Origin of the sequence: Shewanella sp. KCT (genome assembly GCF_007636505.1) — a bacterium.
Lineage (GTDB): Bacteria > Pseudomonadota > Gammaproteobacteria > Enterobacterales > Shewanellaceae > Shewanella > Shewanella halotolerans.
The window spans coordinates 56,810-114,480 of record NZ_LVDJ01000004.1 but is presented as its reverse complement, the minus strand read 5'-3'; the positions used below and the strand labels follow the sequence as shown (position 1 = coordinate 114,480).

The following is a 57,671-nucleotide window of genomic DNA, read 5'->3' as shown; positions in this document are numbered from 1 at the left end:
CGCTGCTGACTCAGTTCCTGATCAACCGTGCAGGCGTTGAACAGGGCGAGTGATCCACTCTTCTAAACACTGCCTCATGGCGTGTTTAACACAAAAAAGGTGAAGCAATTGCTTCACCTTTTTTTTATGGGATTTACTCTTCCTAGATGGATTAATTTAGAAAGCTAGCCCCCTGCTTAGCCCGCCTGCTTAGTCCACCTGCCTGGTCTTAAGCAGCTGCACCATCATCAGCAAGACGCCGCCGAACACGCTAAAGGAGGCGATCGCCAGGAAAGGGTCAACCACTTCCAGCGCCACAAACTCGCCATAGAGCAGGAACAGGCCGATGGCGACCCCTATGGTGCCCAGCTGATGCAACCAGAACTGCGCCGTGACCAGTTTCCCCGAATGCGCCCCCGTAGAAGCCTCTAGCCAGAGGCGATAACAGAGGGCATAACTGAAGGAGATCAGAAAGCCTATCATCATGATGTGGGCGTGGGTCACGAGCTGTCCATGGTCGTGGGAGGCCGCCATGTAGAGGCCCAAGGCTAGCCCGAGCAGGGCGTAGCCAAAGGCCGTTAAAAGATATCGTGCACCCCACTGTTACGACTAGATTGTGACCAATTGTGTGAATTTACATTAATAACAACCTAATAGATTTTATGTCGATCTTTTACTCATTATCATTCTAATTTGAGAAAAGTGAGCAACATCAAGCTTAATTTTCACACATAAATAATAATCACGATTTAAGTGGCACTTCTTTTTTTAATGATATAAATCATTATCTTTCAGTTTTAAAATTCTGCAAGTGGCACTTTTATCTTAACATTAGATTTATTTATGGAATATCTGTTGGTGAAAGAAGTTAACTGCTAATGAGATTTTAGAAAGGGGAGGATGTTGTCAGCCCGAATTCAGATAATAAGTGCACCACTCATGGTTAAACGGTGAGGAGAGATCAACTGCCTGTTGGTGATACTCTGTAGTCGCCAAACAAACATGAGTAGTTGCCATGAATTACAAGCAGTTGATCGAGGGACAACGATACCAGATTGAAGCCTATTTACGCGAGGGTTTCAGTTATCGGGAGATAGGAAAACGTCTGAAAGTAAGTCACAGCACAATCAGCCGGGAAGTCAATCGCAATCGAATTCGGGATAACCATTACTTGCCGGAAGTCGCTCAGGCGAAGGCATTAAAACGCCGTTGTCAATCCGCTAAGTCTAGAGTATCTGAACTGACCATCACCTTTGTTGAGTTCGGTCTCAATGAGAAGTGGAGTCCAGAACAAATAGCCGGTGTCGGTAAAATCATCGGATATAACGTCAGTCACGAGTGGATTTATGGCTATGTTCAGCGTGATAAATTATGCGGCGGCAAGTTGTACAAACAGCTACGCCAGAGTCACCGAAGATACCGTAAAGGTAACCGCGCGAAGCGTGTGATCATCCCGAATCGCGTTGGCATAGAACATCGTCCCGCTATCGTGAACAAGAAAAAGCGGTTCGGAGACTGGGAAGCTGACACGGTTCTGGGCAAGCAAGGAACAGGCGCGATTGTCAGCCTAGTTGAGCGGAAAAGTAAGCTGTACCTGATACGCAAAGTGCCAGCGAAAAGCGCAGCCGATGTGGCCAGGGCAATGGTTGGCATGCTGTGGAAATATCGAGGTAATGTACGAACTATCACTGCGGACAACGGCAGCGAGTTCTGTGACCACGAACTGGTCGCAGAAAAGCTTAAAACGGATGTCTACTTTGCTAACCCTTATTCGTCCTGGGAGCGCGGACTGAATGAAAACTTCAACGGTTTGCTGCGCCAATACATACGGAAAGGCACCGATTTACGGACGGTAACAGATAGGCAAATTAGTGAGATTGAACGGGCATGAAATGCCAGACCGAGAAAGAGCCTCGGCTTCAGGCAACCTGTTGCGGTATTCAATGAATTACGCCAGGCAGCCTAATTTAGCGAGTGGTGCACTTCGGAGTTGAATTCGCGAGCTTGGTCAAAAAAAGATACATGAAGCCGTTCACCTAGCGCCAATTAACATTTCGACTTATAGACAACTTATGAGTATCTGATTAACAAAAAAATGAAGAATTGTCAGTTCAAACCTAATCTAGTACAGTTAAATGCACAATGGAGTATTATGTTTTATATTATAGAATATCTTCAAGTACTATTACGTATGACACTTCCTCTTTACTATAAGCTGTTAATGATACTGTAATACAACAGTTCCCATTTTTTGATATTACTCCATCGAAGACTCCTGTATAAGACTTTACATCTTTACCTATTAACAAGATTCCACTCCTCTTGTAAATGACTAAGTTAATTAGTCCATCTCCGAGGGCTCCCATATTGTGAGACGTTAATACCAAGGTACTATCTTTGTTTGCTTTATAAACAGACTTGTATTTTGAATTGTAGTTTAGGATTATTGAGGTGTGATACAGGAGCAACGTGAATAAAATAATTAAAAATGAATTTTTATGTTGCAACCAAAAATTCTTTAGTATTATGAAAACCAGCAAGAGAAATAAAAAATCAAACATGGCATCAAAAAACTTATAGTTTTCAAAGTCATACCAGACCAATTTAATATTTAGGCAAGTAAAAACCACCTTCAACAATACAGTGAAAACAATCAAAAATATAACAGTTATTGTACTCGATTTCATAAAGCGTGTAAGTATTCCATAGCGATACGACTTATATGCGAAGAAATAGACTATAACACCTAATTATCAAAAAATTAGGTGTTATAGTGATGTACTTATAAGTCTGTTATAGTTACGCTACCCGTAGGGCAAGCTAATATGCATCCAGAATCTGTCACTGTAAATCCGGGAGTTGCACTCGTCCAACCACCTCCGTGGCCTCCACTTGATACAACTTGAAGATCACCTCCTGGGTTACAAGAATCTGAGTTACGGTCTGATTCTGGATCATTTTCATACACATTTTCCGCATAATCATAACCACCAAGAATGAGCTCTTTATCACCTGGGTTATCCTGTATATCGCCATTAACTGCCCCAATAATATTATCAGAAAGGGCACCTAAATCATGATAGTCGGGGTCGTTAGTATTTGTAAAGTTCTGGTATTGCTGTACAATTGCGCCAGCTCTTGTTGCTTGAAGGGAAGTATATCCCATTCGCTGAGCTGCCGCACCGTAAAACCAATTTCCGTATTCTTGTGAAGCCATAAAATCAGGGTTGTTTTTTAGATCATAGTATTGCCCTGGTCCAAACATTGATGCCATATAAGAGGCTTTTAGAGTTTCCCTATAGGCTCCAGCAGGAACTAGCGTTAATGCAGCCGAAACAGCGTCAATATCCCCTAACTCTTTATTAGTATCAAAGTTGTCAGGTTTTCCTTCTGGTGCTTGTTGAGCAACTGTACATTGCTGCGCACTAACAAAATTGCTACACAAAAGCAAAGCCAATAAAATATACTTACTTTTCTTCATCACATATTCCCTGTTTGCAAGTTCCACCTGTATTCCCTGGGGAAGTGTTACCACTAACTACATTATTAACTTTGAGGAAAATTTGATTTGCGTTATTGGCAGTCACATATGAGATTGTGATATTTTTATTGGAGTCTAGGTTATTTAAAGGTTTGTATACAAATGCAATGTCTCTATTGGTGGCATTTAATGATAATAAGTTAGCCCCATTGTTATTTGAAGTGCTTTCTGAAATATATACTTTTGAACCACTTTTTATGTCGTATGTTTTTATTACATTGGTAATGTTGTCAGGTGAAAAGCTCAAGATGTCAATCTTTGAGTTTGCTGTTAGATTTTCAAATGCAAAGCAGTTAACGTATGCATATGCTTTACTCAACTCTAAATAAGCTGTCTTATTGGGTTCAAGTCTGATGCATTCAATTGTACTTGCCATGCTCGGTTTGGGTAGGACTATTGCTACAAACAACAAGCATAGTATGTTCAACATAATGTTTTTCAAAATTAATCTCCTTATTCATTTTCATTGTTCCTTCTTTGAACAATATAAGGTGGTATTTTGGTCAGCACAAGCTTTTTTTACTATTCACTGAAAGGAAGTTAACACGTAGAAATCAACGGGAAAGTGAGAGTCCGTTTTATCAATACATGCACTTAACTTTGGCTCCCAGCCAATGCTAGGGACAGAATCCCAATTGCTTGGCTGTCGCGAAACTGCACTTTGCGATGTGTTCAAACTGGTGTTGTTACCTAAATTTAGTTGAAACTTTTTCAAGTAGATGCATCAGATCTAGTCTGAACTAATACAGCTTAACTGAAGAAATACCATTTCCTATCCAGTGTTAACGCTAGATTAAAATTGCCCCACCCACGTAATTAATTTTTGCAATGCAGGCTTTCATTCTTTCACATCAGTCTTTCCGTGTAAAAGAACGATTTTAGAGCTATCATACTGATTTAGTTCTAATTGCAATTCATGACAACGGAACAACAACGCACTCTCTCGCTTTACCGTGTCGTCAGCCAATGCTTGAAAGTTATCGCGTTGCTCACGGTAACGGTGCTTTAGCTCAGCTTGCTTGTCACGCTCAGCCCTTAGGCGGGCTTCCTTAGCAACCCCTGCTGATTGGCTTTCTAGCCCAACTTGGCTCTTTTGCTTGGCTATATGATGCTTAATCGCGACTCTTGCATCGGCAATCACCTCGGGGTACTTATAAATCAACCCTTGGCTACATCCAGCTTCCTTGTTAATTCGCAATAAGCTGATTTTACCGTCAGCTTTGGTTCTTTCAGGCTGCCCATCTAGAAGGCGCCGAAGCGCATTGCGTAGACGTTGTTCAGTGATTTGAGTCTTACTTACTTTCATAGCGCCTCTCCGACTCTCGCAGTCTTAACCTTGTCAACAAATGGCTCAAATGGGATATTATGTTCGCTCAAGGTTTTTTCGATGGCTTTAATTTCGGTCAGGATGTCCGTTAGGATCGCTGCCATGTAGTAACGTCCAGAGTTCAGGGCGCGGAATTTTCTAATCCAACGCTGGTGCCGAGGAAGTTTGGTTTCAAGTACTTTTTCTGGCGTTAGTACCTCATGCTTGCAAGTCTCCGTGGACTTGTCGCTGGCACAAATTCGGTCACATTCTGGATTAAAACAGTAGCCTGTCGGGTGCTCAACTACCGAAATGCTGTTAGTGCGCAGCATCGCACGGATATCCTCCCGAGACATATAGATCTGCCCAGGATACTGGGCCTGATACTTCTCGCGCTCGGCTATTATCCGTCGACCTTCGAACCCTGTCAGTGTCTCGCTCTCATTGAAAATATGAAATAAGGTGTTCTCGTGGATTGCAAGGTTTGCCTCCTGGATCATCTGTTGCAATTCCGCATCCATCTTGAGATCAAGTACGGCAGCCATAGATGTACCATTCTGATACCAATTGGTCATCATGAGGTTGTCGTGCTTATATTGCGCCCGCAAACTCATCAAATTGCCCAAGCGGTTGCGGATCAAAAAACAAGCGTAGCTACGGCGAAAGTCGTGGTTAGACAGTTTAGGAAGCAAAGCTCCCGCTTTAAGTTGGCCCTTACGGGTTGGATTAAGGGCATCAAACTCAACGACATCGTCTGCCAACGCGCGGACACCGTATTTTTTGGCAAATTTACGCAGTTTGGCCTGTGTATTGCCCATGACGACCTGTTTTTCTTGCAAACAGGTACTCAATACCAAAAATGCAGATGAAAGCTGAGTTAATTGACGATTACGTCTAGGGCTAGGCGGCAACGCCTCCAACTTGGTACGGTAGTGTTTTCGAGCAAATTCACTTGAATCGTATGCGAGCTCTAATGCCAACTTGGCAATGGGATGAGTAACCCAGGATTCAGCCATTGGTTTTCCTGCGCGCTGATTCTTACTGATTAGCCCATGCAGTAATGGGACTGCCCGCCCCTTGTAACAACGGCTTTCATCATAACTAGCTGGGTTCATTGACTTACCTTCCGCCTCGCGCACGCCGCTAAAGCCAATTAGTACAAGCCAACAAGCTGTCTGAATCTCGGAGGCACACAAAGCCTTGGCTTCAAGGTAGAAATCGTCAAATGGAACATCATGCGAGATGTCGTTACCGACATCGCGGGCAAAGGCCTTACCCTTATAGGTACTTTTTGCATGTAGGTAAGCATCATATGCAGCGCTGATAACATGTCTATGAGGGTGATAACGCTCAACTATTTCTATGGCGGCAGCGAACAGTTTGCAGGCCATTCTTTCAGGCAGGGCGATGTGTTGCTCTCGCCTTTTACCTGCCACCCATTTTTTTATCAATTTATCACCAGGTTGAACATAGCGTGTTATCAACCCAACCCGCCATAAGTCTCGTAGCCCAGCCACAATACGATCCACCGTCGTTTGGCTTGGTTTTCTTGCCTTAAATGCCTTTTGAAATTCGGTATAACGAGTCTCCTGATCAATCTGCTTCCAGTCGGTACTACCGAGCAGTTCAGCAATGATTTGCAATGCGTTCCTGGTGTTAGTAATTGAAGATATACCAACCTGCTTACCACGGATGATAAGATGTGTGGCGAACTGAATACCTAGACGGTCAGCCTCGTTAATGTGCTTAAAGCTTACCTCTAAGACTGCACCCACTTTGGCATCCAACATACCGTGGTAATCCCATGATGGGTCTTCAACATAACTACATGGCATGCCATTCAAGTGGGTGGTGGCCACAGTACGTGCTCGTGTAGGATAGGGGCGTAAAGGAAAAGAGTAGAGTGCATTCATCCATAAATTCTCATCAAGTCATCAATTGCTTCATCATCGCTATATAGTGGGTGTGGTGCTTCTCGATTCATCTTTTCGGCCTCATTGTAAGCGCCCGGTGCTTTAGCTCGGAGTTTCTCAAGAATGAGCTCAGTTTTATTTTCAGTTACGCTGAATTTTTCTGACGGATAACTGTTATAAGCTGGCCGTTGCAGTACCTCGCGTAGCGTGTCACGAAAGGATAACATCATCCAAATATCGTCGACTTCCGCCACCAAACCATGTGCTGGACAATCAAAGCAATCGAGGAAGTCAATGCAAAGGTTAAGGTCAGGGTTAATATGACGGTACTTGGTTCGCTGCTTGGCCACTTTATCAACCAGCGGCTGCTCGCAGCCTAGACCCGTTCTGGTCTTGTTGGGCCGTTTATGTCTGTATTTAAGGTATTCCAATTCAGTAAGTGGGTCTTTGCATTGCCAAGCCGCCTCAGCTAGCACTTGCTGCTTGTCCATACCCCGAGCTAATTTTACGAGAGCTTCCATCGCACCGGCATTGACCAAATCATGCTGTTCCTGCACTCCGTAAAGATAATCCCGCGCTGTTATCTGGATGCTATTGTTGTTGGCATCTGCAACCTCGTACACATCGTTTAACACCCGCATCAATTGTGCTGAACGCGTTTTACGAAATACACTAGCCGATATCTTTGGTAGGCCGTAGCGCAACAACACCTTGTTAATCGTCGTTTGAGGAGGTTTTCCGTTTGTGCCCCAAGCCACTAACTTACTTTGCAAGAAAAGAGGAAACACAGGAGCCTTAGGGTCATCTGACCATTTCTCGGTTGCCGACAACCAATTCTCGAAAAAATCTTTACTGAATTTGGTAAAACCCAGTTCATTATCCTGCCGCTGCCCACCTGCGCGGTTCTTAATGGTTTCAATGTAATAACAATCTCCTGCACCTTTCTTGAAACGTACATCACAACGCCGCAAGTGATATAAGGGTGTAGGATTAATACCGGTAAGCATGTGAGTCAGCAAAAGCGCTAGCCGTACCAACTGATTGCGCCAATCACCTTGTAAAGGAGCGACCCTTTTCTTGGCTGCGTTAACCTCATTCCCAAGCTGCCGTTTGTTCAATTTAAGTTCAAGCAGTCGACTATGGTCATGCATTGGGCATATCGTAGGTGAGGTACCAGCTAGCAAATGTGCCATGTAACCTTGGTATCCCCGGTTTAAGAATCTTCCAATTCTGGTAAAACCGTCATCGTCCAAGGTTTGAAAGGGGGTCGATTCACGAGCAAACTTCGGCATTTGCTTTATCAACAAATGCTCTCCTTTAGCTCTGAGGATGGCTCTAATCGCTTGCTTTCGAGAATTTGCCGTGGCAGGCTTAATTCCCCCCTGAGCTTTACTCAGCTTGATAAGTCGCTGTAACTCCCCTCCATACCACATTACGTTGTTAGCAGAGAAATTCAGCGGACGCCCCACAGCATCGAGCGCTGCTGTATATTTGCATAAGCTATCAAAATAGCCTTTAGTCGTTCGATTAGCTGGCCACTCGCGAATCAGCTCATATAATTCACGTATTATCTCATCACGCTGCATATCAACCAATTGCTCTGACGGACAAAACTTCTCTGACTTTAGTGGATCTCGGCCGCCCAATACCAAAGGACAACCTTTATACTTCAGTCGTTTGAAGTAGCACTTTCCCCCACCATCAGTGGCGATAACCATCGCTTCAATAGACATTGGACGTACCGGGTTGGCTATTGGTGTGTTGCTCTTAGGAAGCTTGCGCGCACTTTTCTTTTTAAAGGCCATTATCCGTTACCGCCAAGAGCAAATATTCCCTGTCCAAAGTGGTGGTCAATCACATTTTCCCAAACCTCTTGCGGGCTGCACTTTCCATCAATGCGATCACGAGCCTGACTCATATAGTGGCGCGTGGTATCTTCTTTTTCATGACCAAGGTAGTTCTGCACAAAACGAAAGGCCTTGCCTTCATCGACGCCTTTGTCCAACAGTCCAATAAAGCGTTCCACTGCATAAGTTGAGCGTAGGTTGTGGCTCTTGTGTTCGAATGGCTCCCCCAGGCCCAGTTTAGGGTGCGCTAGCGTTCGGCGTATGTCAGACCAACGCGCATTCAGTGTAGTCAGAGCAAACGGAACACCACTTCCGCTCAGGAACAGGTGATCTCCGCCAGTTTGGCGCTGCTGGTCCGTGAGTGTTAAACGATACTTATCCCGACGTTTGATGTATCGTGTCGATTGCAAGTAACCGTACAGCTCAGCCATCAATTGGCTCGGCATCTCGACAGTGCGATACTTGCCAAACTTGGTCTCAACACCAACAGAGGGGCCAATGTCGATCTCGACGTACCCCTGGTGTAACTGGCGAGCATTAGGCTTGAAAATCAACCCAGCACGTAGCGAAAGTACTTCTTGACGACGCAGACCTGTCCAGCGCATTACGAGAAGGATCCAGCTCACTTCTTCTGGAAACCTGCCCAATATCAGTTGTCCATTTCGTTTGGTCAATACTTTGCGCGAAACACGCAAGATATTGTCCAACGCATTCCACTGATAAGGTGCTAGTGCCGTTAAAGGATTCGGGCGCTTTCGTCTGTCTTTTGGCAACTTCAGACGCAGATCTGTAGTATGCACCTCTATGTGCCTCGATGCCTGCATAGAGGTATGATCATTCTGAATGTTGACCCTAACAAATTCATACTGAAACGGCTCATGACCGAAATGAAAGCCGTGCCTCAGGTAGTGTTTGTAGAAATCAACCACTCGGTTCAGATAGGCATTACAGGTTGTGCGAGCTAGATGCACATCAGGGTCTTGTGACTTGTAACAGTCTTTAAGGCATTGACGATAGCGATAGGTCGGACGCTGATTTTCCCGTACAGGCATTTCGTTCCAGAGCAGCTCAGGCAGGCCATTCTCTCGCCGAGTGACGTTTTCATCAGCTAGGAAAGTGAAGTAATGCTTTAGCGCACGAGATGCCACCGAAACACACTTCGCGTCATGGTGGATTTTTTGGTACATCAGATAGTTGTTTACAGCTTCAAGGGGCTCGGAATGAACCACTTTGTCACTTTCATCAAATCCAACTCGGTATAGCAAGGTAATGGGGCCTATCTGTTTAAGCTCACCAATATAGCGCACCTGTAGCTCGCCGTTTTCGTCAACATAGACTTCTGGCTCGCGGTACTCCCAGTCCTTTAATTCATAGCTGATGATCTGCATATGGCTCCCCTCGATAACTGGCGAGTAAATCAGCAGACGATAAAAACGCCTATGATGCACTCATACGGCTAGAGCCTACCATAGCAATTTCACACATATCAATTACGCAACAGTGTGATAACGACAGGTTTTACGTAAAGGTACTATCCATCTCTGTCACTCCGTTGGAGCCAAATGCCCAGTAAACCTATCTACTCAGTGTAGGTCAGCCTGGCTCAGAGATAGCGACTGGCGGCCGTTTCACCGCTTTGTAGCAAATTGTAACCTTTTAAACTATTTAAGAAACAGTATGTTAGAAGATGCTGTGATAATAACTATTCAAGGACTCTTGAGCCAAACTCGACTCTCCCCCTATGATGATCACATAAGAATAACAATAATGTACGGACCCTCATTTAATGACCAAGCTCAGTTACCAGATAGGCGGATGCGAATTAGACTGCAAGTTAATGTCATTAAAACACGCAGACAGCAGCATAAAACTCTCCTCCAAAGTATTCGAACTCTTGATGCTCTTCATCGACAGTCCAGACAATGTCGTCTCGCGCCAACAGGCGATTGACACCATCTGGCTGGGCAACGAAGGGGTCGGCAAGAAGGGCTTCACCAACGGCATCTGGGTACTGAGAAAAACCTTTAAGGATCTGGGCATCGAAGAGGAGGTGTTTAATACCCTGCCTAAACTCGGCTATCAACTCACCCTGACAGTGCAGCCTATCGACAGCCAAACGACCCCGAGTCCGACTCGCTCCTATACACGCTATTTTCGCCATGCAGCCTTCGTCACGATCTCGCTCGTTGCTGCTCTGCTCCTTTGGCTGGGTTTGAGCGACATTTCCGACCAGCAACCCGTGCAGATCGGCCAGCTACGGCCTGTCACAAACCCAACCAAACTCAAGGTGACCAACTATGGCGGGGTCGAGGAGCATATCGCCGTGTCCCATGACGGCCAGCGACTAGCCATGCAGTGGCGAGACAACTCCCTGAGCGGCAAGATCTATATCAAGGAGCTGAGTCAGGTCGATGCGCCGCTGACACTGATCTCCTTCGAGAATAACGAAGAAGCCTCCCCCGCCTGGTCACGCTCCGATGAGAAGCTGGCCTATGTGCGTCTCGACCCGGCCGGTGGCTGTCAGGTCAGGGTGAGAAACCTTTTGGATAACACAGACCAGCTTATCGCCTCTGACTGCTTCTACATCCCCTATAAGCGCATCGTCTCCTGGTCCGGGGTCGACGACAAGCGCCTGCTCTACGCCAAGAAGATGCAGGACCGCGTGGCCCTGATGGCCTACCACTTCGACACAGCGGAGCATCAGCAGGTGAGTTTTCCCGACAAGAACGAGATAGACTACGCCCCCAAATGGCTGGACCAGGATACCCAGCTGGCCTTTATTCGCGAGCGGGCGGCCTCCAACCTACTCAGCCTGATCTTACAGACGGGGGACGGCAGTGAACGAGAGCTTATCCAAAACAGTCCCAGCATAGTCGATTTCGACTACTCGGCCCGCGAGCAGCTGTTTTACGTCAACAATCTCGACGGCGCGGCGGCCATCATCTCCCGAATTCATAAGGACGGCAGCCAGCTGGCACCGCTGGCCCAATCAGGCTTACCCAGCAGCATTAGCCTGTCTGACACAAACGCCATGCTCTATGTGACCGAACATATCTCCAAGGAGTACATCACCCAGCAGGCCTACGGTGATGGCAAGCAACTCAGGCGCATCTCCTCCTCCTCCCGCGACATGTATGGCAAGTATGCCAAGGCCACTGGCGATATCCTGTTCCTCTCCAACCGCTCCGCCCTCTGGTCGATTTGGCGCAACAACAAGGTGAGCAGTAAAAACATCACCCACTCTCTCGGTAATGTCGGCGTGCCGGCTATCTCTCCCGTAAGCAGCGACTTTGCGGTCAATATCATCACAGACACGGGCCGCACCCTCTACATAGGTAATATAGAATCGGAGAACTTTCGCGCCATCGATATCCAGGGGATCGAGGCCGATAACTTGAGCTGGTCGGCGGATGGCGAAGCCCTCTACTTCAAGGGCTTCGCCAAGGAAAAAAACGGCATCTATAAGCTGAATGTTAAATCTGGCGAGCTTGAAAAGATCACCCAGCAGCAAGGTGTCTACGCCATCGAGGGTCAGGATGCCAATCATCTCTATCTGTCCAAGTTCGACCAGAATGGCATCTGGCACCTGGATCGCACCACGAACCAGATGACGCTGATCACCGACAAGTTAGCCAAGTATGACTATGGCGCCTTCTATTATGAGCAGGGCTATCTCTATTTCTTGAGCCGTGACGCCGAGCACGACGCCATCATGCGTATCTCTCTTGCCGACAAGGACCACAAGCCTGAGTTAGTGCAAAGTTTTGCCCCAGATGCGGTGCGCAAGTTTTTTGGCCTCTCGCCGGCAGATGGCCACTCCTTCCTGGTCACCCTAAAACTGGCCAACGAGGCCGATGTCTTCGGTTATAAGCTGGTGACAGAATAGATTTAACTAATTGATCTAATTTGGATTAGATTTTTTTAAGAGATAAAAAATACCCTCATAGAACAAAAAACGGCGAATAATCGAGACGCCCTTCGTTGTGCCTAGGTAGCCTTCACGTTATTAAATTGTTGCAGTCATGCATCGTTGACTCAACAGCAAAAAATATAACAAGAAGGAAAGGACATGAAATTTAACAAATGCACCCTAGCATTATGCGTCTCGACCGCCATTCTCTCAGGGGCCTTGCAGGCCAAGACAGAATCGGTCGTGGCTTTCGGTGCCGAGCAGGCACAGTCCAAGGGAACCTACACTTTCTCTTTAGCACACGCAGAGAACAGGTCTAGCGAGCTGAAACTGGACACTCAGCAGGTACTCAAGCAACAAACAGAACTTCTAGCCCAAATTAAGGCCATCGACCCACAAGCTCGTCTCGTGGGCAGCACTCATCTGCTGGCGAATACCATCACGCTGGAAGTGCAAAGCAGCGCGCTAGCAGAGATCCGCAAGTTGGATGCCATAGCCCAAACCTTCTACGGTCAACAGCTGCAAACCGCCAAGCAGGCTCCAAATAATCATCAGGTAATGAATACTTCACCTGCCGAAGAGATCAGCCTGATGACGCCCTACATGGGCAAAGAAAACGCTGGCAAAGGTGTCAGCGTCGCCATCATCTCGACCGGTATCGACTATACCCTACCTATCTTTGGCGGCTCTGGCGTTTATGGCGAAGATAACGACCCAGAAACGCCACCACCAGCGGGAAGCTATCTAGAAGCCCTCGAAAACGGCGCCATCGAATACAGCGGATTTCCAACTGCTGTGGTGAAAGGCGGCTGGGATTTCTCTAGCGAGAACTATGGCAACGACGCCAACCCAATCGATCAAAACTTAAGTTATGAATCCTACAACGGCTGGGTCTACCCAACAGGTATGGGTACGGAACTCGCAAGTATCGTGCATCAGCTCGCGCCAGGCGCTGAACTACATGCTTACAAGATCTACAACGTTTCGGAAAATAATGGCTGGGTATCGGCTTCAGCACCGTCGCTGGATAAGCTCGTCTCGGCGATGGAGCACATCATTGACCCTAACCAGGATGGCGACACCAGCGACCATCTGGATATCGCCCTGATCGACGCGGCAGGCGCGGGTGCCTTCTTCGACATCGATGGCAACGCCTCTCCAAGCCTGATTCAGATGCTGATTGAGCAAGCCTCAGCACAAGGGGTAACAATAGTGACTCACGCGGGAGACCTGGCAAAATACTCGCTATTTGGCGATGCTGAAGCCAAGCACCGTAACTGGATCTCTGCAGAGGGAAGTTCAACTTCGGCAATCACCGTGGGTGCGGTCAACTATGCCGACGATGGTGAGACCTTGATCATTCCAGACTGGGCCCCTATGGGACCGGTTCGTGGTTCTCAGACTCTTAAACCTGAAATCGTCACACTAAGCGACAACCAAACCGTTGCTAAGATCTCTAATGCTGATGAAACAGCACCTAGGCTGGGTAGCCGCTCAGGCGCGCTGACAGGTGCAGCACGTATCGCGGCGGCGGCAGCCGTGATCAAGAGCGAGTTCCCAGGTTTCGGCCCTGCAGAGATCAAGGCTATACTCGCTAACACCGCTGATGTAAGCGCCGTTCTGGAAAGCGATGGCATGACCCCGGCTGAACTTTATGCTATGGGTCACGGCATGGAAAACCTAGAAAACGCCGTTGCTTCACCAATTGTGGCCTGGGAAACCAGCAGCAATCAGCCTTATGTGCAGTTTGGCATGCATGAGGTGGAACAAAGCAAGACGCTACATAAGCGCATCACGTTAAGAAACGTCTCAGATACCACCCAGACGTACCAGATCGCCTACAAGATGAATGGCGAAAAAGCGGCTCACGAGGCGCTCAGCTTCAGCATGGCAGAAAGCGTGAGCATTCCCGCCAACTCTAGCGTGGTCCTACCGATCACTATCACGGTCGATGGCAGTAAATTGCCACAATGGCCGCTGATGAGTACCGGTGACCACACCGATGCCAATCTGAAAGCCACCGAACTCAACGGCTACATTAACCTGACTTCAGAATCCCACCCAGAGATCAATTTAGGCTGGATGCTAAAGGCACGTAGCAGCACCCATATCACTCAGCGTCCAAATGCTATCGAGTACCCCAACTACCTCGGCTACAACTCGGATCTCGGAAAAATAGAGTGGGCACACCTGAACTGGGGCCGCGAGCTGTACCCAGACACTGAGAATGGTTCACTGAACTATCAGGGTTATGTGGCGTCGTTCGTTAACGAATCTGATACGCCAACCACCTATCAGGCTTACCCGTTACTACTGCAAAACCCAAGCTTGCCAGAGGAGCTACAAGGCCTAAAGGGACACATGATAAAGGCCGTCGGTGGAGCTATCTATGACGATGCTCAGTGTAGCGTAACGGGTAAAAAACTGAACATCGCCGTCAGTCTGCACTCACCTGCCGATGTTGCCTTAGCGAACTTCTTCGACCGCGGTCCACGCCTGTTTACCTATGACCTCTTCTATGAAGCACTGGTGAAGGAAAATGGCTGGGATGAGAGTTTCGAAGGTGCTTATATCTATGACGAAGCCCAACGCGTCAATCAACCTTTCGTGGCGCTCAATGATAAAGGTCAGCCGACCACCTATGTGATCGACTTTAACCTGCCTATGGACTATTCAAACCCGAGTGCACGTTATAAGGAATCATCGCTGCCAACGTTCTTTGCCAATAACGGTAAGAATGTTGTATCACAAGTCTGCTTAGAAGATATGTTTCACCATGAGCTAGATAGCGTCGAAGATTTCGACCAAAACTTCGGTTTCCATATCATAACTGACCGTCATACAGGTAAGGCTCAATACGAGCCGATCACTCAGTTTAACCCCATCAAAGGCGGTAGCTATACCGTAGAGCAGTCTTGCTACATGGATTGGTTCAGTGGCGAAGAGGTATGTTCTGATACCGTATTCGACCGCTCCGTTAAAGTGGGTTTTGCCGCAATGGAAGAGGGCAAATCAGCCGGTGAGCTGGATTATCAGCAGACCTTTACCGCACAGCCTGGCGAGGAAGTTTATATCGCCTCTGTCGGTACCTCGGAAATGGGCGGCTTCGGCCAAATTCCAGAGCCTAAAGGTTTCATGGTCGTCAGTCTCAACGATGACTTCATGCAAGTGGGCTACAACTCTTTCATCGATGACGATGGCTCAATCATCGCTAAGGCGCAGGCTGGACAACACTTCCAAGTCGAAGAAAATGCCGAAATGGGTACGGTTGTGGGCAGAATTGAGCTGGACACCCAAGGCTTCTTCACCTCAGGCTCAGACAAATACACTGCATTTGAACTGCTTATCAGCAATACACTGATCGGTACCCCATTTGCCATCAATCAAGAGACTTTCGAGCTGTATGTGGTCAACCCTGATGCGCTCGACTTCGAAAACAACACTGAGTTCGAAGTGAAGGTTACACCGAAACGCGGCCAAAGCATTGGTGAAACAGAAACCCTTACTGTCTCGGTTATTGATGTCAATGATATGGCACCACAGGTCAATGAAGCTGTGGCCGCATCTCTGTCGGTACCAGAGCTCATCTTCAAGTCTGGTTCATCGGCAAACTTCACCTTAGATATTGCCGGCCTGTTCAACGAGGCTGAAGGCAATAGCCTGAGCTACCAGGTCGAAGGCAGCGGCTTCTCGGCGCTGTCTGTTAACGGCACCGAAATCACAGGTCAAGTGGAGAACGAAGGTAGTCACATGCTGACCATCATCGCCTCTGACGGCGTGCATCAGGTCACTCATATGCTAGAAGTCGAAGCAAGCTTTGAACCTGAAAGTGATGGTGGCTCACTAGGCTGGATGTCGCTCATCCTGGGTACCTTGGCGCTAGTTCGTCGTCGCACTTCACGCTAGTTAGCAACCCCCTTGTGGGATAGTCGGTAAAACGGCTATCCCCCATTTCACAACCCTTTAGGTAATCAAATGAAATCAAGTCGTAGAAATTTGTTACTGAGTGCACTCTCGGTTGCCATCGCCAGCGCTTGCTATGCCAACCCTGGCGCCGCAGGCTTTAGCGATGATACCAAGCCATTGCAAACCATTATTCCCGGCCAAGAAAAACTCAAACTCGAACGCGCCGATAAACAACGCAGCGACGGCATGTACTTCGTCCGCTTCAAGGAGGCCCCGGTCGCCAGCTATGATGGCTCGCTGGCGGGCTTTGCCGCCACCAATATCCAAGTCAACCAATCAAACAAGCGGGCATCTGGCCTGCTGAACAGCCAGTCTAAGGCCAGCCTGCAATACAGAGGCTACCTGAAACAGCAGCAAGCCAAAGCCAAACAGAGGCTAAACGGCAAGCTCAAACGTATACTTACCCCAACCCAAGAATACCAGCTGATCGTCAACGCCATGGCGGTAAAGCTTAAACCGGGTGAGGCCGACATCATAGCCAAAGACCCTGCGGTTCTGAGTGTCGAGCCCATAGGCCTACACTTTATTCAAACCTCCACTGGGCCCGAATTTATCGGCGCCAAGCACGTCTGGCAGGGCGATGAAATCGTCGAGGCTACAAAAGGGGAAGGGGTAATCGTCGGCGTGATGGACACAGGGATCAACGCCAATCACCCCTCCTTTGCCGAGGTGGGCGCCGATGGCTACCAGCACAAGAACCCGCTAGGCGACGGCCAATACCTGGGGGATTGCCAGCAGTATAGCCAGTTTTGTAACGGCAAACTCATAGGCATCATCAGCTATCCCGAGCTTATCCAACATCGTCAGGACACGGCCGACAGCCTGGACGATCCCGCCTTTGATGACCTCGCCAACAAGGTCAAGGTGGGCTATGACTTCAACGGCCATGGCTCCCATGTGGCCTCTACTGCGTCGGGCAACATACTGCACGACGTCAACTTCTACCTGCAGGTGCAGGAGGAAGATGGCACAATCATCGCCGAGAAGAGCGCCTTCGAATTTGACGCCATCAGCGGCGTGGCCCCCCATGCCAATTTGGTGTCCTACCAGGTGTGTGACGACGCCGGCTCCTGTTATCCGGAATTTACCCTCAAGGCGATTGAACATGCCATAGAAAACGGAGTACAGGTGCTCAACTACTCTGTGGGCGGCTCGGCCAAAGACCCTTGGTCCTCCATCGACGCCGAAGCCTTCCTCAACGCCCGCGAGGCGGGAATTCATGTGGCCGTGGCCGCGGGTAATGCGGGCCCAAGCGCCAGCACCATAGGTTCGCCGGGCAACGCCCCCTGGGTGACGACGGTCGCCGCCTATACCCACGACCTCGAGTTTAAACAGAAATCCCTCACCAACATGAGCGGCGGCGAGACGCCACCCGGCGACATGATGGGCTTTGGCGTGACCAAAGGGGTGAACGGCAAGGTGGTTCTGGCGGCCAGCGTCGATTCTGACAACGCCCAGTGCACCGACCCTTTCGAGGCCGGCAGCTTCGATGGTGAGATCGTCGTCTGTGAACGCGGAACCAACGCGCGGGTGCGCAAGGGGATCAATGTTAAAGAAGGCGGCGCCGGCGGCATGATCTTGATAAACATGCCTGATGGCATAGATTCGCTGCACAATGACAACCATGTTCTGCCTGCCATTCAGCTTAATGCCGCCGATGGCGAGCGTCTGACCCAGTGGCTGGCCAGCGGTGAAGGTCACCAGGCGACAATTGAAGCCACAGAAACCACGAGAAACGCCAGCCTGGGGGATATCGCCGGGGTCTTCACCTCTCGCGGGCCTAACCTGCCCTATCCCAACATCTTCTCGCCGGATATCGCCGCGCCCGGGGTCGATATCTACGCCGCCAACGCCGAAGACAGGCTGTTCGAGGGGCAGATTGGCCATATTCCATTCGCCAGCTTGTCCGGCACCTCTATGGCCACGCCCCATGTGACCGGCGCCTATGCCCTGCTCAAGGCCGCGCATCCAGACTGGACACCGGCTCAGGCGCAATCGGCCTTTATGAGCACCGCCCATCAGACCACCTACAAGGACGATGACTATGATGGCACTCTAGAACGCTCCAACTTCTTCGATCAGGGCGCGGGCAGCCTGCGTATCAACCAGGCATTAAAGGCAGGCCTGCTGCTGGATATCGACAAGGCAGGATACCTGGCGGCTAACCCTGAGATGGGCGGCGATCCCAGTGCACTCAACACCAGCTCCATGGTGCAAAACCAGTGTATCTCCAACTGCAGCTGGACCCGCACCGTCACCGCGACCCAGGCCAGCAGCTGGAGCGCCGAGTATGAATATCTCAACCCAGGCTTCACCCTGGAGGTGACCCCATCGAGCTTCTCCCTCAACGCGGGGGAATCTCAGGTGCTCACCATCAAGGCGACCGCCAACATCAACCTGGTGGATGAGTGGGTGCACGGCTACATCAAGCTAAACAATGCCGACACCAGCATGAGCGACACCCACCTGCAGGCCACCATAGGCTTCAAGGCGGGCCAGGTGGCCGAGGAAGTCTCTGCCGAGATGAATAATGTCGACAACCAGCTGGTGATCGAAGATATCTTCACCTCGGGCAGTAATGCTCTCCAGGTCAAGGGCTTCGGCCTGTATAAGGCGCAGTCCTTCACCGGCAGCGCGATTGGTTCCTCTAACGATGCCGAGCGTGGCAGCCCACACTCGAATCCTGAAGTGATCTTCAGCGTGCCCACCGTGGTCAAGCCCTACACCAAACGCCTGGTGGTCGAAATAACCGATACCACCTCACCCGACATGGATCTCTATGTCGGCATAGATGAGAACGGTGACGGCATGCCTGATGCCTATGAGATGTACTATTCACTGCTCTGTCTGAGTGGCGAGGTAGACTCCAAGGAGCGCTGCGTCCTGGAAAATCCGCCAACCGGCAACTATTGGATATTTGCCCACAACTATGAGGGCAGGGTCGAGGATGAGGCCGACGAGGTGACTCTGGAGATCACTCACGTGAACTACAGCAACCAGGCGAGCTTCGACATCACGGCGCCAAGTCAGGTGGCACAGGATGAGCGCTTCGATGTGAGCCTGTCGGTCAACGGCTATCTGGATGACAGCCTAAGTCTGCGGCCGCTTGAAGCCGGCGAAACCTACTATGGCCTGCTCGAGATGGGCACCACAAGCGAGCTTAAGCGCAACATAGGCGCCACCCTAATCAAGGTGAAAGGCCTAGAGCCGGTTGAGGTGCCGCAAAACACCGCGCCCGTGCTGGCCAACCCGATTGCCGACCTTGAGACTCAGCTAAGCGAACAAGGCAGCGCAGTGGTCAGCCTAGATCTCAGCCAGGTCTTTAGCGACGCCGAGGGCGATACCCTCGAGCTGTCGGCGACGGGTGTCGAAGGGCTAACCTTAGATGGTACTCAGCTTGAGATGAACTTTACCGCCAGCGGCGAATACCCAATAGTCATCTCGGCCAGCGACGGGGAACTCAGCACAGAGACGCTATTTACCGTCACTGTGACAGCGGCGCCGATAGTACCTGTAGAGCCACCGAGTGAATCGAGTGGTGGCGGCAGCCTGAGTTACTTCGCCCTGCTACTGCTTGGTCTCTCAGGCCTTAGACGCCGCCAGCGCTAATGGCGAGTGGTGACTAACACAGTCGTTTAACCAACCACCGGCAACAGGGACGTTTGCCGGTTTTTTTAGCTCATCCTATTTCCCCAACACCGAATCTCCTCTCTCCTCTCTCCTCCTCTCGGCGGTAAACATCAACAGTCATCAGCAAATTCGGTGGCTAACTCATCAAATCGCTCAGCGACTAATTCACCAGCAAATTCACCAGCAAATTCACCAGCTAATTCACCAACTAATTCACCAACTAATTCTCCACCAAGTTCGGCAACTAATTCGGCTACAGATTCGCATAGCCATCGATATCTTGTTAGTGTGGTAGCGCGGCATAAGTGCCGGATTAGATATGATTACTGCCAAAGGACTCTGTTATGTTACGTTCGTTGACCGTTTGCCTGCTGTTACTCCTCGCCCCCGTCTTTCATCTCGCCGCCGCTCAAGCGCCTGCGGCTCAACAAGAACCTGCGGCTAAGCAACAAGTGCCCTTAGAGTCCTTGCCCCACTCCCAGACGCCTATCCTCGACCGTCCCCTGGTGGAGCGTTACATACTGGATGAGCTCAAGGCATTGAGGATGGAGCAGCAAGATCTCGAGCGCCGCATGACGGTGGAGATCACCGACCGAGAGCTGGCGGTGGCCGACAAGTCGCTGAACTATGCCAACGTGACGGTTACTTACTTCTTCTACATCATCGCGGGTGTCGCATCCTTGATCGCCTTCATCGGCTGGCAGTCCCTTAGGGAGATCAAGACCAATACCGCCAAGCTGGCGGCCGAGCAGTTGCAATCCATCACAGAGCAATACGAGGAGAAGTTTAAGGTACTGGAGCAAGACCTTAAGCGTAAGAGCCGCATCATCACCAAGAACAACCGCGAGATCGAGATCATCAACGAGATCCACACCCTCTGGCTACACGCCCAAAGTGCCCAGACCCCGGAGCAGAAGATCGCCGTCTATAACGAGATCCTCACCATACGCCCGGGCGACCTGGAGGCCATGACCTACAAGGCCGACGCGGCCATGGAGATGCGCGAGTTTAACTGGGCGCTGAGCCTATGTAACCGGGTGCTCGAGGTCGACGGCAGCAACGCCCACGCCCTCTATCAACGCGCCTGCGCCTTCGCCTGTCTGGGACAGGAGGAGCGCGCCCTGTCGGATCTTGAGCAGGCTATTGAAAACAGCGTCTCCTTCAAGGAGGTGGCCGCCAACGAGGATGACTTCAGCAACCTGAGAAGCAACCCCAGGTTCGACATACTGATCTCCTCCAGCGAGAGCTAACTGACGCTGGACACTTGCAGAACTCACCTCCCTAGCGCTAAGCGGCGCGGGTGTCCCTTTTCGCCGCTAACGCCCATACTTAAATAAGCCATTCATCATATGCCGCCGTGAGCCTATGGGCGCGGCGTGTGAACGGGAGGCCGATATGTCACGTATCATCGCCTACTGTTACGACAGCTTCATGCGCGGGCCCGAGCAGGCCTGTCTCATCGACTGGCGCCGTAACTTACTTAGCCAGGTCAGCGGCCAGGTGCTGGAAATTGGTGCCGGTACCGGTGCCAGCCTGCCACTCTATCCGAAACGCGCAGATCTGGAGCTGGTGCTGACCGAGCCCGATGTGGACATGATGCGCCTCTTGGAGAAGGCCGTCGCCGAACTGACAGATAGCCATATCACCTTGCTGGACTGCCCGGCAGAGTCCATCGACAGTGGGGATTCGAGCTTCGACTGGGTGTTTGTCTCCCTGGTGTGCTGCACAGTCCACGACCTGCCCGGGACACTGGCGGAGATCTGGCGGGTACTCAAACCCGGCGGTCGCCTGCTATTTCTCGAGCATGTCGCGGCCGAACCAGGGACTCGCAGGCGCCGCTGGCAAGACAGACTCAACTTCATCTGGCGCCGTATCGCCGGCAATTGCCACCTCAACCGGGAGACGGAGGCGCAGATCCGCCGCGCGGGCTTCGAGATAGAGTCGATCACCCGAGAGAGCATGCGCAAGGCGATGCCCCTGGCCAGGCCGACGATTCGCGGCGTAGCGCTCAAACCCTTAGCCTCATCTAAGCCCTATCTAAGCCCTAAGCCCCATCTGAGCCACAAGCACCTCTCAACCATTCACCTCAGTCGCGATGGATCCGCACCGCGATACGCCGTGCGCCAAAGTCTTCCCGCACCCTGGCGAAGCGTCCCGGCAGCGGCGCGCCGCAGTATCGGCAGGCGCCGTGTTCGTCCAGCGCATACTGCCCGAGCTGATACCAGTCACGCTCGATCAGGCGTTTGTGACAGCTGGCGCAGTAGGTGGCGTCGGAATCTGGGTCATGCACATTGCCGCAATAGACATAATGCAGGCCGTGGTTGAGGGCGATGCGCCGCGCCCGTTGCAGCGTACTTAGCGGTGTCGGCGGCCTGTTGAGCAGCTTAAAGTCGGGGTGAAAGGCGCTGAAATGCAGCGGCACATCTGGCCCCAGGTTTTCCACCAGCCACTGACACATGGCATTGAGCTCCTCATCGCTATCGTTCTCGCCGGGGATCAACAATGTAGTTATCTCAAACCATACTTGGGTCTCATGCTTGAGGTAGAGCAGGGTCTCGAGCACAGGTTGCAGCTGGCCGTGACAGATCTTGTGATAAAACGACTCGCTAAAGGCCTTAAGGTCGATATTGGCCGCGTCCATATACCGATAAAACTCAATCCTCGGCGCCTCACAGATATAGCCTGCGCTCACCGCCACGCTCTTGAGCCCAAGTTCATGGGCCGCCTGGGCGGCATCGATGGCGTACTCCATAAACACCACAGGATCGTTAAAGGTAAAGGCGATGCTCTTGCAGCCGTGGCGACGTGCGGTGGCCGCCAGCTCGTCTGGCATGGCGCTGTCACACAGGGTATCCATCTGGCGCGATTTACTCATGTCCCAGTTTTGACAGAAGAGACAGCTCAGGTTGCACCCGGCGGTGCCGAAACTGAGCACGCTTGAGCCGGGGTAGAAATGGTTCAGCGGCTTCTTCTCGATAGGGTCGATACAGAAACCCGAGGAGCGACCATAGCTGGTCAGCACTATCTCGCCTTGATGGTGCATGCGCACGAAGCAGGCGCCGCGTTTGCCCTCGCGCAATGTGCACTTGCGCGGGCAGACGTCGCAGCACAACCGCCCGTCATCCAGGGCATGCCAATATTGGGTCTGAAAGTATGCCGGTGGTGCAGTTAACATGGGAGTTTGCCTGTCGTTGACCTACACTGAAAGTATAGTTGACGCCCTGCTAGGGGAGAGAGATGAAGTACCGACAAGCCGCCGTCGCCGGGCGATTCTATCCGGCCGAACCAGGACTACTCACACAGCAACTTACCCACTATTTCGGCCAGGCTCCCAGCGTTCACATTATCCCTAAGGCCCTCATTCTGCCCCACGCCGGTTATCTCTATTCCGGCGAGGTGGCCGCCAAAGCGGTAAACCTGCTGCGCAACCACCCAGACGGCTATCGGCGCGTCGTCCTGTTAGGCCCCAGCCACTATGTGGGCCTCAACGGCTGCGCCCTGCCCCGCAGCGACAGTTTCATCACCCCCTTGGGAGAGATCCCCATCGACAGAGTAGGCATAGAGCTGCTGCTCAACCGCCGACTCGCTATCGCCTCCGACATGGCCCATCAGAGAGAACACGCCCTGGAGGTGGAACTGCCGCTACTGCAATTCTGCCTGGACGACTTCATCCTGCTGCCCGTGGTGGTGGGCGGCGCCGGCCCAGAGGCGGTGTGCCAGCTGATCCAGGCAGTCGCCGATAGCGATACCCTGATCGTGGTCAGCAGCGATCTCAGCCACTACCACCCCTATCTGGATGCCAACCGGATAGACACAGACACCCGCAGCCACATACTGGCACTCGACCCACACCTGGCGCCGGAACAGGCCTGTGGCTGTCATGCCCTCAACGGCCTGCTGGCCTATGCCAAGTTAATGAATTGGCAGATAAAGTGCGTTACCCACACCAACTCGGGTGACGTGACCGCGCGCGCCCAGGCCCGACGCCCGAGGGATGATGAGGAGGTGGTCGGCTATGCCAGCTTCGCCCTCTATTGAACTGACCGCCAGCGACAAGGCCTGCCTGCTGGATCTGGTATGGCAGGTGATAGATGCCGGGTTAACACAGGGGGGATTGATGCTACCGAATGCTCCCGAGAGTGAGGCCCTGCTCACCCCGGCCGCCTGTTTCGTCACCCTGCACCAGGGCGGTGAACTCAGGGGCTGTATCGGCCGGGTAGATGCCTGCGAGCCCCTGTGGCTGTGCGCCTGTGAAAACGCCTATGGCGCGGCCTTTAAGGACCGCCGCTTCGGCCCGCTGCGAAGTGAAGAGCGCGAGTCGCTCACCTTAGATATCTCTATCCTCTCGCCGCTGACTCCTATGGAAAACCAGGGGGAAACCGCCTTGCGCTCCAGCCTGCGTCCCAACATCGACGGCCTACTCATGGATGACGGCCACCGCCGCGCCCTGTTTCTCCCCTCGGTATGGCAGAGCCTGCCAGCCCCCAAGGACTTCGTCGCCGCCCTCAAACAGAAAGGCGGCTGGCCCCAGGATTATTGGCGTGACACCATCACGCTGCATAGGTTTACGACCCAGGTCATTGCATCATGACCTTCGGCGCTGCTTTGGCCAGGTAGCAGTTGGCATAGGCTTGGGATTTGGCATAGGTTGGGGATTTAGCACCTGGCTGATTGGATACTCGGCATGGGTGTTGTAGGTCATACCTTCATTCTTACCTATCGCCTGCCCGGCGGGGATGGAGGTACATTGTATTTAATGTGTGAAAAATTGGTATTAGCGCATAGCGTGGTGGCCGTTTGCTAAGTGGATTTGACGGTCGCACCTTCGCTGTAACCTAACGCCTTCCCGGCGGGGGTTGTGCAGATACACCTGTGACATGCTGTGCGCCATCTGACCTCCAAGGATGGAGGAAATGCCAGAATATGTAGGGAACATATTTGGCCCTGGCCGCTCTGCGGTTTCATCCCTGAAACCGAAGGTCACCGGCGTATCTACACCCCGTATCCAACGTCTCTTCGATTTAGCGTCATGGGGTGTCCATTGGTGAGAAACATTTGGCCAAATTTGTATTTACAGGAGATTTGAAGGTCACACCTTCATTGTTACCTATCGCCTGCCCGGCGGGTGCTGTACATGGAAGTGCGAATGTCGTGATCACAGGGAAGTGAAGGAACGACGTATGTGCAAGCACTCAGTATCTAACGTCTCTTCGATTTAGCGTCGATTGTTATCGATTAGGAGGCAGCATTTGGCCACATTTGTATTTGCGGGGGATTTGAAGGTCGCACCTTCATTTGTGACTTATCGCCTGCCCGGCGGGGATTGTGAAGATAAGCCTGTGACACGGTGAGTGAAGCGCAGCTTCGTGCTCACGAACGAGAGGCATGGATGCCGAACCGGCATTTAAACACGGATGTTATTTGAATAAGTCCCTTTAGGCTCTGCGAAATCATCTGACCTCCACGGATGCAGGGAATGCCAAAATGTCGGGAACATTTTCGGCCCGGCCATCGACGTCCGCAGATGCATCGACACTCGGTATCTAACGTCGGTTCGATGTGACGGCATTAGTGTGAATATGGACATGAGACACTAACCGACTTATACCACGAAAGAGCTAGTTGCCAGTCAGTAAGTTGCAATCGGAGAAGACACAAATGCAGATCCAACCATCTTTTACGCAGAGGGGCTTGTCCTGCTCTGCCGCCTCCTAGCAAGCAGATTTAGCATGAAACAGAGATTGAGTATCCACAGTTAAATGATGATTTCCAACGTAAAAAATAAAAATAACCTATTATATATAGACCGCATCGCGCCTTTATTCTTGATTCCTGGGCGCTTGGCATAACGACAAGATGGAGAATTGCACTATGAATCCTATCCGCTCGCTTATTCTGTTAATGACTTCTGTGCTGGTATACGTCGGCGGCGCAGTCGCCCAGACATCCCCCGCACCTGAAAACGGACAGGCATTCGATTCGGGTATATCGAACCGAAACTACCCACATTCGGACTGGGCGTTGATAAATGGCAAGATCTACACGGTGAACCCAGACCAGCCCTGGGCCTCGGCGATTGTGGTCGAGGACAACAAGATCACCTATGTCGGCGATGCGGCAGGCCTCAAGAATCATATCGGTATCACAACCGAGGTCGTGGACCTTGAGGGTAAGATGGTGGTCCCCGGCTTCGTCGAAGGGCATTTTCACGTAGTTGCCGGTGGGATTGTCGCCCAGGGGGTCGACCTGCAAACCGACAACAAGGATGAGGTGTTTGAAAAACTCCGCCAGTACGTGAAGGACAATCCGGATCTCAAGGTAATCGAGGGATATGGGGTGCGCCTCAGTACGTTCGCGGATGGTTTGCCGACAAAGGCTATGTTCGACAAGATAGAATCCAAACGCCCTATCTATCTTTGGACAGTTGACGGCCACAGTGCCTTTGTGAATTCCAAGGCACTCGAGATTGCTGGCGTAGACAAGAATACACCCGACACGGTTCCCGGTTATTCATCCTTCGATAGGGATTCGAATGGTAATCCAACGGGCTTCATCATCGAAGTACCCGCGCAGTTGCAGGTACTGTCCAAGCTCAGAACATTCGATGCAGATACGGTTCTTGAAGGCGTTAATGATTGGCTGCCAAGGTTCTCGGCCGCTGGCATCACCACTGTTTTTGACTATGGCGTGCAAGGCCTAAGCAACGAGGAAGCCTTCGACTGGTTGCAAAAGCGTGAAAAAGAAGGCGCGCTTCCTATTCGTTTACAAGGCTCCTTTTACTGGAACGATCCCAAGAGCGATCCGATAGCTCCGCTGCTGGAGCTAAAACAGAAGTACAATTCAGAGCTGGTTAAAGTCGACACACTCAAGATCAACCTCGACGGCGGCGACGAAAAGTGGAGTGCGCTCCTAACAGCCCCCTACGCCGACAAGCCGGACATCAAGGTCGAACCTATCATCCCCTACGACATCCTCAACAAGGTCGTACAGGAGGCCGATGCCAAGGGGCTCAATATCACCTGTCATTGCTTTGGCGATCTTGCCGTACGCAAGCTGCTCGACGCTGTCGAAGGGGCAATTAAGGCCAACCCGGCAAGGGAACGCCACCACACAGTCTCCCATGCCGTGTTAGTGCATCCAGACGACATTCCTCGCTTCGGTCCGCTTAGCGTGACCTACGACACCACAGGTTTCTGGATGAGTCTGGATCCGCTGCTTCAGAGCATTACTACTGATCGCTTTGGCGCAGAGCGTGTCCAGGCGATGTTTCCGATGAAGCAAATAAGGGAAGCAGGTGGAAACATCTCCCTAGGTTCAGACTGGCCTGCATCCGGATATCTTTCCGAATATCGCCCTCTTCTGTCCATCCGCACAGCAGTCACCCGTCAGTTGCCGGGACGCGACGATGTTCCGCCGCTTGGTGGTGAAGACGCACGGGTTCCTTTGGAGATGGCAATTTACGCGCAGACTCTGGGGGCGGCTAAGGGCAGAGGTTTGAACGACAAGATAGGCTCTCTGGAAGTTGGCAAGTTGGCCGACATGGTCGTACTGGATCAAAATCTGTTCGATATCGAGCCGCATGAAATCGACAAAACGAAGGTCCTGTTCACCATCATGAACGGCAAGGTGACCTATGACCACCTTGGCGTAACCAAGTAGGGAAGCAAGTAGGGAAGCAAGTAGCAAAAAGAGTCATTAAATAAGGATTTAGCCTGACCGGCTTGCGTTCTAACAGTTTTGTGAACGCAAGACGGTTTTGTTTTAAATCGAATCAACACTGTTGAGCCAAAAACCTAATTGGCTTGCGTCCAAAAACGACTTCGCTTTGACTGGATGATGAATATCAAACGCCTGCCCGGCGGGGATATGTGACAACACCTCAAGGTTTAATATTCCCTATTTAGATTGGTATCACTGAGCGTCGCTATCATTGGTTTAGTGGATTTGAAGGTCGTACCTTTGCTGTAACCTAACGCCTGCCCGGCGGGGGTTGTGCAGATACGCCTGTGACACGCTGTGCGCCATCTGACCTCCAAGGATGGAGGGAATGCCGAGAAATGTCGGGAACATTTTCGGCCCTGGCCGCTCTGCGGTTTCATCCCTGAAACTGAAGGTCACCGGCGTATCTACACTCGATATCTAACGTCTCTTCGATTCTACACCCGGTATCCAACGTCTGTTCGATTCTACACCCGGTATCCAACGTCTCTTCGATTTGGCTTCATTGTTGTCGATTGGGAGGCTGCATTTGGCCACATTTGTATTTGCGGGAAATTTGAAGGTCGCACCTTCATGGCAATCTAACGCCTGCCCGACGGGGAAATATGGAGACACATTGTAATTAGTGTCTGAGAAACTGAATATTAGCGCTAAGCGTCATGGTCATTGGCCAAGTGGATTTGAAGATCGCACCTTCATGGCAATCTAACGCCTGCCCGGCGGGGGCTGTGCAGATACGCCTGTGAGACGCCGTGAATAAGTCCCTTTAGGCTCTGCCGAAACATCCCTGTTTCGGAAGCTCACCGGCGTATCTACACCGAGTATCCAACGTCTCTTCGATTTGGCTTCATTAGTTATCGATAGAATAAACCAAACATACTTCTGGCACGGCGGTACTGACCTACATGGATGGAGGGAATGCCGAAAAATGTCGGGAACATTTTCGGCCCTGACGCCGAGAGCCAAAAGTGTGCTTACACCCGTATCTAACGTCTCTTCGATTTGCCCTCATTAGGTGCCCATTGGTGAGAAACATTCGGCTACATTTGTATTTGCGGGGGATTTGAAGGTCGCACCTTCATTGCAATCTAACACCTGCCCGGCGGGTGCTGTACATGGAAGTACGAATGTCGTGATCACAGGGAAGTGAAGGAACGACGTATATGCAAACACTATTTTGGCTCGCCGCCAGCACATCCATGTTGGCTCTGCGAAATCATCTGACCTCCACGGATGGAGGGAATGCCGAAAAATGTCAGGAACATTTTCGGCCCTGTTTCGGAAGGTCACCGGCGTATCTACACCCGGTATCCAACGTCTCTTCGATTTGGCTTCATTAGTTATCGATAGAATAAACCAAACATACTTCTGGCACGGCGGTACTGACCTACATGGATGGAGGGAATGCCGAAAAATGTCGGGAACATTTTCGGCCCTGCCATCGACGTCCGCAGATGCATCTACACTCGGTATCTAACGTCTCTTCGATTTAGCTCCATTGGGTGGCATTGAGACAAGTTATTATTTTTAAGAAAAAAACGAACAAAAATGTAACCGAAGAGGTTGATTACTACCTGACCAATAGCTTAATGTGTAACCAACCAAGGACAGAGCTAGGCCAACTCGAATCAAACATCGACAACGCCATTCAGGGAATGAAAAAGCCAACCATCATGCGCCAATCACCTCCCTTAAAAGTTTACTCTGACCCTATTGATGTACATGCTTGGTCTCCTACTTTACAAGGTAGCGTACCTTGCAAGGCCTCATTAATAAGTTGTTAGCCAATAATGGATAGAATAAAAATTTATGGAACATCCAGATGCGTTTTTAAATGTAATATTTCATGAGATTCGTGACGCAGGCGATGACATGGCTCTATGTGCCGGTTTTGAACGTGGTCAATGGAGAAATGATCAATTGGCAGATCATGTTATGGAGTGGTTACCAGAATTTGCTCTGGACTATTCTGAATTAAGTGAAATAAGCCACGCTAACGCGTTGAGGATGACAAAGAAAGCAGCAAGAATTGTCTATCAAACTCAAAAATATGGCTTGAGAGGTGAATTCGGTGAAGTCTTATTACATATCGCAATTCGTCAGGTTTATGAAACGCTTCCAGCCATCAGTAAGATATATTACAAAAGCGCAGTGAATGAGACTGTAAAAGGATTTGATGCTGTCCATATTATTAAAAAGGACGATGATATTGAATTGTGGATAGGTGAAACTAAGTTTTACGAGAATCTCACCAAGGCAATTTATGATGTATCTAAAGAAATAATCGATCATTTAGAAACTGATTATTTAAGGTCAGAATTTATTCTAATAAAAAACAAAATCGATCCAAATTGGCCTGAGGCGGAAAAATTAAATAGTTTGTTGCATGAAAATACGTCTTTGGATGAAGTATTTACGCGAGCATGCATACCAATTTTACTAACTTACGACAGCGATGTCGTTGATAACAGTGTCCTATGTAATGAAGAGTATAAAGAAAAAATTAAAGATGAACTTAAAAATGCTTATTCTAACTTGAGGATAAAATTGGACTCTGAATATGAGAGAAAATTTTCTCAAAGATTCCCTCTCACTGCTCATGTTATTCTGATCCCATTAAAAGAGAAAAAGAAGCTTATAGCTGCTCTTGATACTCGTCTAAAGGCTCTTCAAATATGAGAGACATTAATCAAATAAGGAAAAGTATTAAATCCAATGATTGGCTAGAAACCCCGTTTCAATTGTTGGCCGACATATCAAAAGTTTGTTCGTCTAATGTCGACATTGGCCGTGAGCTGGTAATCCGTATATTGGAAGAGAAAGAAAATATTGACCTTGAATATCAGGAGATTATTGATGATTTGGCAATGCAGGTTGGTCTCTATCCATATGTTACTGCGCTTGAAGACCTGTCTTTAAGGAACGCTCTTATGCATGCTGCCCATCGGGCCGACGGAACGATGAATGACTATATTTTACACAGCTCACAAGCCAAGGTTTTACGGCGACTATTGGGCGGAGAATCGATAATCCTTAGTGCTCCGACTTCATTTGGTAAGAGTTTATTGATTGACGTTATTATTTCAGCTAAGAACTTTAATAATGTTGTTTTAATTGTTCCGACACTTGCACTTGTTGAAGAAACGAGGCGTCGAATGTCTCGTTTTATTGACGACTACTCGATAATCACATCCAGCAATCAAAGTATCTCTGAGAAAAATATATTCGTCTTTACGCAAGAACGTTTTTTATCGATGGAAAGTGAGATGCCTAAAATCGACTTCTTTGCTATTGACGAATTCTATAAGCTCTCCATATCGAATGATGGCGGGCGCTCTACTTTATTAAATCAAGCCTTTCTTAGGCTATCTCGGACTGGAGCGCAATTTTATTTACTAGGGCCTTCAATTCAAGCTATCCCTGAAATGGTTAAAGAACGGCTTAATTGTAGGTTTATGGTAGAAGATTTCCAAACTGTAGCCATTGAGTTGCATTTTTTAAAAAAGAAACCCACCAAAGAAGAATCATTAGCAAATTTACTTGATGAAATTGACGGGCAAACAATGGTTTACTGTCAATCACCAGCAAGTACAAGAAAGCTACTTAAATCTTATCTTAGTCTAAGAAACCTTGAAAAAACAAAAGATGAAGAGTTGATTGAGGCAGCCAAGTGGACATCAGAAAATTATCATGACGAATGGTTAGTGTCTGTTGCGCTCCAACACGGCATTGGAATACATCATGGCAGACTTCCCCGCTCCCTAGGAAGGTTCATGATAAGAGCGTTTGAAGAAGGAAAGCTAAAAGTTCTGCTCTGTACTTCGACCTTAATTGAAGGAGTAAATACTTCTGCCAAGAATGTCATAATATATGACAGCAAGCTTAATCGAAAGCCACTTGATTTTTTTACTTTTAATAATATTAGAGGCCGGTCTGGCCGGATGTTTAGACACTTTGTTGGGAATGTATTCGTATTTGATGCACCACCTCAAGAGGAACTACCTTTTGTTGATATGCCTGCTATCAACCCCGGTGAGTCAACGCCTAGTAGCCTGCTGATTAATCTTTCCCCAGAAAACATACCAACGTCCCTTGCGGAAAAAGTCGATACCTTGGTTAATCAGAAATATCTTCCTCGTGATATTTTAATGCGTAATTCTGGTATCGAACCCGAATACCTATTAGACACGGCGAAATATTTGTTTGACCTAAGTATTCGTGATTTAGATAAATTTGTTTGGTCATCTAAGCCTCAGTACGAAGACATATTATTGACTTCTAATGTCATTTGGGAACAACTCGGTGGGGCCACTTCTGCTCGTCAAAGTTCTATGCGTAGTGCAAGCATGATGACGCTTTGGGTATGGAAATTATATGCTTCACGAAATGTGCCTCGTTTTAGAAGAGAAATGATTTCAAACCAAATAGGGCGCAACACATCACCGGATGATGCGGTAGAAAATGTTCTATCGTTTTTACGTGGTTGGGCTTCTTTTAATTACCCAAAGTATTTAATCGCATTGGATGAATTGACTAATCATGTCTTGCTATCTAGGGGGATAAGGCCGTGTAACTACATTCCTTTTGCGGCAACCATTGAACATTTATTTCAACCGAGTTCTTTTTCTGCACTTGAAGAATATGGTTTGCCTACCGAAATTTCCGAAAAGCTTTTAAATGGCAGGTTGTTTAGTAAGGATGACGGTCTTGATGTTGTAGTAAATAATTTACGGAATAAAGAAATAATCGGTTTTGCTAATGGAGTATTTGAACAGCGAGTTATTGAAGACTTTCAAAAAGGCATCGGATCAAAAAATGGCTAACAAGTTGCTGCATTCGGAAAAATTACTCGCTTCGCTCCTAATTTTCCGGTGAGCAAGGCGTTTGTTTTCAAGGAGAAAAGAATGGCAAAACCTATAGCATTCGGAGAATATCAGTTCAAAACGAAGAAAAGTGCGACTGAAGAAGCTAGGAGTAGGATCAATCAATATATGCCCGGCTCGAAGTTGAATGCTAGTGACGAACACTTTTTCCGATCATTGTTCACACTTCACTCTGAGTATGAAGAAAAAGTCGGACCTGGAATTGATTACATTACAGTAGAGTTAGATTTCCACCGAAACCGGTGCTTGTATATTCATCGAGTCGATGGTAGCAAGGTAGATTGTAGCTGGGTTCACTGCATTCAACCTGCGACGAAAAAGACTATTATTTCAATGGCTTTTCGTAGAGCAGTAAAACAAATAGTAATGAATTTCAAGGAAGAGCAGTTGCCGATTGTTAAGTCCTGTCCCGTATTTGACACTCCGCTAGACTACCAAAATAGCCATGTTGCTTATTCCACTCCGTCATTTGAATCACTACTTGACAACTTCCTGACCGAGAATCAGCTTGATATTGAATCGATACCTTTATTAAACCCGAAGCCGAATGATTCGGATCAGAGAGGCATTCTCGCTGACGAGCAGCTTGCGAAATGCTGGTGTGAGTATCATCGAGCAAATGCAAATATAAGCCTTATGAGCCAAGAGGCAAATTTGCGAGGGTTGAAGAACTAACAAGGCACTACAGGAGGATCGCGATCGTTTGGTTAGCTATTGCTCGTGTCTCGCTGATTTTAGGCAACAAAATTAGAGGGGTCAGCGTAAACATTCTGACAAATACCAATCCCCATAATGATTTTACGGCTAGACCTTCTCACAAGGTCAAATCGAAGAAATGGATAACTCGGTGTAAACATGCTTTTGGCCTTCGAAATCATGGATGATTTCGCAGAGCATCCAAGGATGGACTTGCTGCGTGCCAAAAGAATGTTTGCACGAAAGGCCTGCTGCCAAGCAATTCAAAACAATGAAGCATTGGTCTTCAGCAGGCAAAATTCAATTCCAAAAGGCCTTGGCCAGCAAATCCAAAATATTACCCAATTTGTTATTCGACAAATCCCCTCCCCCTCTGGTTTAACAACTCACTTTTAGTGTAAAATCCTCTCTTTCGTCAACGCCTAGCCAGACACGAGCGACATAGAGCCAAATAATGCCTAACGCCTTGTTTTACTTGATGCCACAAGCCAGTTCTGCCGCAACCCATGTTGCCAAGGCGGAGCAAGAGAGTGTCTATCTTTTCGCCTGCCGACTCGCCGAGCAGGCGTATCGTGGTCAACAGCTGGTGTATATCCACTGCAACGACCAGCAGCAGGCCTATGAAGTTGACGAAATTTTATGGCAATTTGAACCCAGCGCATTTGTGCCCCATAACCTCAAGGGCGAAGGGCCGACGGGTGGCGCGCCGGTGGAGATAGGCTTCGATAAATTGGGCCCAAATAAAAATCGTCACCTTCTGATTAATCTTGCAGACCAAGCGCCGCAATTTGCGGTAAACTTTGGCCAGATTATCGACTTCGTTGCCAACGATGCTGCCATGAAAGCGACCGCGCGCGATCGTTATCGCCAGTATCGCGAGTTAGGGATCCCCCTGACGACCCAACAACCAAATTAATTAGTTTGAGAAGCACACGCTCCTATGGAAAAGACATACAACCCACAGTCAATCGAACAGGCTCTGTACCAGAACTGGGAAGAGAAAGGATACTTTAAGCCCCACGGCGATGAGTCGAACGGCAATTACTGCATCATGATCCCGCCGCCAAACGTGACCGGTAGCCTGCACATGGGTCATGCCTTCCAAGACACCATCATGGATACCCTGATCCGTTACCAACGCATGAAGGGCAAGAACACCCTGTGGCAGGTAGGTACCGACCACGCGGGTATCGCCACCCAGATGTTGGTGGAGCGCAAGGTTGAGGCCGAAGAGGGCAAGAGCCGTCACGACCTGGGCCGTGAGACCTTTATCGACCGTATCTGGGACTGGAAAAACCAATCTGGTGGCACCATCACCAAGCAGCTGCGCCGCCTGGGCGCCTCGGTCGATTGGGACCGTGAACGCTTCACCATGGATGAAGGCATGTCGGCCGCGGTACAAGAGGTGTTTGTGCGCCTGTACAACGACGACCTCATCTACCGTGGTAAGCGCCTGGTTAACTGGGATCCTAAGCTACACACAGCGATTTCAGATCTCGAAGTCGAGAACAAAGAGAAGCAGGGCAGCATGTGGCACTTCCGCTACCCGCTGGCCGATGGTGCGCTTACAGCCGACGGTAAAGACTACCTTGAAGTGGCTACCACGCGTCCAGAAACCATGCTGGGCGACAGCGCGGTTGCGGTGCACCCAGACGACGAGCGCTACCAGTCGCTGATCGGCAAGTTCATCCTGCTGCCTATCGTTAACCGTCGTATCCCTATCGTCGCCGACGACTATGTGGACATGGAGTTCGGTACCGGCTGTGTGAAGATCACCCCGGCCCACGACTTCAATGACTATGAGGTAGGTAAGCGCCACAACCTGCCTATGTTTAACATTCTGACCATAGATGCCGCCATCCGTAGCCAGGCAGAAGTCGTCAACTCAGATGGCACCGCCAATGACGAGCTAGATGGCAGCCTGCCAGAGCGCTTCGCCGGCATGGACCGTTTCAAGGCCCGTACCGCTATCGTCGACGAGTTCGAGTCACTCGGCCTGCTGGGCAAGATTGACCCGCACGCCCTCAAGGTGCCTTATGGCGACCGCTCTGGCGTGGTGATCGAGCCGCTACTGACAGACCAGTGGTATGTGGCCGTGGCCCCTATGGCCAAGACCGCCATCGAAGCGGTTGAGAATGGCGACATCAAGTTTGTGCCGCAGCAGTATGAGAACATGTACTTCTCTTGGATGCGCGACATTCAAGACTGGTGTATCTCGCGTCAGCTGTGGTGGGGTCACCGTATCCCGGCATGGTACGACGAAGCCGGTAAGGTATATGTGGGCCGCGACGAGGCCGAAGTTCGCGCCAAGCATAACCTGGATGATTCAGTGGTGCTACGCCAAGACCCAGACGTACTGGATACCTGGTTCAGCTCTGCGCTGTGGACCTTCTCAACCCTAGGCTGGCCAGACGATACCGAGGCGCTCAAGACCTTCCACCCGACCGATGTGTTGGTGACAGGTTTTGACATCATCTTCTTCTGGGTGGCGCGCATGATCATGATGACCATGCACTTCATCAAAGACGAAGATGGCAAGCCACAGGTGCCGTTCAAGACAGTTTATGTGACTGGTCTTATCCGTGACGAGCAGGGCAACAAGATGTCCAAGTCTAAGGGTAACGTACTGGATCCGCTGGATATGATCGACGGTATCGATCTCGAAGCCTTAGTCGAGAAGCGCACCGGCAACATGATGCAGCCTCAGCTGGCCGCTAAGATCGAGAAGAGCACCCGTAAAGAGTTTAGCGATGGCATCGAGGCCCACGGCACCGACGCCCTGCGTTTCACCCTGGCAGCCATGGCCTCTACCGGCCGTGACATCAACTGGGACATGAAGCGTCTGGACGGTTACCGCAGCTTCTGTAACAAGATCTGGAACGCATCGCGCTATGTGTTGATGAACACAGAAGAGCAAGACTGTGGCCCGCAATCTCCAAACGGAAAAGCTGGCGGCGAGATGCAGCTGTCGCTGGCGGATCGCTGGATCGTCGGCCTGTTTAACCAGACGGTTAAGGCCTTTGACGAGCACATGGAAAACTACCGTTTCGACCTGGCGGCCAACACACTGTACGAGTTCACCTGGAACCAGTTCTGTGACTGGTATCTGGAATTGACCAAGCCTGTCCTGCAAAACGGTACAGAAGCCGAGCAGCGCGGTACCCGTCACACCCTAGTGACGGTACTGGAAGCCATGCAACGTCTGCTGCATCCTATGATGCCATACCTGACAGAGACCATCTGGCAGCGCGTTAAGCCGCTGGCGGGCGTCGAGGGTGACACCCTGATGCTGGCCGAGTTCCCTGTATATCAGGCGGACAAGGTAGATGAAGCCGCCATGGCGGATCTCGAGTGGGTCAAACAGGTGATCGTTGCCGTGCGTAACATCCGCGCCGAGCTGAATATCGCCCCAAGCAAGCCGCTCAATGCCCTGCTACGCAGCGTAAGCGCGCAAGATAAGGCACGCGTCGAAGCTAACCAGACCTTCTTCGCCACCCTGGCCAAGCTGGAATCTATGACGATTCTGGCCGACGGTGACACAGCGCCTATGTCGACCACTCAGTTGGTTGGCGAGATGGAGCTGCTGATCCCTATGGCAGGCCTTATCGATGTGGCCGCCGAGATGGCGCGTATCGACAAGCAGCTTGAAAAACTGGTTGGTGAAGCCAAGCGTATCGAAGGCAAGCTCAATAACCAGGGCTTCGTGGCCAAGGCGCCGGAAGCGGTTATCGAGAAGGAGCGCGCCAAACTGGCCGAGTTCCAACGGGATATGGACAAGCTAGGCGAGCAGAAAGCCGAGCTGGCTAAGTTAGAAGGCTAAGCTAGAAGGCTAACCCGAACCCGGTTCGAGATACTAAAAAGGCAGTCAGTTGACTGCCTTTTTTCTTGCCCGCGATTTTCTTCCGGGCCGTTTAACGCATCAAATACCTACCTCTGGCAAATAGTTACCTCAGCTACACCTTATAGTGGGCGATATCCGCCTCCATAGATTCTGCCAGTCTGGCCAGATCTTCGGTGGCATCGCTGCTCTGTCTGGCGCCCTCGGCGGTCTGATCTGAGATCTCGCTGATATTGGTGATATTGATGTTGATCTCCTCGGTGACCGAACTTTGCTCCTCCGAGGCTGTGGCTATCTGGGCGTTGAGGGCATTGATCTCTTCGATGCTGTTTAAGATCTGCTGCAGGGCATCGCGCACCATAAGCGATTTATCCACGCTGAGTTTCACCTGCTCTGTGCCGCTCTGCATCATCTGCATCGAGTCCCGCGCCCCCTGCTGCAGGCGCTGGATCATCTTCTGGATCTCCTCGGTGGAGTCCTGGGTACGTTTGGCCAATGAGCGCACCTCGTCGGCCACCACCGCAAAGCCCCTGCCCTGCTCGCCCGCCCGCGCCGCTTCGATGGCCGCGTTGAGCGCCAGCAGGTTGGTCTGCTCGGAGATCGCTTGAATGACGTCCACCACAGTGCCTATCTCATCCGAATGCTGGGCTAGTAGTGTCATCGCCTCACTGGCCCGACTCAGCTCCTTGGCCAGCGCCTCAATCACGGCGATACTCTCATCCACCACGCCCTGGGCACCGTGGGCGGCGCCGTTGGCATCCTGGGAGGCGGTGGCGGCCGAGGCGGCGCTCTGGGCTACCTCACGCACAGTGGCGGTAAACTCATGGATGGCGGTGGCGATCAGCTGAGTCTGCTGCTGTTGATCCAGCACGTTGCGCTGGGTCTGAGTCGATACCACGGCATTCTCTTCCGCCGCGCTGGCCAGGCGTGAGGTCGAGGCGTGGGTATTGGTCACCGCCTGCTGGAAATCGCTTGCGATGCGATTCACATGCTCGGCGATATGGGCAAATTCATCGTGACCGCCGAGGCGAATACGCTTGGTGAGATCGCCGGCGGCGATATCCACCGCCGTCTCTTCCAGCTGCACCACAGACAGGCTCACCCGGCGAATGATAAATACCGAGCTGACGCTGATGGCAAGCATGGCGACGCCAGAGAAGATGGCCACCAGCCAAATGTAGAGGGAGACGGTCTCCTGTGAGGCCTGATAGCTAGTCTTAGCCTCGGCGATCTGCATATCCAGGAAGGCCTGGGCCTGGTCGGTGATATCCTTAAACAGGGGGTTAATCTTCTCGAGCAGCAACTGATTGGACCGTTTATATTCCCCCTGACTCAAGGCCTGGATGGCGGGATTAAAGCCCTCCTGGGTCACCTTGTCCAAAAGCGACACCAGGCGATTGACCTCGGCGCGCTCATCACCTTCGAGATCCGACGCCAAGATCTGATTATCTATGATGTCGTGCAGCGTCTTAATCGAGGCGCGGCTGGCATCGATATGGAAGCTCAGAGGGTGGTTGTGCATGTCGGCAAAGGCGTTGGCAGGATCATGTTGAAAGCCGAGCAGCAATCCGCTGCGGGCCTTCTCCAGCTCGTTGAGCACCTTACCGGCCCGGATGCTGTGCTGCATCCCCTGACCGTAGAGATCCCCTATGGCATCACCCGCGTCCAACATGCCGGTGATCCCCTTATAGCCGAGGAAGATGAAGGCGAAGATGATTAAAAAGATATTGAGTTTTAATTGAAATCTTACCGACTTGATCCGCTCCATCAAGCCTGCTCCCTGGGTGGACGCTGCCGTCATCTCATGTGCCTCCTGGCGTTTGTGTTCAGACATAATCGCTTCCTTTTATTGCCAATTCATTGCACCTAGGCCAGGCGGCATCACGACTGCTAAAGCCATGGCACCTAAAATCACAGGCCTGATTTAGGCCACCCAAAATTGAACCCCAGACTTACGCCGGATGAATCAGGCAAAGATAGTTAACTTAATAATACTTAAACTAATAACCCTTATTGCCGCAGAGTGCCAGCAGATACCTTTACCTAATTAGTGGTAGATCACATTTGCCCCATCTTTTTGGCCAATCTGCTCGCTAACGCCTGATTTTCGCCCTGCTATAATCCGAGCGAGATAGATGGAAAACGTTGGTGGGAAATGGGTTCGGCCACAAGTGCTCGCTTGATATAACATTCGCCTCGCTTGCGCTTTTATCGCCTTGGCGTCAAAAAAGCGCAGACGTCAAAATATCGACTTAACCATTGTTTTTATTAAATAATTTTTCATTGCCATTTGATTTCGGCGACGTTTGCTATCAGAATGTCGCAAATTGAAAATGAGGTGTAACAATGAAACCATGGATACTCCCCGCCGCGATCGCCCTAGGGCTGACGGCCTGCGGCGGTTCAGAGGATAGCAACACGGATGCGGGTAACGGCGGCGCAGTCACGCCCCCCTTGGCCCAGGCCCCGAGTGTCGAGCTCGGCCCGGATCAACAAACCTGGAATCATGAAACCCTCTCCCTCACGGCAAGCGTTACCCTGTTTAATCCAGGCACGGCCAGCTACCAGTGGCAGCAGACCAGTGGGCCGAGCGTCAAACTCAGCGGCCTAAGCAGCGACACCCTCACCCTGGATGCCAGTGAGCTGCTGCAGGATGAAGATATTGTCCTCTCGCTCAAGGTCACGGACGCTGCCGGCCTAAGCAGTGAGGACAGCCTCACCCTCAAGCTCAAGGACAAGATAAGCGCCGCCAGCCAGAGCGGCGATGCCAGTCTCATTGAGGGGCTGGAGCCTAAGGTGATCGCCCGCGGCCTCAAGCTCATTCAAGACTATCGCGGCGCCCAGAAAAGCTTCTTAAACACCATCTATCAGGCGGACAGAGTCAGCTACGATTCGGGTCAACACTCGCAGATGATCCAGATGCCGCTAGCCAGCAAGGGCTTCCCCCTCAACCAGAGTTTCGAGCTGGTGCGGGGCAATCAGGGACGCCTGTTTGCCGCGGCGAGCGACCTAGGTGGTCAGCGCAACGCCGCCTTCGGCACAGACATCATCTCTAGCATGCAGGGCGGCAACAATCTAGGCTTCGAGCCTAGCATGATGCGTCTGCTTTCCTGGTTGACGGGTGAAGCGCAAGCGAACCTGGCGGCGACCAAGCAGGTGCGTCTGTTCCTCATCAGCGACTGGAGCAAGAGCCGGGTGACAAACTGGCTCACCAGTCACTACCCCAACTGGCAGGTGAGCCGCTGCGATGTCGCCAGCGAGCTGTCAAGCTGCCTGGGTGAGGCCGAGCTGGTGATCACAGGCTCCCTCGAGGCGTTCGATGAAGCCGAGGTGGCGGCAAGACTCGATGCGCTACAGCAGGCCAAGATCCCACTGCTCTATCTGCACATGCACGCCTGGAACAGCGTGCCGCTCACTCAAACCGTGCTGGGGGCCATGGGCTTTGCCATGCAGGGCCCTGGCGGCCCCGGCAACTACTTCAGCCCAGACAAGGCCGACTGGAGCGACTATCTCGCCATGCAGGCGGCTAATCCAGCGCTGAGCCAGGAAGCCCTCTGGCTCGAACTGCTGCAGAGCGAAAACCCTAGCTTTAACCTAGCCAACTGCGCGGACACCTGCGACAGCCAATTTAGCGAAGAGTACCGCAGCGCGCTCAGTCATATTCGCAGCAGCATCAATCGCCTGGACACAGAGAAGACGGCCATCTTCGACAGCCCAGAGTATCAGCTATACAAGTACCTGATCTTGCTTGGCGATCGTTACCGCAGCGAGATTGACTACCCCATGGATGTCAGCACCACGGCGCCGATGAGCTACCTTAAGGCACTCTTTGCCGACAGCAGCGTCTACAACAGCCGCCGCATTAATCCTGTGCCTGCGGATCTGGGTAACTTCAGCCGCACCGATTTTTCCCATGTGACACCGGTGGATAAGACAGTCGCGCTGAGCAGCAAGGCGCCGTTTCGCGCCGCAGGCGTCTACGCCCTGCCGGGACAGACCTTTAGCGTGAAACGCACCGACAACAGCCAGGTAGAGACCAAGCTGTTCATCAATACCCAGCGTTCTGGCTCTACCCAGGAATATGCCAGCAAGGGCTATAACCGCCCCAAGTATCTACAATCGCCAGCCATAGCGATAAAACCGGGGGAAACTATCACCCTTACCTCCCCCTATGGCGGCCCGGTGCAGATAAGATTTAACGCCAACGACCTGCCGGTAGAATTTACCTTTAGCCATGTGGGCCTGCACCCCTTCTGGCGCAGTGACAAGGACGATCAGGCCTTCATCCAGGGACTCGCCAAGGGCGACTACGACTGGGCCGAGCTGGCAACCGAGCACTTCGAAGTCCACTCGCGGCTCAATAAGATGCAAGAGACCATGAGCCATGAGCCCAGATGGGACACGCCGCAGAAGATGAGTGAGGCCATCGGCACCTTTGTACACAACTACCCGCACCTGCTGGCAGGCTTTAAGGGGCCGGGGATCGACAGCGTCGATGAGATAACCAACTTTGCCGCCAGTAAGGGCTGGCAGCTAGATCAACTCGACATGGTCAAACATATGAACGCCGACCAACCCACCTGTGGGTCGGGCTGTTCGGGCAACCCCTACGATGCCTCTTGGTCATTCAGCCCAACCGGCCATGGTGACATCCACGAGCTGGGCCATGGCCTGGAGCGGGGACGCCTGAGATTCGACGGTCACGAGGGCCACGCCTCCACCAACCCTTACTCCTATTACACTAAGTCCCGCGCCTATCTGGAAACCGGCAAGCTGCCCGAGTGCCAGGGCCTGTCGATTCAGGATGAGTTCGATGTACTGCAGGCCAGTCAACGCCAGGCCGATCCCTTCGCCTATGTGCAGGCGGCTAAGCTCACCAGCTGGTCGAGCGGCATGGCCACCATGCTACAGACCATGATTGCCGCCCAGAAACAGGGCGCGCTGCAAAACGGCTGGCATCTGCTGGCCAGGCTGCACATATTACTGCGGGCGTTCGAGCGCGCCCAGGCCGACGAGGCCAGCTGGCTGGCCAAGCGCGACCAACTGGGCTTTGGCAGTTTCGACCTTGCATCGGCCAAAGCGCTAAGCAACAACGACTTTCTGATGATCGCCATGAGCTTCTCTACCGGGCTCGACTATCGCGACTTCTATCAGATGTGGGGACTGGCCACCTCAGATGCCGCCAAGGCCCAGGTCGCCAGCTTCGCCTACCCTGCGGTGCCAAAGAGCATCTATGTCTACACCCCAGGGGATTACTGTTATGGCCTGGATCTGCAAGGGGTTGCCGTCGATGGCGAGCAGGCCTGGCCACTCTAGCCTTGTTAAACGAAACATAACCACAGAAGCAAACTATAAAAACAACACCATAGAAGCCTAACCCTGAACTAAATCCATAGTTGTCACACCCTTTTTGGCGAGCCGGAGCGCTCGCCTTTTTTTTACCTGCTGATCACACCAGTTTGACCCACTGTGAATGATTTTGGTCTTTAAGGTCATTTTTAGGTAAAGTGTGCTGTCAAATGACGAGCTATCACCCCAATAGCGAGTGCTTGTCACAAACCAACACGAGATGTTGCAGCCAAGCAGCACAACAAAAAAGATAAATTAAGGAAGGGTATGAGCGACGCCAATGATGCTTACGCAGATAATGATCTGCGTGAAGTTAAGCAGCTGGGAATGTGGGCCTCCATTGCTAGCCTAAGTTATATTTTCTGGATCGTCGGCGGCATGGAGCTGGTCGAACGTATCGCCTACTATGGCGTGAAAGCCAGTGCCGGCCTCTACGCCAAGGCGCCCGTCTCCCAGGGCGGCCTGGGGATCAGCCTACACGACTATGGTGTCATCATCTCGGTGTGGGCCCTGATGCAGACCTTTATTCCTGTGTTTACCGGCGGCATCTCAGACCGTGTCGGTTACAAAGAAACCATCTTCGCCTCGACACTGATCAAGATCTCCGGCTACCTGGTGATGGCCTTCTTCCCTAACTTCTGGGGCTTCCTCTTCGGCGCCATACTGCTGGCAGGCGGCACAGGTATCTTCAAGCCAGGCATTCAGGGCACCTTGGTGCTCTCTACCGGCCGGCAAAACACCTCTATGGCCTGGGGGATCTTCTATCAGGTGGTCAACATAGGCGGCTTCCTCGGTCCTCTTGTGGCCGTGCATATGCGTCAGCTCTCCTGGGACAACGTCTTCTACGCCTGCGCCGCCATCATCTCGCTCAACTTCCTCTTCCTGCTCGCCTATAAGGAACCGGGAAAGGAGGAGCGCATCGAGCGCAACCGCAAGATCAAGAGCGGTGAGATCACCCAAGAGGCTCTATGGAAAGATGCCCTGCACGAGCTGAAGAAGCCTGTGGTGATCTACTACATGTTGGTGTTTGCCGGTTTCTGGTTCCTGTTTAACTCTCTGTTCGATGTCTTGCCGATTCATATCGCCGAGTGGGTCGATACCAGCGTGATCGTCACCAGCCTGTTTGGCAGTGAGGGCACCTCAAACGGCATCTTGCAGTTCTGGCTCGGCCTGGATAACTCGGGCACTAAGGTGATGCCAGAGGGGATGCTAAACCTCAACGCCGGCATGATCATGACCAGCTGCTTCCTGGTTGCCGCGCTCACCGCCAAATACCGCATCACCACCGCCATGCTGGCGGGCTGTCTGCTGAGTATCATCGCCTTCGTGCTTATCGGCGCCACCAACGCCGCCTGGATGATAGTGCTGGCGATTGCCATGTTCTCCTTCGGCGAGATGATGATCAGCCCCAAGAAGAACGAGTTTATGGGTAACATCGCCCCTAAGGGCAAGAAGGCCATGTACCTGGGCTTCGTGATGCTGCCACAAGGGATAGGCTGGGGACTCGAAGGCTACTTCGGTCCAAAGCTGTATGAGATGTACGCCTCGAAAGAGATCTTCTCTCGCGAACTGCTGCTCGATCGCGGCATGAGCGCCAGCGATATCGCCGCCATTCCTCAGGGTGAAGCCTTTACTACCCTGGTGAGCTACACAGGTGAGTCGGCGCAGTCATTGACGACCCTGCTCTACAACAGCCACAACATAGGCATGGCCTGGTATATCATCGCCGCCATAGGCACCATCTCGGCCGTGGGGATCTTCATCTACGGTAAGTGGTTGCTGACATTGCAGCGCGCCCGCGCCTAATAAAGAGAGGGAGCCTAAGGCTCCCTTTTTATTGGCTGCTCGGCGTCAGGCGCAGCCTTTTATTCAGTCTTTGAGTTAGTCTTTGAATTGGCCTTTAACTCTGTCTTTAATTCTGTCTTTAACTCGGTCTTCGACTCTCTCCTTGATCAGCTGTCTGCTCGCTGAAACTCTCCTGCAACAGGGCGTAGCGCTTGGCCTCGGCGGCCGGCATCGCCTTGGCATACAGCCAGCCCTGTACCGTCGAGACCCCGGCTGAGGCAACAAAGGCCTCCTCCTCCTTGGTCTCTACCCCCTCGGCCACCAGATTAAAACCCAGGCTGCGACACAACATGCAGGTATGGCGATAGAGCACCTGCCCCTTGTGATGCCCGGTATTTTCCAATATCGACCTGTCCAGCTTGACCCCATCTATGGTGATCTTACTTAGCAGGCTGATGCTGGAAAACCCCGTGCCGAAGTCATCGAGCACAAAAGAGAACCCATATTGGCGTAGGTGAGCCATGCTGGCCTCGACGGCATTGAGGTCCGCCACAAACATAGACTCGAGCACCTCGATATCGACTCTGTCCGCCATGTCGCCAAGCAGCTCGATCAGCATAGACTGCACATCCTGACTCAAGACACTGTTGGGATTGAGGTTGATGCTGACTCTGGGGTAGAAGCCCTGCTTGGCCCAGGCCTGCAGATCGTCTCGCAGGCGCCGAATGACGAAGCTGTCGATCAGGTTAGAGTAGCCGGCCTGATCGAAGGCGGGAATAAAATAGGGGCCCTCCACCTGGCCACGCTCATTTCTCAACCTCAGCAGCGCCTCATAGCCGACGACTCGCCTGTCACTCAGGCTGATCTTAGGTTGGTAATAGAGCAGCAACTCACCGTTGAGTACCGCCTTGATGGTCTTCTCCAGGTTAAGATTGGCGGCAAGATCCTCGGACTGCTGACGGGCATAGTTTCGCTCGCTGATCTTCTCGATATCCTGCTGCAGCTGCACCCGCTTGATCAGATCCCGCTCGAATCCCTTATTGCCCACCAGCAGACTATAGCGGCGCACGAAGGGAAGATAGATAAAGACCCCGGCGCACACCAACAAGAGCTGCACCAGGGGCAGTGCCAGGGTGCCGCCCGCCACATAGCTATTGAGGAAGATGGGGGTGATCCAGGCAAAGTCGTTACCGGCGAAGCTCACCCAGCCGCTGGCGATCAACAGGGTGCCTATCAGGGTATTAAACAGGGGCACCAACACGAAGGGCAGCATCAGCCTGGGATTAAAGATGATCGGCAGGCCGTAGATGAGGATCTCGTTGATATTAAACAGGGCGAAGGGCAAGGCCAACTTGGCCACATTGATGGCGTTCTTATCCTTGGAGGCGATAAACAGTGCAATTAGCAGCGAGTGAGTGGCGCCGCTACCGCCGAGCAACACGAAGAGATCGGTAAACTGGGACAGCGTCAGATTCGGCGCGACCTGCTGCAATCCATTGTCGACCCCAAGTACCAACATATAGGCGATATCCCCATGGACGCCGAAGCACCAAAGCACATGGGTGGCTAGCACCCTGACAAACAGCTGAAACAGTGCGCTGCTGGCGGCAAGGGAATCCACCAGCGGACTCAGCACCATGCCCAACAGCTCCCCTACCCAGTAGATGCCGGTGGTCACCAGCACGAAACAGAGGATCAAGGGAATAAACAGGTTGAGGTGCAGCTTAAGGTAGCTGCTCAGGCTGGTACTTTGCAACAAATTCAGCGCCTTAATCGCCATGAGGCGTTGCAGCAGGTAGGCAACCAGAATCGGCGTGATAATCGCCCTGGCATCGCCAAACAGAAAATCGAAGCCGTTACTGAGGTCGATAGCCTCGCTGCCGTGGATATGCAGGGCAATCTGACTGCCGATAGAGAGTGATGCCACCACCACAGCCGAGACGTGGAGATACTTGGCAAAATGAAATGACAAGGAGAGCAATGCCATCAAGGGAAAGAAACTAAACAGTAGGCGACCAAACTGACTCAGCCAGGCATAGGCGGCACTGCCCTGCCAACTGGGCTGCCACACATCCACCAGGGCGACGATCAGTGCCAACAGCGAGTTAACGAAGATAAAGGGCAAGAGGGCAATAAAAGACTCTTTTATCGCAATGAGAAACAGGCTGGAAGAGGTATCTTTGACCGCCAAACTACGGCCCCCGAGATCTGCTGATGGACTCTATTTAAGTTAGTCCAAGATACTGAATAGACCAAGATGCTGCATAGACCAAGATGCTGCATAGACCAAGAGACTGAAAATAGACAGTCCAGCGCGAGCGACTGAGAAAACCAAGGTAAAACGAATACAAAACAGATACAAAACATGACAGCAAAAGCCGGGCATAAAAAGGGGGAACCTAAATCAGGTTCCCCAAGATTACTGCTATCTCATTGGGCATTTAGCAGGGGTATGCCCAATTAGCGAGAATTATTATTGTTGGCGTCTAGTGACCACCACCGGCGTGAACTTTATCAACACCGTATGTCTTACCTTCGGCGTGACAGGTTGCACAAGACTCGACTGGCAGGTCAGCAGATGTATCTGCCTTACCATCTACAGTCGCACCATTGCTCTCGAAGTGAGCGAGTGCAGAGGCACTGATGTGACATGTACGGCAAGTCTCAGCCACTGGAGAAATGTAGCCAGTAGGCACTTGGATAGAACGCTTACCAGAAGTCAAACCACCGTCGGCCGCGAAGAAGGTTGCACCATCTTTGTGACAAGCTTCACAGTCAGTCGCAAGGGCTGGGTAACCAACAGTTTCCAGGTTCTTATCTAGGTAGATACCACCACCGAAAGTACCAGTGTGGAAACGGTGAGCCACAGTCATCAGGTCACGGTTAGCGAAGGTTACACCTTCAACTGGCGCCATGATTGGGTTGCCATCGCCATCAACCTCACCTGTGTCATATTCAACAGCACCATGGTAAGAACCTGGGTATCTGTTATTGTGACAATCCATACACTGAGTAAACTCGGTCACACCATGACGTGGTGACTTGATATGAGTCAGGTTACCGTGACAGCTATTACACTTGGCTTCGCTCACAGTGACGCGATCGGCATCGCTCATACGGGCTTGCAACGGTGCAACGGCAGGGTCATCCAGGTTGTAGTACTTAACAGGTGAACTGGCTGCAACTTGAGTGTAATCGCCGTCTGCACACATTACGGCCTTACCACCGGCGCCACAGATCATCACTTCTGCAGTCACATAGATAGAACCAGTCAGGCGAGCAGAGTCGAAGTTCTTAGTCGTAGTCAGGATACCACCAGTAATAGCCACTCCGTTGACAGGCATACCTAGACCACGAATCGGCGTGCCTTTCGCGTCAAGGTTGCCAATCAGCAGACCGGTAGACAGACGTGGCATGTATGGATCCAGCATAGAGCCATCGGCTGGTGCTGCACCATTGACTGTCACCTTAGTGGTTACTGTCAATGCGCTGGTACCGTCGCCGTTGTCAGTCACTGTCACACCTTGGAAATCAAGGACGACTTGTTCCTGCTCAACCGCTCTGTTACCCACCTTGTGAACCACTTCTGGGCTCAGGTTACCAATGTGACAGTTCATACATTGAGAATCATCAGCCTGTGGTAGCTGGAAGTCAGAGTGGCCTTCACCGGTTTCGAAGTTAACGGTTACGTGACAACCTACACAAGCTTCACGGTAAACGTTTTCTTTCCACTGGTTACCATTGTCGTGACAGGTAGTACATTCGTTTAGCTCAGCTGGGAAGTGAACGCCGGCAAACTCTTCAGCATCACCTTTTAACACGCCCCACTCGGCAAGATGACCACCGGCGTGGATGGTGTGGATCATTGCGTTGAAGTTAGGGTTAAAGCCTTTTTCTGGATCGTTCTGATCGGCGGCATAAGCAGGGTTATGACACGCGATACAGTTTTCAACTTTCTGATAGTTATGGTGAGCACCGATGTTCGCAATACGTTTGTCGCCATCATCATAACCCATCAACTCGCTGTGACATTGAATACAGGCAGCGCTTGATACCGAGTCTTTAGCCGATACGGCCATCTCACCAGTCGCAGGAATAAAATCGAGCGGAGTAGAGAGTAGTTTGTCGGAAATCGATACGCCAGTTGCGTCGGTCACATTGTAGGTACGCACCATGACGCGGAACATGCTAGTAGGATCGCCATCGGCTACCACAACAGGTGCGTTGCCATCATGCTCCCAAGTACCTGTGTAAGTACCAGGATTTTCAGCATCCTCTACTAAGGTACAGGCATCGACTTCGGCGCCGCCACGTGCTGCGGCCTTACCTGTAGGCGTACAGTACATGCTAGAACCAAATTCGTTAGCCAGGGCGTTGTTCGACCAGAGCATAGGTGCGCCACTATCAGTGGTGTTAGCCACCTGATTGGTGACATAGAGAGCTACCTTGTCCAGGCCAGTAAACGGAACATCATCTCCTTTACTATTTTTACCTGTCGCGGTGAACTTAATAGAGAAGTCATCAGCTCCTACTACTACGATGTCGGCAGGTTGTAGAGTTAGTTTGAAGTCTGCGGCAGTGGCTACTGTATCAACGGTAGATCCCGCTGGTGCGCCAGGTGTACCTGGAGTACCAGGAACGCCAGGCTCACCTGGCGCTCCATCTTTACCATCTTTACCATCACTACACGCGCTCACACCAATGGCACACATGAGTGCCATGGCTAATAAGGTAATTTTATTTTTTTTCATCGCCATATCCCTTTATAGGTATTTCTGCTATTGCAGTACCTCAAATATAAGGGAGTGACGATAAATTGTTAGATAATTGAGTCCAAGTTGTGACTGCAATTTAAAGATTCATTAACAGAAATTTCAAAATTTGAAAGCGTAAATTTCAAATTTTGAAATTAACATTTAACGAGTAGCTGTTTGATAAGCTGGATAATTAATTCTCTCTGTTCCAGCGAGTAGCGTCGATACTCGGCTGGATTTTCCAGTAACAGGTATTGAGGCGACATGCTTTCACCGTGGAGACGTCCCACCTCCTCGTCAGACAGGCGCACCACGCGGATCCCCGGCAGGGCGCCGCAGATCTCGGCCTCTGAGCAAGGCAGGAAAGCCACCGAATTCATGGTCAGCAGATGACTGTACCACTCGTCTCGTGAACAGACTCTTTCTATGCTGTCGATGTCGGCACCGTTTTGACGAGCGAACACCTCCAAGGGGTCGATCTTGTCATTAAAGCCCTTACCATCCAGGCAGAGAAAGGGGTGACGACAGACGGTTTCCAGGGTCAAAGGCTCGCTCTGGGACCAGATGGCATGCTCTTCATTGGCGGCCAGACAAACACCGTTCAGACAGCCTAACGCCTCAACCGATAACGGATGCTCATTGCAGGCATCGAACGTCACCCCCATATCCAGTTCACCGTTATGGATCTGATCGGCAGAGTCATCCCCCCAGACCACAAACTGTAACTGGCTAAAGGCGTCTCTGGCATTGCTACGGGAAAAGGCCAGGGAGAGGCTGGCCATGATACTCGGGGTAACAGCAATTCTCAGGCGTTCACTGGCCAGCTCGCTGCTCTTTTCGCTAATAGACTGTTCTATTTTCAGGACGGCTTCACAGAACTGACACACGGGCTCGTAGAGAAATTCCGCCATAGGTGTCGGCTTGAGCCCGAGCTGACGACGATAGAAGAGCTCGTCATCGAAGGTGGCACGTAACATATTCAAACAGCGACTAATTTTAGGGGCTGACACATTAAGTTGCTTAGCCGCTATGTTGGCATGTCCGGTTTGAAAAATGACTTTAAACACCATCAAACAAAACACATCGAGTTCGCTGATTTTCTTAAGTGTTTGATTGCTCATCGATACTATTGTTTATATTAGTAATCTAATATTTATAACACATGATTTGCATCAAACGATATAGCCATTAGTCACACATTTACGCTTGGCTTGTTGAACTCAGAAATTAGTGCTAGGTGAAGCGATAAAGTCAAAATCTTGTGCTAGACATGACTGACTTTCAGCCAAATATGCTAGCCACCTCCAGTGGCGTCAGCGGGCGATACTCCCCTACAGCCAAGGTTTCATCCAGGATTAGGTTACCCACGGAGAGCCTGTGCAGCGCCATCACCTGATTGCGAAAACGGCCAAACATGCGCTTGATTTGATGGTAGCGCCCCTCATGCAGGGTGACTCTGGCCAGATGGGGTTCGAGGATCTCAAGCTGTGCAGGCTGAGTGGTAATATTCTCAAAAGCAAAGTAGAAACCCTCGGCAAAGGCCTTCACATAGGCCTGAGTGAGGGGAGCCTTGAGGGTGACCAGATACTGCTTGGCCACCTTATGCTCCGGCGACATGATACGCTTCGACCAGCGGCTGTCGTTGGTAAGCAGCAGCAAGCCCGAAGTGTTGAGATCCAGCCGTCCGACGATATGCAGCCCCTTGTCCTGATAGTCGGGCAAGAGATCCATCACAGTCTTGTGCTCATCGTCCTTGGTCGCGCTCACCACACCAACCGGCTTATGCAGCATAAGATAGATGGGTTGCTCCTGCCTCAGCGCCTGGCCATCGAGCGTCACTTGAGAGAACTGATCTATCTGACAGTCGGCATCGCGCACCACCTGACCGTCGACACTCACCCGGCCCTTTGCCAGGATGAGACGCACCTGCTTGCGGGGGATCTGACAATGCTGACTGATAAAGCGATCCAGCCTGGCGCGTTTAGCGGACATCTTGATGCGCCGGTGCTTGTTCTTCAGCAGGATTTTCTTCAGCGATTTTTTCTAGCGCTTGCCCGTGAGATGCGAGCGGCACCAGCTTGTAGGCACAGCGTCTGGCCCCCGCTATGATATGCTCCTCGCGGCTGACGCTCGCCAGCTTGCTAAACAGTTCTTGAAACAGCTGCAGCTCTGAGCGGCAGAAGTTGGCGCAGCGACTCGCCGCAGCGCAGATGGGACAGTGATTCTCCAGCAGCCAAAAGACGCCATCTTGCTCCTCGACCGAGGCGACATACCCCTCCTGGGTCCTGAGCTTGGCCAGCACGGCTAACTTATCAGCCAAACCAGTCGCTTGCGACAGCGCCTCCAGATACAGACGCCGACTCGCCTGCTCTCGGTGATCGATCAACTGATCCAGCCCCTGATCGCCAAAGACTACCCGCACCGAGTCGATCAGTTGACTGGTGAGATCGTCGTGTCGATCGGGGAACAGCTTGTAGCTCTTCTCGGTAAGTCCCCAGTAACGGGTGGGACGACCGCGACTCGCCTTTCTGTCTTCGAAACTCAAGATCCCCTCCTCTTCCAAGGCCTGCAGATGTTGCCTGACCCCCATGGTGGTCAACGCAAACAGCTCGGCCAATACCTTGGCGGTACTGGGGCCGTGGATCTTGATATGTTCGATGATCTTGTCGCTGGTCTTCTTACTCACCCGCCGTCTCCTCTGGACTTCTATGGGCCCATTATTACCGATCCAGAGATTAAGTAAACTTTTTTATTTACTTTAGTCTTTACAAAATTAAATAAAGTAATTAGTGTATAAAACATTAAATAAAAAAAAAGGTTTACATAATGAAGCTTCTTATCGTCAGTGCCAGTCAACGTCCAGGTTCTCAAAGTGCCAGAGTCGCCGGCTACCTTAGCGAACATGCTAACCAATTCAGTGAGATACAACATATTGAGCTGTGCCGCTACGACCTGCCCTTCTGGGATGGCGACAGAAACGGCGCAGCGCTTAAGGCGAGCGACTGGCAAAAGATAAGCCCGCTGGTAAAGCAAGCCGACGCTCTGGTTCTGATCACCCCAGAATGGGGCGGCATGGCCTCACCCATGTTGAAAAACTTCCTGCTACTGTGTGACAACCAAGATACGGCCCACAAGCCAGCCCTCTTGGTCGCGGTCACCAGCGGTATCAGCGGCGCCTACCCTATCGCCGAGCTAAAGATGAATGCCCTGAAGAACAACAAGCTGGTGCCCATTCCCGATCATCTGATCATTCGTAATGTCGAGCAGGTACTGGGAGAGGGTGAGATCGATGCCAGAGAGCAAGGGCTAAGAGCGCGCATCGGCTACAGCCTGCATATGCTCGGCCAATATGCAGATGCCCTCGGCGCCATACGCCAGCGCCATAGGGATCAGCCCTACCCCAAACAGCAGGAATATGTATACGGCATGTAGTGCCGACTAAGTACTAACCCAAGTCATGCGGCAGCCCCAAGTCATGCGCTAGCCCTAGGTATGCATTAAATCGAGAGTATTAACGGAATAACACCAAGCCAACAGAGAAGGAATTGCATCATGATCCATTTAGAACACATAAATCTCGTCGTCACCGACATAGAAACGGCCCTTAATTTCTACCGTGCCGCCTTCCCCCATTGGTCGGTACGTGGCGGCGGTCAGGGTACCTGGTATGGCAAGCCACGCAACTGGGTTCACTTCGGCGATGACTACCAATACCAGGCCTTCAACGATGATGGCGAAGGCGAAAACCGCGACCTAAGCGGACATCAGGTTGGTCTGGCTCACTTTGCCTTCGTGACCCAAGATCTCGATGGCGTGATAGCCAGACTCAAGCACGCGGGCTTCGAGGTGGACAAAGCGGGGCAGGATGATCCCTTCCGCCGCAACGTCTACTTTATCGACCCTAACGGCTATGAGGTGGAATTTGTGCAGTATCTCAGTGACCTGCCAGAGCAGCGTAACCGCTACGACACTTGATATCGGCAGCCAAGCATCAACAAAAATGCAAGCGGTTAAGTCTATCTGTCTTTGATATCCAGGCCTATCCCAGATAGACCAGCAGGGTAAACAGCAAGAGATAGAAGAAAAAGCCTGCCATATAGACGGCGTAAAAATCGTTTTTCGCCAGGCGTTTCTCTTGATGAAACAAGGCAGGCCAATACAAGGGCTTCTGCACCCGGCCAAAGGTCACTAGCCCAATCACCACGGCGCCCGTGGTATAAAGAACAAATGAGAGTAAGATCTCCCAGATAAACCAGATAAAGAGTTCGGTGAGACTAGCCGCTAACATGAGTATTACCCCGCCATCTTGCTAAGAAACAACGCAAAACCCGCGCCTGCGAGCAGAAAGATGATCACCATAATGGTGAGCGTCTTGGAGCGTGCCATGGATTGCAGCAGGGCGAAACCTGTGTCCATCTCGGCCAAGTCTTGCAACAAAGAGGAGCTAGCAGGCGTTTTTGCTGCCTTCGATGTCTTGGATGTCTCGGCACTTCTATGCACTAGCTTACCTGGCTTAGTCTTTGCCAAGTTTTCCATAGGCGCCTGAGACTTGCGGGTAGAGTCTGGGGAGGTCTTCATCAGCTTTCCTTAGCTAAAGGCTTTATTGGACTCTAAAGCCTGGCCGAGGGAAAGTCAGGTTAACTTTTATTCACTTCTCTTATTCACTTCTTATATTCACTTCTTATTTGTGTCAGGCCAATGCTTAACCAGCATGCCACTTCAACCAGCGCACCACTTTAGCTAGCATGTCACTTTAGCTAGCACGTCATTAAGCTTATCGAAAGGTGAAATCAAAAAGCACTCAGGCTAGGCCTGCTCAACCGGCCCCTCGGGTTTGATGAAGAAATGAATTTCGAAACGGGTATCTGAGGTAAGAGGCTTGATGCTGTGCCAGTAGCCGGGATGAGAAATCGCCGTCTCATTGGCCCCTAGTCGCACCTCGCGATTGACCTCGCCCAACTTGTCTAGGTAACCGAAAAACATCAGCTCCCCCTGGATAACATGGATCTGCTCATACACGCCGGGCCGGGTAAAATGTCGCTCCCGGTAGATGGGCGGCATATCCTGCTCACTAAACACAGGTGTCTTCTTGCACTTCACATATCCCTTAGGCACAAATGACATCTTGAGGCTCCCATTTTCAAGGCCGATTGCCGACGTTCAGAAAGCTAAACTTAGTCTAAATTTAACCAAAGATCTAAGACAAGTTCACGGCGAGATTGCACTTCATCCACAAGGGATTACACTGTGTCCCAAATTCAGCTATCTCTACTTGTATGACAGCTTCATCTCACTCTCAATCAAACGCTTCGTTTAGCTACAGCACCCACTTTACCCTGGACAGAGCCTACTATGCTGAATGCTTCGATGCCTCTGTGACTCAGCCCGCTCCCCGCGCCGCATACACTAAGGCGCTCGGCTTTTTGCTGATCGGCCTGGCGCTACTGTTGACCGGCGCCAACGCCTACGCCTCCTGGTTTATCATCGCCCTCGGCGTATTGGAGGGTTTGAGTATCAAGTTTAAGCGCCCCTGGTACCTGACCCGCCAGATGATGAGCAAGGCCGCCGGCAACGAGGCCAGCCTCACCCTGAACGAACAAGGGATCAGCATCGAATCCCTCTATGTTAAACAGCAGCTTGGCTGGGACAGTGTCGACGACATCCAAGAAACCAGCCCAGGATTTCTGCTGCTAGCAGGCGGCCAGAAACACTACCTCTCGAAACGTTTTCTCGATGAAGCTTGCTGCCAGTTTGTGCGCAAAAAACACGCCAAGTAGGCGTTTAGTAGCACAAGTTTTTCATTAAGTTTTGTATAGATTCAGGCAAAAGCCCCTCATTTTGATATTATGCAAACAAAATGCAACAATAATGCACATAACAATAAGCCCTAAGGACGATCTCCGCCCTGAGGCAAACCTGATAATGGAGTAACGATGATCAGTAACCAGAAACTCGTCGCGGCAATCTTGGCCGGTTCGACACTATTTATTTCGGCTTGTCAGACAACTAATCCTTATACCAACGAGAGCCAGAACGCCAAGGCGACTAACGGCGCTATCATAGGTGCCATCGCCGGTGCCGCTATCGGTGTGGCCTCGTCAAGCAAGAGCGACCGGGGTAAGGGTGCACTGATCGGTGCCGCCTCAGGCGCAGCCGTCGGTGGTGGTATCGGCTACTATATGGACGTGCAGGAAGCGGAGCTACGTAAGCAGCTACAATCGACAGGCGTCAGCGTGACCCGTAACGGCGACAACATCATCCTCAACATGCCAAACGAAGTGACCTTCGGCGTCGATCAATCTGTGCTGAGCAGCCGTGCCAAGAACGTGCTGGACAGTGTCGCCCTGGTCGCCAAGGAGTACGATGAAACCATGCTGAATGTCATGGGCTTCACCGATAGCTCAGGCAGCGAGTCATACAACCTGCGTCTGTCTCAGGTACGTGCGGCAGAAGTTGCCAACTACCTGATGTCTCGTGAAATCAAGAGCCAGCGCATCAGCTCTGTGGGCATGGGCGAGTCTCGTCCAATCGCCGACAACTCGACACAACAAGGCCGCGCACAAAACCGCCGCGTCGAGATCGTACTAAGCCCAATGCCACAAGGCTAAGCACTAGGTTAACCCCTAATCCTATCGTGTCCCTCGCGCCCTGTTGATTGAGGGACACGCTTTTAAACCCTCTCCCGCAAAAAAGATTCACAAATCCCCTCCCCTAAATCGCCTCCATAGGTCTAGACTTATTCTCAAGGGATAACAAGGATGTGGATGCCATGGCGCCAGCAGGGAATAGCATAGACGACTCGCCGTTTGCGCAGCTTATCTGTGACAAGCAAGGAGTGATCATTGAGGCCAACGACGCCTTGTGTGCGCTGTTTGAACTCCACCATGAAGCCATCATCAAGCGCCCACTCGAGCAGCTACTCACGCTAAATCAGGCCGACTCAAACGATTCACTAATTGATGCCGTCACTCATGCCTTGGCACTTGCCCTAACAGATAGGCAATCGCTCGATGTGCGTCTCCATCGCCAATCCAAGACGCCTTGGTATCAGGTGTTTCCCCAAGCGCTAAGCAATGATCGATACCTGCTGCTGTTTATCCCCCAGCGCGACGACCCCAATATCACTCAGGGGTACCTCAAGCGCTTCGAGGCCTTTCTCTGCTCCGCCGATATCGGCGTCTGGCACTATGACTCCGCCACGGGCGAGACACGTTTCTCCAACCGAGTGAAGGAGTTGCTGCTACTTAACCATCACAGCCCCCTGAGCTGGCAGAGTCTACAGCAGATGGTCGCGGTGAAAGATCGCCATAAGTTCGACCCCTTTCTCGCCCCCTCACCTTCGGGTAAACATAAGCTAGCGTTTCGATTTCGTATCGACTCGAACGATGTCGTCAGGGTGTACGAGCTATTCGCCGAGCATATCTACCTGGAAAATGGCCACTTTAAGCTGCTTGGCCTTATCAAAGATCAGACTGAGTCCAAGGCGATGCTCGACGCCCTCAACGAAGCCAACGAGTCGAAGAAGCTGGCGCTCGAGGCTGGCAACATAGGCAACTGGCGGGCACAGATAGATGAACAGGGGCAGTGGATCTGGCAGTGGGATCAGAGGGCCAACGAGATGTTTTGCCTCAACATAGAAGATATTGGCGTGTTGGAAAAGTGGGCCGAGCGGATCCACCCGGAAGACTTCCCCGTTGTCATGGCCGCGGTGGAAGACTCCCTGGCCAATGGCAATCCGTTTCATCAGGAGTATCGCGCTATTCTGCCCAACCAGGAGATCATCTACATACTGGCCAAGGGCAAGGTGAGCCAGGGGCAGAACCAACAAAACAGCCGCATCGATGGCATCTGCATCGATCAGACCCCCATCTACCAGGCGCGCCTGGCGCTGCAGGAGAGCTACCGCTCCCTCGAGAGCCGGGTAAATCAGCGCACCACAGAGCTACAGCTCGCCAAGGAGCGGGCCGAAATCGCCAGCCAGGCCAAGAGCGAATTTCTCTCTATGATCAGCCACGAACTGCGCACGCCGATGAACGCGGTGATCGGCGCGCTGGAGCTGCTCTCCCTGGCCGACAAGTCGGGCGAGGAGAGAGATCTTATCGAGACGGCGTCGACCTCGGCCAATAACCTCATCTATATCCTCAACGACATCCTCGACATCAACAAAATAGAGTCGGGCAAGATGCAGCTGGAGCAACAAGACTTCCACCTCGCCGGGGTGATCGCCGATCTAATCAAGAGCTTCTCGCCGGTGGCCAGCCGTCAAGGGTTACGCTTTGCCGTGCAGGAAGCCCTGGAGCTGCCTGATTGGGTCGAGGGAGATATCGTCAAGGTGCGGCAGATCCTCAGTAACCTGCTCAGCAACGCGATGAAATTCACCCACACCACACAGGAGCAGACCGGCTGTGTATCGCTAAACATCACGGTAGGTGAACAGAATGATATAGTGACCCGGGTACGCTTTACGGTGACAGACAATGGCATAGGCATAGACAAGGCGACTCAGAAACGTCTGTTTACCCCCTTCGTGCAGGCACAGCGCTCCACCACGCGCA

The 57,671-nt window shown here is 51.4% G+C and carries 38 protein-coding genes and 2 pseudogenes (2 of these 40 running past the window's edge); 23 read left to right on the top strand and 17 right to left on the bottom strand.

The window, feature by feature from the left end; all coding sequences use genetic code 11:
- A protein-coding gene (gene pepA / locus AYI87_RS07470; RefSeq protein ID WP_011864744.1) for a leucyl aminopeptidase crosses the window boundary here: on the top strand, positions 1-53 show its 3' end. 1,456 nt of this gene lie to the left of the window's left edge; 53 of the gene's 1,509 nt are visible here — the last part of the coding sequence; its start codon lies off the left edge, out of view; its stop codon occupies positions 51-53.
- A gap of 136 nt (positions 54-189) precedes the next feature.
- Here pepA and AYI87_RS07465 read toward each other — a convergent pair whose 3' ends face one another.
- A complete protein-coding gene (locus tag AYI87_RS07465; RefSeq protein WP_260865101.1) occupies positions 190-513 on the bottom strand; it encodes a TonB-dependent receptor in 324 nt (107 codons plus the stop codon).
- 481 nt (positions 514-994) lie between these two features.
- Between AYI87_RS07465 and AYI87_RS07460 the strand changes: the two are divergent.
- Positions 995-1,945, top strand: a pseudogene (locus tag AYI87_RS07460) (IS30 family transposase).
- Positions 1,946-2,761: 816 nt separating this feature from the next.
- On the opposite strand, the gene AYI87_RS07455 reads toward AYI87_RS07460, so the two are convergent.
- The 6 genes from AYI87_RS07455 to AYI87_RS07430 all read right to left on the bottom strand — a co-directional run bounded on the left by AYI87_RS07455 (position 2,762) and on the right by AYI87_RS07430 (position 9,974).
- The gene (locus tag AYI87_RS07455) at positions 2,762-3,460 is read right to left on the bottom strand and encodes a polymorphic toxin type 44 domain-containing protein (RefSeq protein WP_144200941.1); all 699 of its coding nucleotides are present in this window, start codon (positions 3,458-3,460) and stop codon (positions 2,762-2,764) included.
- Complete coding sequence (locus AYI87_RS07450) at positions 3,447-3,962, bottom strand: hypothetical protein (protein ID WP_144200939.1); 516 nt, start codon at positions 3,960-3,962, stop codon at positions 3,447-3,449. The genes AYI87_RS07455 and AYI87_RS07450 overlap by 14 nt, the downstream gene beginning before the upstream one ends.
- Positions 3,963-4,358: 396 nt before the next feature.
- Entirely contained in the window at positions 4,359-4,826 is a 468-nt protein-coding gene (locus AYI87_RS07445; protein WP_028764753.1) for a hypothetical protein, read from the bottom strand.
- Positions 4,823-6,739 carry a hypothetical protein gene (locus AYI87_RS07440; RefSeq protein WP_028764754.1) on the bottom strand — a complete coding sequence of 639 codons (1,917 nt, stop codon included), beginning with the start codon at positions 6,737-6,739 and terminating at the stop codon, positions 4,823-4,825. The genes AYI87_RS07445 and AYI87_RS07440 overlap by 4 nt, the downstream gene beginning before the upstream one ends.
- Positions 6,736-8,544: a hypothetical protein gene (locus AYI87_RS07435; RefSeq protein ID WP_144200937.1), complete on the bottom strand. Its 1,809-nt coding sequence runs from the start codon at positions 8,542-8,544 to the stop codon at positions 6,736-6,738. Before AYI87_RS07435 ends, AYI87_RS07440 begins: the two co-directional genes overlap by 4 nt.
- Positions 8,544-9,974 carry a tyrosine-type recombinase/integrase gene (locus tag AYI87_RS07430; RefSeq protein ID WP_028764735.1) on the bottom strand — a complete coding sequence of 477 codons (1,431 nt, stop codon included), beginning with the start codon at positions 9,972-9,974 and terminating at the stop codon, positions 8,544-8,546. The genes AYI87_RS07435 and AYI87_RS07430 overlap by 1 nt, the downstream gene beginning before the upstream one ends.
- Before the next feature lie 449 nt (positions 9,975-10,423).
- Here AYI87_RS07430 and AYI87_RS07425 point away from each other — a divergent pair, with 449 nt between their 5' ends.
- The 5 genes and pseudogenes from AYI87_RS07425 to AYI87_RS07405 form a co-directional block, all read left to right on the top strand.
- Positions 10,424-12,472, top strand: a complete 2,049-nt coding sequence (locus AYI87_RS07425; protein ID WP_186300581.1) for a winged helix-turn-helix domain-containing protein — start codon at positions 10,424-10,426, stop codon at positions 12,470-12,472.
- 183 nt (positions 12,473-12,655) lie between these two features.
- Complete coding sequence (locus AYI87_RS07420; RefSeq protein ID WP_144201244.1) at positions 12,656-16,402, top strand: S8 family serine peptidase; 3,747 nt, start codon at positions 12,656-12,658, stop codon at positions 16,400-16,402.
- Between the two features lie 69 nt (positions 16,403-16,471).
- A complete protein-coding gene (locus AYI87_RS21500; RefSeq protein ID WP_144200933.1) occupies positions 16,472-20,071 on the top strand; it encodes a S8 family serine peptidase in 3,600 nt (1,199 codons plus the stop codon).
- 365 nt (positions 20,072-20,436) lie between these two features.
- Entirely contained in the window at positions 20,437-21,342 is a 906-nt protein-coding gene (locus AYI87_RS07410) for a tetratricopeptide repeat protein (protein WP_144200932.1), read from the top strand.
- A gap of 115 nt (positions 21,343-21,457) precedes the next feature.
- Positions 21,458-22,024, top strand: a pseudogene (locus AYI87_RS07405) (class I SAM-dependent methyltransferase); the annotation flags it as partial.
- A gap of 154 nt (positions 22,025-22,178) precedes the next feature.
- On the opposite strand, the gene amrS reads toward AYI87_RS07405, so the two are convergent.
- Complete coding sequence (gene amrS, locus AYI87_RS07400; RefSeq protein ID WP_144200931.1) at positions 22,179-23,267, bottom strand: AmmeMemoRadiSam system radical SAM enzyme; 1,089 nt, start codon at positions 23,265-23,267, stop codon at positions 22,179-22,181.
- A 62-nt stretch (positions 23,268-23,329) separates the two neighbouring features.
- Here amrS and amrB point away from each other — a divergent pair, with 62 nt between their 5' ends.
- From amrB to AYI87_RS07355, 9 genes are all read left to right on the top strand, one after another.
- Positions 23,330-24,130: an AmmeMemoRadiSam system protein B gene (gene amrB, locus AYI87_RS07395; RefSeq protein WP_144200929.1), complete on the top strand. Its 801-nt coding sequence runs from the start codon at positions 23,330-23,332 to the stop codon at positions 24,128-24,130.
- Positions 24,108-24,683: an AmmeMemoRadiSam system protein A gene (gene amrA, locus AYI87_RS07390; protein WP_144200927.1), complete on the top strand. Its 576-nt coding sequence runs from the start codon at positions 24,108-24,110 to the stop codon at positions 24,681-24,683. The genes amrB and amrA overlap by 23 nt, the downstream gene beginning before the upstream one ends.
- A gap of 1,280 nt (positions 24,684-25,963) precedes the next feature.
- Complete coding sequence (locus AYI87_RS07385) at positions 25,964-27,751, top strand: amidohydrolase (protein WP_186300580.1); 1,788 nt, start codon at positions 25,964-25,966, stop codon at positions 27,749-27,751.
- 1,869 nt (positions 27,752-29,620) lie between these two features.
- Positions 29,621-30,490, top strand: a complete 870-nt coding sequence (locus AYI87_RS07380) for a DUF1837 domain-containing protein (protein WP_144200924.1) — start codon at positions 29,621-29,623, stop codon at positions 30,488-30,490.
- Positions 30,487-32,634 carry a DEAD/DEAH box helicase gene (locus AYI87_RS07375; protein ID WP_144200922.1) on the top strand — a complete coding sequence of 716 codons (2,148 nt, stop codon included), beginning with the start codon at positions 30,487-30,489 and terminating at the stop codon, positions 32,632-32,634. Before AYI87_RS07380 ends, AYI87_RS07375 begins: the two co-directional genes overlap by 4 nt.
- A gap of 81 nt (positions 32,635-32,715) precedes the next feature.
- Positions 32,716-33,369 (top strand): DCL family protein, encoded by a 654-nt coding sequence (locus AYI87_RS07370; protein WP_144200920.1) that lies wholly within the window; start codon positions 32,716-32,718, stop codon positions 33,367-33,369.
- A gap of 180 nt (positions 33,370-33,549) precedes the next feature.
- Positions 33,550-33,786 (top strand): hypothetical protein, encoded by a 237-nt coding sequence (locus tag AYI87_RS07365; RefSeq protein WP_144200918.1) that lies wholly within the window; start codon positions 33,550-33,552, stop codon positions 33,784-33,786.
- A gap of 58 nt (positions 33,787-33,844) precedes the next feature.
- The gene (locus tag AYI87_RS07360) at positions 33,845-34,306 is read left to right on the top strand and encodes a DNA polymerase III subunit chi (protein ID WP_144200916.1); all 462 of its coding nucleotides are present in this window, start codon (positions 33,845-33,847) and stop codon (positions 34,304-34,306) included.
- A 24-nt stretch (positions 34,307-34,330) separates the two neighbouring features.
- Positions 34,331-37,210: a valine--tRNA ligase gene (locus AYI87_RS07355; protein WP_144200914.1), complete on the top strand. Its 2,880-nt coding sequence runs from the start codon at positions 34,331-34,333 to the stop codon at positions 37,208-37,210.
- A 133-nt stretch (positions 37,211-37,343) separates the two neighbouring features.
- On the opposite strand, the gene AYI87_RS07350 is transcribed toward AYI87_RS07355, so the two are convergent.
- Complete coding sequence (locus AYI87_RS07350; RefSeq protein ID WP_144200912.1) at positions 37,344-39,062, bottom strand: methyl-accepting chemotaxis protein; 1,719 nt, start codon at positions 39,060-39,062, stop codon at positions 37,344-37,346.
- 512 nt (positions 39,063-39,574) lie between these two features.
- Here AYI87_RS07350 and AYI87_RS07345 point away from each other — a divergent pair.
- Together AYI87_RS07345 and AYI87_RS07340 are read left to right on the top strand one after the other, a co-directional pair.
- Complete coding sequence (locus AYI87_RS07345; protein ID WP_144200910.1) at positions 39,575-42,544, top strand: ImpA family metalloprotease; 2,970 nt, start codon at positions 39,575-39,577, stop codon at positions 42,542-42,544.
- 300 nt (positions 42,545-42,844) lie between these two features.
- Positions 42,845-44,383 carry an MFS transporter gene (locus tag AYI87_RS07340; protein ID WP_011864725.1) on the top strand — a complete coding sequence of 513 codons (1,539 nt, stop codon included), beginning with the start codon at positions 42,845-42,847 and terminating at the stop codon, positions 44,381-44,383.
- A gap of 118 nt (positions 44,384-44,501) precedes the next feature.
- On the opposite strand, the gene AYI87_RS07335 is transcribed toward AYI87_RS07340, so the two are convergent.
- From AYI87_RS07335 to AYI87_RS07315, 5 genes are all read right to left on the bottom strand, one after another.
- Positions 44,502-46,553 carry an EAL domain-containing protein gene (locus tag AYI87_RS07335; protein ID WP_144200908.1) on the bottom strand — a complete coding sequence of 684 codons (2,052 nt, stop codon included), beginning with the start codon at positions 46,551-46,553 and terminating at the stop codon, positions 44,502-44,504.
- Between the two features lie 295 nt (positions 46,554-46,848).
- Positions 46,849-49,113, bottom strand: coding sequence for an OmcA/MtrC family decaheme c-type cytochrome (locus AYI87_RS07330; RefSeq protein WP_144200906.1), 2,265 nt, complete (start codon positions 49,111-49,113; stop codon positions 46,849-46,851).
- 158 nt (positions 49,114-49,271) lie between these two features.
- A complete protein-coding gene (locus AYI87_RS07325; RefSeq protein WP_260865108.1) occupies positions 49,272-50,186 on the bottom strand; it encodes a LysR family transcriptional regulator in 915 nt (304 codons plus the stop codon).
- Between the two features lie 211 nt (positions 50,187-50,397).
- Entirely contained in the window at positions 50,398-51,108 is a 711-nt protein-coding gene (locus AYI87_RS07320) for a pseudouridine synthase (RefSeq protein WP_144200902.1), read from the bottom strand.
- Positions 51,098-51,802: a helix-turn-helix transcriptional regulator gene (locus AYI87_RS07315; protein WP_260865100.1), complete on the bottom strand. Its 705-nt coding sequence runs from the start codon at positions 51,800-51,802 to the stop codon at positions 51,098-51,100. Before AYI87_RS07315 ends, AYI87_RS07320 begins: the two co-directional genes overlap by 11 nt.
- A 140-nt stretch (positions 51,803-51,942) precedes the next feature.
- Here AYI87_RS07315 and AYI87_RS07310 point away from each other — a divergent pair, with 140 nt between their 5' ends.
- Positions 51,943-52,548 carry an NAD(P)H-dependent oxidoreductase gene (locus AYI87_RS07310; protein ID WP_144200900.1) on the top strand — a complete coding sequence of 202 codons (606 nt, stop codon included), beginning with the start codon at positions 51,943-51,945 and terminating at the stop codon, positions 52,546-52,548.
- A gap of 120 nt (positions 52,549-52,668) precedes the next feature.
- On the top strand, positions 52,669-53,091 hold the full coding sequence (locus AYI87_RS07305) for a VOC family protein (protein WP_144200898.1): 423 nt from the start codon (positions 52,669-52,671) through the stop codon (positions 53,089-53,091).
- A 64-nt stretch (positions 53,092-53,155) separates the two neighbouring features.
- On the opposite strand, the gene AYI87_RS07300 is transcribed toward AYI87_RS07305, so the two are convergent.
- The 3 genes from AYI87_RS07300 to AYI87_RS07290 all read right to left on the bottom strand — a co-directional run bounded on the left by AYI87_RS07300 (position 53,156) and on the right by AYI87_RS07290 (position 54,240).
- Positions 53,156-53,404, bottom strand: a complete 249-nt coding sequence (locus AYI87_RS07300) for a hypothetical protein (protein WP_011864717.1) — start codon at positions 53,402-53,404, stop codon at positions 53,156-53,158.
- Between the two features lie 5 nt (positions 53,405-53,409).
- Positions 53,410-53,694 (bottom strand): hypothetical protein, encoded by a 285-nt coding sequence (locus AYI87_RS07295; RefSeq protein ID WP_260865099.1) that lies wholly within the window; start codon positions 53,692-53,694, stop codon positions 53,410-53,412.
- Between the two features lie 228 nt (positions 53,695-53,922).
- The gene (locus tag AYI87_RS07290) at positions 53,923-54,240 is read right to left on the bottom strand and encodes a DUF1971 domain-containing protein (protein ID WP_144200896.1); all 318 of its coding nucleotides are present in this window, start codon (positions 54,238-54,240) and stop codon (positions 53,923-53,925) included.
- A gap of 152 nt (positions 54,241-54,392) precedes the next feature.
- On the opposite strand from AYI87_RS07290, the gene AYI87_RS07285 reads away from it, so the two are divergent.
- The 3 genes from AYI87_RS07285 to AYI87_RS07275 all read left to right on the top strand — a co-directional run.
- Positions 54,393-54,893: a YcxB family protein gene (locus AYI87_RS07285; RefSeq protein WP_144200894.1), complete on the top strand. Its 501-nt coding sequence runs from the start codon at positions 54,393-54,395 to the stop codon at positions 54,891-54,893.
- 156 nt (positions 54,894-55,049) lie between these two features.
- A complete protein-coding gene (locus tag AYI87_RS07280) occupies positions 55,050-55,724 on the top strand; it encodes an OmpA family protein (RefSeq protein WP_144200892.1) in 675 nt (224 codons plus the stop codon).
- Between the two features lie 161 nt (positions 55,725-55,885).
- Positions 55,886-57,671, top strand: the 5' portion of a protein-coding gene (locus AYI87_RS07275) for an ATP-binding protein (RefSeq protein WP_144200890.1). The gene runs 974 nt beyond the window's last position; 1,786 of the gene's 2,760 nt are visible here — the first part of the coding sequence; its start codon is at positions 55,886-55,888; its stop codon lies beyond the right edge, outside the window.

Excerpts from the sequence above, each read along its gene's own strand:
- AYI87_RS07465 (WP_260865101.1), bottom strand. The coding sequence starts at position 513 with ATGGCGGCCTCCCACGACCATGGACAGCTCGTGACCCACGCCCACATC.
- AYI87_RS07455 (WP_144200941.1), bottom strand. The coding sequence starts at position 3,460 with ATGAAGAAAAGTAAGTATATTTTATTGGCTTTGCTTTTGTGTAGCAAT.
- AYI87_RS07445 (WP_028764753.1), bottom strand. The coding sequence starts at position 4,826 with ATGAAAGTAAGTAAGACTCAAATCACTGAACAACGTCTACGCAATGCG.
- AYI87_RS07440 (WP_028764754.1), bottom strand. The coding sequence starts at position 6,739 with ATGAATGCACTCTACTCTTTTCCTTTACGCCCCTATCCTACACGAGCA.
- AYI87_RS07435 (WP_144200937.1), bottom strand. The coding sequence starts at position 8,544 with ATGGCCTTTAAAAAGAAAAGTGCGCGCAAGCTTCCTAAGAGCAACACA.
- AYI87_RS07430 (WP_028764735.1), bottom strand. The coding sequence starts at position 9,974 with ATGCAGATCATCAGCTATGAATTAAAGGACTGGGAGTACCGCGAGCCA.
- AYI87_RS07425 (WP_186300581.1), top strand. The coding sequence starts at position 10,424 with ATGTCATTAAAACACGCAGACAGCAGCATAAAACTCTCCTCCAAAGTA.
- AYI87_RS07420 (WP_144201244.1), top strand. The coding sequence starts at position 12,656 with ATGAAATTTAACAAATGCACCCTAGCATTATGCGTCTCGACCGCCATT.
- AYI87_RS21500 (WP_144200933.1), top strand. The coding sequence starts at position 16,472 with ATGAAATCAAGTCGTAGAAATTTGTTACTGAGTGCACTCTCGGTTGCC.
- AYI87_RS07410 (WP_144200932.1), top strand. The coding sequence starts at position 20,437 with ATGTTACGTTCGTTGACCGTTTGCCTGCTGTTACTCCTCGCCCCCGTC.
- amrS (WP_144200931.1), bottom strand. The coding sequence starts at position 23,267 with ATGTTAACTGCACCACCGGCATACTTTCAGACCCAATATTGGCATGCC.
- amrB (WP_144200929.1), top strand. The coding sequence starts at position 23,330 with ATGAAGTACCGACAAGCCGCCGTCGCCGGGCGATTCTATCCGGCCGAA.
- amrA (WP_144200927.1), top strand. The coding sequence starts at position 24,108 with ATGCCAGCTTCGCCCTCTATTGAACTGACCGCCAGCGACAAGGCCTGC.
- AYI87_RS07385 (WP_186300580.1), top strand. The coding sequence starts at position 25,964 with ATGAATCCTATCCGCTCGCTTATTCTGTTAATGACTTCTGTGCTGGTA.
- AYI87_RS07380 (WP_144200924.1), top strand. The coding sequence starts at position 29,621 with ATGGAACATCCAGATGCGTTTTTAAATGTAATATTTCATGAGATTCGT.
- AYI87_RS07375 (WP_144200922.1), top strand. The coding sequence starts at position 30,487 with ATGAGAGACATTAATCAAATAAGGAAAAGTATTAAATCCAATGATTGG.
- AYI87_RS07370 (WP_144200920.1), top strand. The coding sequence starts at position 32,716 with ATGGCAAAACCTATAGCATTCGGAGAATATCAGTTCAAAACGAAGAAA.
- AYI87_RS07365 (WP_144200918.1), top strand. The coding sequence starts at position 33,550 with ATGCTTTTGGCCTTCGAAATCATGGATGATTTCGCAGAGCATCCAAGG.
- AYI87_RS07360 (WP_144200916.1), top strand. The coding sequence starts at position 33,845 with ATGCCTAACGCCTTGTTTTACTTGATGCCACAAGCCAGTTCTGCCGCA.
- AYI87_RS07355 (WP_144200914.1), top strand. The coding sequence starts at position 34,331 with ATGGAAAAGACATACAACCCACAGTCAATCGAACAGGCTCTGTACCAG.
- AYI87_RS07350 (WP_144200912.1), bottom strand. The coding sequence starts at position 39,062 with ATGTCTGAACACAAACGCCAGGAGGCACATGAGATGACGGCAGCGTCC.
- AYI87_RS07345 (WP_144200910.1), top strand. The coding sequence starts at position 39,575 with ATGAAACCATGGATACTCCCCGCCGCGATCGCCCTAGGGCTGACGGCC.
- AYI87_RS07340 (WP_011864725.1), top strand. The coding sequence starts at position 42,845 with ATGAGCGACGCCAATGATGCTTACGCAGATAATGATCTGCGTGAAGTT.
- AYI87_RS07330 (WP_144200906.1), bottom strand. The coding sequence starts at position 49,113 with ATGAAAAAAAATAAAATTACCTTATTAGCCATGGCACTCATGTGTGCC.
- AYI87_RS07325 (WP_260865108.1), bottom strand. The coding sequence starts at position 50,186 with ATGGTGTTTAAAGTCATTTTTCAAACCGGACATGCCAACATAGCGGCT.
- AYI87_RS07320 (WP_144200902.1), bottom strand. The coding sequence starts at position 51,108 with ATGTCCGCTAAACGCGCCAGGCTGGATCGCTTTATCAGTCAGCATTGT.
- AYI87_RS07310 (WP_144200900.1), top strand. The coding sequence starts at position 51,943 with ATGAAGCTTCTTATCGTCAGTGCCAGTCAACGTCCAGGTTCTCAAAGT.
- AYI87_RS07305 (WP_144200898.1), top strand. The coding sequence starts at position 52,669 with ATGATCCATTTAGAACACATAAATCTCGTCGTCACCGACATAGAAACG.
- AYI87_RS07300 (WP_011864717.1), bottom strand. The coding sequence starts at position 53,404 with ATGTTAGCGGCTAGTCTCACCGAACTCTTTATCTGGTTTATCTGGGAG.
- AYI87_RS07295 (WP_260865099.1), bottom strand. The coding sequence starts at position 53,694 with ATGAAGACCTCCCCAGACTCTACCCGCAAGTCTCAGGCGCCTATGGAA.
- AYI87_RS07290 (WP_144200896.1), bottom strand. The coding sequence starts at position 54,240 with ATGTCATTTGTGCCTAAGGGATATGTGAAGTGCAAGAAGACACCTGTG.
- AYI87_RS07285 (WP_144200894.1), top strand. The coding sequence starts at position 54,393 with ATGACAGCTTCATCTCACTCTCAATCAAACGCTTCGTTTAGCTACAGC.
- AYI87_RS07280 (WP_144200892.1), top strand. The coding sequence starts at position 55,050 with ATGATCAGTAACCAGAAACTCGTCGCGGCAATCTTGGCCGGTTCGACA.